Genomic DNA, 50220 nt, shown 5'->3' on the forward strand with positions numbered 1-50220 from the left:
GCCCCGCAGGCAAGGCCGTCGAGCGTCCGATCAAGGCCGCTGCATCGTCCGAGCAGGGCTGGTGGGACGGCGTCCTGCCCGACTGCTGGCTGCTGGTCGAGTGGCCAGAAGAGGCCGAGGCCCCCACCGATTACTGGCTGTCCAGCCTGCCGGCAGACATCCCGATCGCCGGCCTGGTCCGCCTGGCCAAAGTCCGCTGGCGCATCGAACACGACTACCGAGAACTCAAGCACGGCCTGGGCCTGGACCACTTCGAAGGCCGTTCCTGGCCGGGCTGGCACCACCACATCACCCTCGTGACCGCCGCCCATGCCTTCCTCACCGAACAACGGCTGGTCCCAAAAGTCCCCGGACCGGGCTCACTCTCTACCAGACCCTCGACGCCCTCCAAGACGTCCTGAGGTGCTGGACCGGCATCTGCACCACCTGCCACCGACCCCTGCCCAGCCGAACACACACAACACCGAGATCAAGACAGAGCTAACGGAGTCCTACTAATAGGACTCCTAACGAAATGATCTTGGGCGTGGTTGGATCACTCCGGGACCGATAATCCGGGGGTGCGAGGTGGCGCGGCCGAAGCCGTGGGAAGTCGACGACGAGTTGTGGGCGGTGATCGAGCCGCTGCTGCCCAAGGTCGAGCGGCGGGCCCGGCACCCAGGACGCAAGCGGCATCCGGACCGGCTGGTGTTCCAGGGCATCCTGTTCGTCCTGCACACCGGGATCTCCTGGGAACATCTGCCCCAGGAACTTGGCTTCGGGTCGGGCATGACCTGCTGGCGCCGCCTGGCGGAGTGGACCGAGGCCGGCGTGTGGCCCCGGCTGCACGAGGTCCTGCTCGCCAGGCTCCGCAGCGCGAACGCCCTGGACTTCTCCCGTGCAGCGGTCGACGGCTCCCACATCCGGGCGTTAAAGGGGGACCCAAGACCGGACGAAGCCCCGTTGACCGGGGCAGGACGGGCAGCAAACACCATCTGATCACCGACTCAACCGGCATCCCGCTCGCCGCCACCCTGACCGGCGGCAACCGCAACGACGTCACCCAGCTGATCCCATTGCTCCAAGCTGTGCCGCCGGTGCGGGGCAAGCGCGGCCGGCCCCGGCGCCGCCCGGACGTGGTGCTGGCCGACCGCGGCTACGACCACGACAAGTACCGTCGTCTGGTCTGGGACCTCGGAGTGAAACCGCTGATCGCCCGCCGTGGCACCGAGCACGGCTCCGGCCTTGGCACCCAACGCTGGGTCGTGGAACGAGCGTTCGCCCATCTGCACTGGTTCCGCCGCCTGCGCATTCGCTGGGAGATACGCGACGACATCCACGAAGCCTTCCTCACCCTCGGATGCGCACTCATCTGCTGGCGACGCCTGAAGTCATTCCGATAGGAGTTCTTAGTCGGCGCCGCTGTTCACTGATCTTGCTCATCAATCGGTCGATTCATCAACAGTTGCATCCCCCGCCAGTAGGCGGCACAAGGCCGGGTGGCGATGGTGTCGGGGTGGTCATCGCCCAGTACCCGCACCCGGTCGGTGAGGAGCTCGGCGAAGGCGGCCGCTGCTCCAGCCGCATCCCCCGCCTCACCCTGGCACCAGGCGAGATTGTGCCGGGTGGTGAGGGTGGAGGGGTGGTCATCGCCCAGTACCCGCACCCGGTCGGTGACGAGTTCGGCGAAGGCGGCCGCTGCTCCGGCAGCATCCCCCGCCTTCCCCCGCCAATAGGCGATATTGCCACGGGTGGTAAGAGTTTCGGGGTGGTCCGGGCCCATCACACGCACCATGTGCTCCACCAACTCGGCGTAGGCGGCCGCTGCTCCGGCAGCATCCCCCGCCCTTCCCCGCCAGCGGGCGACAAAGCGCCGGGTGGCGATGGTGTCGGGATGGTGATCGCCCAGTACCCGCACCCGGTCGGTGAGGAGCTCGGCGAAGGCATCCGCTGCTCCGGCGGCATCCCCCGCCTTCCCCCGCCAGTAGGCGATATTGCCACGGGTGGTGAGGGTGGAGGGGTGGTCATCGCCCAGTACCCGCACCCGGTCGGTGAGGAGTTCGGCGAAAGCGGCCGCTGCTCCGGCAGCATCCCCCGCCTCACCTCGAAAGCAGGCGAGATTATGCCGGGTGGTGAGAGTGTGGGGGTGGTCACCGCCCAGTACCCGCACCTGGTCGGTGAGGAGTTCGGCGAAGGCGTCTGCGGCTCCGGCGGCATCCCCCGCCTCACCTCGAAAGCAGGCTATATTGCCACGAGTGCTGAGGGTAGCGACGTGCTCATTGCCGAGCACTCGCTCCATGTGCTCCAGCAGCTCGGCGGAGGCGGCCATTGCTCCGGCAGCATCCCCCGCCTTCCATCGCCAGCGTACGAGTTCGCCTCGGACAGCGAAGGTATGGGGGTGCTCATCCCCCAGCACCCGTACCTGGTCGGCGAGGAGTCCGGCAAGGGAATCCGCGGCTTCGGCTGCATCCCCCGCCTCGCCTCGAAAGCGGGCGACATTGCTACGGGTGCTGAGAGTAAAGACGTGCTCATTGCCGAGCACTCGCTCCATGTGCTCCAGCAGCTCGGCGGAGGCGTCTGCGGCTCCGGCTACATCCCCCGCCTCTCCCCGCCAGTGCGCGAGTTCGCCCCGGACAGCGAGGGTATGGGGATGGTCCGGCCCCAGACGGCCGTGGGCGACACCAGCGATGCGCTGGAAGTACTCGACGGCTGCGGCTACTTGGCCGGTCGAGCCCAGGCTTGCGCCGACGCGGACAAGCACCGCATGGACACCGTCGAACTCGTACAGGACATCTTCAGCGTGGCCAGTGAGAGCGGCGGCGTTGGCACGCAGGGTTTGGGCGAGGTCGGTATCGCGTTCGATCTCAGGCCAGGCCGCGACCAGAGCATCGGCGGCGGTGCGCGCAGCCTGATCGTTCTGCTGGGGAGCGTGGGTGTCGCGGGTGGCGCGCTGGATGAGTTGGTGGATGCGGACGGTCTGATGGGGGGTGTCCGGTTGATGGTCGATGAGACTGAGCCGGTCCAGTGCCCGCAGGGCGCGTACCGCGTCCAAGGGGGAGACTGGTGCCGGTTCCGAGGCAGGGCCGCCTGCGGCGCGGTGTGCGGCGAGGTAAGCGCGGGCGGTCTCGCCGGTCAGGACGGGCTGCGGGATGCCGTTGGCGTCGAGCATGGCGGCCAGGTGGAGCATGGGCCGGGCCAGGCCGGCGGGGCGCAGCGTGTCGGCTCGGTCGATGGAAAGGGACCAGGCGGCGGCGAGGGCCGTGGCCTGCTCGTCGGGCAGGGAGTCGGGGGCGAGGTCGGTAAGTTTAGTGGCTCGGTCGGCCAGCAGGTTGCGGTAGGTGACTGCGGTCTCGCCGGCGTCGATGAGATAGGCGGCGGCCTGGGCCAGGGCCAGTGGCAGGTGCCCGAGGTCGTCGGCGAGGGCGGCGAGCTGGTCGGCGGGCTCGGTGCGGCCTTGGGCGTCCAGGGCCTCGGTGAGGTAGGCGGCCGATTCGGCAGGGGTGAACAGGCCGACCTCGATCCGGCGGCGGCCGTCTCCGAACAGGGCGGCGTCGCGGCGGCGGGTGGTGAGCAGTACCCGGCCGTGCGGGCTGGCGGGCGGCCACAGACTGTAGCGGTTGCCGGGGTCGTCGGCGTGGACGATGAGGTCGCTGGGATCGGTGACGTCGTCCAGGACGATCAGCCACCGACACGGCCGTTGCCCGGGCTTGGGGACCAGCCAGGCCAGGAACTGTTTCGCGGCGAGTTCGGGATCGTCGGGGTCGGCCCGGCACAGTTCGACGCCAGCCTGCGCGTATCCGCTCACCACGGGCGACTGGGCACTCGCGGTGACCCAGACCAGGACGTCCAGGCCATCCTCGTCCCAGGCGGTGCGGGCGTAGTCGGCGGCGAGCTGGGTCTTGCCGACCCCGCCCATCCCGGTCAGTACCTGGGACAGCACTGCCGTGCCCCCGCCCTCGACCGCTGCCCGCAGCCGGGCCGCCTCGGCGCGGTGCTGGAAGGACCGTGCGGGCGACGGGATCACACCGACCTGATGCGGCCAGGAGGCCGGCTCCCGCGGCGCGTGCTGCACAGTCAGCGTGTGAACGTAGCCGCTGATGGCGGTTCCGCCGTTGTTGGCCACCGCATCCCCGGTGCGAAACAGCCGTACTGAGGCGGCGGACTCAGGAGGGCCGCTTCCCAGGACCGGGCCGCGGTAGCCGGTCACGGCCACCTCATCGCCGGCGGCCTCGGCGTTGCCGGTGTCCGCCACAGTCACTGGCGGCTCGGGCTTGTTGTCGCCTGACGTACCTGATGATGCCTTCGCCACGAATACGGCCTAGTCCGTGTAGTCGATGCCGGAGACGGAGTTGGGGCCGCTTGCCTCTCCCGTCCGCTCGACCACGGCCGAGCCACGTCCCCGACCGCCGGGCCGCCGGATGCCGGTGGTTCCACCGCGGCTGGCCTTGCCAGTCCGGACAGCCCTATCTGTGGGTTCGGCAGACGGCGATCTCTGAAACAGAGCCCAAACCAAGGCAGCGATACCGACAGCGGCCTGAACGGTGGCCCCAGCCAGCTCTCCCGCCCCAGGACTGTCCAGCAGCCAGATCAGCGGTGTGGACAGAACGCCAACCACTGCCAGCATGATGACCGTGATCTTCCACCTCTGCGACACAACGGCTCCCCCTCCCCCCCCGACCGCCGCCATATCGTCGACGGTTCACCACCGCGTATGGTCCGTGCAGCTTCTGCTATATCAAGAAACTCGTCTTCTGGGCATCGTGGTTCCGGGACGGTGCCAACTACGCCGTGCGCTGCACTAACGGCGGCTGCGCGGCCGCTGTTTCACGGCCGGCCCTCTGAGAGCGTTCGGCCCGGGCCCGGCGCAGCGCAGCGGCCTAGGTGGTTGCGGCCTGGCTGCGCCACTGTGCCTGGGCGGTTTCGATCGCGCTGAGCTGGTCGCTCAGGTCCAGGTCGGGGAAGGCAACGCCAGCTGAGTTCGCGCAGACCAGATCGCGGACGGGACTGGACAGCCCTTAGAGGTCGTTTTCTCCCGATGTTTCATCCCGGAATTGTTGTTTGTTCCTGTTATGTCGGGTCGCGCCAGGAGATGGCGGCTTCGCCGGTGAGGCGGCGGGCCATCAGGTCGGTCATGGCGAGGTGGATCATGGCTTCGGAGCGGGCGGGCAGGGTCTCGTAGTCGCGGGCCAGGCGGCGGTGGAACATGAGCCACCCATAGGTCCGCTCCACGGTCCAACGCTTCGGCAAGGGAGTGAATCCCCTGGTTCCTTGGGTACGTTGGACAATTTCCATGTCGATGCCGAGGGCGGCCGCATGCTCGACGAGGTGCTGGCGGTAGCCGCCGTCCACCCATTCTTTGCGGATGGTGGGGTGGGCGGCGGCAACCTGGTCGATCAGGTGGGTGCCGGCGACGGAGTCCTGCACGCTCGCGGCCGTGACCGGCACCGCCAGCAGCAGCCCGAGGGTGTCGGTGACGATGCTCCGCTTGCGGCCCACGATCTTCTTCGCCGCATCCGTGCCCTGCCCGGCGGCCGGGACGCTGGTGGGAGGTCTTGATGCTCTGCGCATCGATCACGCACGCGGACGGCTCTATGCGCTTGCCCTCCTGCTGCTGTAACAGCCTGCGCAGCGCGCCGGTGAGCTGGGCGAACACGCCGTCCTTCTGCCACTTGGCGAAGTATCCGTACACGGTCTCCCAGGGCGGGAAGTCGTGCGGCAGGTAGCGCCACTGAACGCCGGTGCGGTCCACGTAGAGGATCGCGTTCATGATCTCGCGCAGATCGTGCTCGGGCGGGCGTCCGATGTTCAGCGCATGCCGGCGCCGATCGGCCCGCCAGGCGCTCAGCACCGGCTCCACCAACAGCGGGCATCGGACAGATCACTCGGATACGGACGACGTTCGGCCATTACTTGGGCGTACCGCCGGTCAGGGGCGTGCGCCCAGGCGCGCAGTGCGACCAGCAGAAGCACGCTCTGCCGACGTCTTGGGATGAGACAGGCGCAAGCTGCATTCCGCCCCAGCTGTCACCCCATGGAGCACGCCGGCCACCTCAACCCCGCCAGTCGCAGCGAGACGACGATCTCGCCCCGAGGAATACAGGTGAATGCATCCGTCAGGGGAGAAAACGACCTCTGAGGTCGACGGCCCACAGCACGTCGTGGGATACCGCCATAACGTCGCCGAGCAGTGCGAGCCACTCGGTCTCGTCGTTCTGGATCCGGCGCGACAGCAGTCGCCGCCCTCTGCGTTGATCACCACGGCGTGGTGATGCGTCTTGCCGATGTCCACCCCAGCGCAGATCTCGGGCACGTTCCCATCCGCCAGCTCGTCGCACATCGATCCCGCAGGCGACCTCGCCGACGTTGTCCTACAGCAGCGATCGAGTCGCGTCTCCCAATCAGCGGTCGAGTCGTCGCGGGGCTCCGGCGGCCAAGTCCCGTAAGCCATCCAGCGGCTCAGCCTTTACAGCCATACCCGGAACGGACCACGGCCTTCTTGACGAGGTCAGCGTCGCGTTCGGCGAAGCTGCGCAGACACTTGGCCATCCGGTCGGCGAAGGCCTCCGGTTTGATCTTGATCGCGGTGTCCCCGAGCGTGAGGACGGCGAACTTGGCCGCGGCCTCGACGACCTTGGACCTGGCGCTGGGGCGGACGCGGTCGAAGAAGGTATGGGTGAGGTATTCGGTGTCATAGACGAAGCCGGGGTCCACGACGTGCTTGAGGAAGCTGTCGACGATCTTGCGCACCTGGCTCGGAAGATGGATGAGCACGGCTTCCAGCGCGGCCGCGAGGTGGGCGCGGGCGTACTCATCGTCGGCTCGTAGAGTTCGCCGAGGGGCCGGATGGACGGGTGCGCACACAGGTGGCGGTCGTCGCGGATGCGCTCGAGCTGCTTGCGCTGGGTGAAGTCGATCAGTTCGAGCTTCTCCGCCGTGTCGAACAGGGTCCTCTCCAGGGCAAGCATGATCGGTATCGCTTCGGTCTCCGCGCTGCCCTGCGCTCGTTCAACGCCGGCGACGAGGTCCTTGGCGTGGCTCTCACCCTCTTCGTGGAGGATCTGGGCCTTGGCGATGAGGTCGGCACAGACGGCCGTCCACGTCAGGACGATCGCGCCGCGGGCCGAGCCGGAAACGTAGCAGCGGTATGCCTCGCTGACGAGGGGACGCAGGTCCGGGTTGAACACGCGGTTGACGCAGATCCCCGGGGACCCTCAAGTCGTCGACTACGGCGTGCCCGTCGCGGCGGAAGCACGCCACCGGGCCGAAATCCTTGACCACGAGGTCTACCCCGAACCCCATCACAAGGCCGCGGCGCTGCTGTGCGAGCTGGCGAGAAACCCGAGTCTGGAGATGAGGAACCTGCTGTTCGCGGCGACCGTGACCTCGGCCTACCTGTCGGCGTGCGGCCTTCCGGTGAGCCCTGGCCTGGACACGGTGCTCCCGCTGGCCCGCGCCGCCCGGGATGGGCTCCCTGTGCGCGAAGTCGCCGCCCAGATCAAGACCTGGACGAGCTGATCGAGCGGCCGCTCATCCCGGTACGGAGCCAGGTCAGGTCCCAGATCGTCGACAAGCGTCACCCCGGCCATCCACATGCGTGGTCAAGGCCGCAGTTGCCACGGCCGCGGCACTACGCAGGGCCGGTCACGCGGCAGGGGACGCCTCACTACTTTTAGAGCCGCCGACGAAGTTGGTCACCAGCGCGCGGATCCGGGAACGGGGCTCGGACCACTCCTCGCTGGTTCGATGATCCGCCTCCATCTGCTCAAGCACCTTCTGGAAGGACAGCAACGCGGCCGCGGCGACGGCTGAGCGCGGTCCTGGCCTCCTGCGGGACAGGTCTGCCGGGCGGCCATGGCGCGGTCCAGCTCCCATTCCTGGGCGCGTGTGGGTACCCGCTTGGGCGGGCCTGACGCAGGTCGTACAGCCAGGCGCGGCCGGGGTAATTGCAGGACCACTGCGGCCGGGTGCGGCATCGCTTGCATCGCAGAATGCCGACGAAATCGTGTCCTCCGGGGCTGACCTCGCGCTCGCGTAACTGGCGGCGGGTGAGCAGATGGTCGGGGCAGGCGCCGCGGTCGTACTCGGGAAGGCCCTGGCCTCCCCGTGGAATGTGCTACTGCGCGCAGCGGCGGGGACGCTGCCGCATCACCACCTCGCCGCGGACGTCGGGGCGGCCGGAACAACGCCAGCCTGGGTGATAGACGGGCGGAACGTGAGCACGACGGATCTCCTCCCGACAGGTCAAGCAACGCCGCGCCCCGCCGACGTCGCGGGTACGGTCGGCGGGGCGCGGTGGGGATAGGACAGGGTCAGGCGGCAAGACCGAGGGTGTGTGTGCCGCTCGGTCCCGGGCTGACGGGTGCGGTGTGTCCCGTGCGCGGGGTGTCCGGCTGCTGTACGGCGCTGCCGGTGGTGTGGGTGCCGATCCATTAGCCGAGCAAGAGGCCGGCCACGCCGAGCACCTTGTGGCGGTTGGCCCTCCACCAGGTGGGGGCGGGCGGCTCGGTCAGAACACCTATGACAGCCGGGGACTTCGACAAGACGACGATCTCCTTCTCAAACGCATGGGGGTTTGCGGGGGTGGCCGGCCGGCTGGCCTGTCCCGCCCTCGCTCCCTCGGTGTGCAGAGGGAGTGAGGGCCGGGCGGAGCAGCCGGACGTCACTGCTGTGGGCATGGCGATGGCCCACACCCACGTGCTTGAAGAAGCGGCCGCGGGGTGCGGGCCATCGGTCAGGGGATACAGCGGCTACAGGTCGGAGGGGAGCCGCTGGCCGGTCTCGGCGTCGTACGCGACTCCGGTAGGGGACAGGCGGATAGTGCGGTGATACGCCCGCACTCCCTCCTTCCAGGTCTTCCCCCCGACCGCCACACGGACCATCACATCGTCCAGGCTGTCCTTGAACGGCACCTTGATTTCGGGCGACTTGGGGAACCAGCCGTCTTCCTGGTGGCTGCTGGCCGTCTTGTCACCCGAATCGATCCGCAGGTACTTCGCGTTCCGGTCGAAGTAGCTGCGCAGCTCCACGATGACGTACCCGCTGCTCCAATGCGCCACGACTTCAGCCTGGACACCGTCGATCGTCAGTGCTGCTCCGCTGCGCCCCTTGTATGCGGCAGCCTTCGCCTGGTGCTCTTGACGTTCCTGCTGGAGCTCGGCGCCCTTCCACACGGCCGCGACCGTGAGGGCCAGGGCCGCGATTGTGGCGACGTAGGGCCAGGTGCGCCGGCGCGGTCGCGACGGTGCGGCGGCCGTTTCGTCACCGCTTGCTGTGATGGCCGGAGCGGGGCTGGGCGGCTGCGGGGCGCTGCTCCGGGCAAGCGGCACCGAGGCGGCGTTGTCCGTATTGCGATCGGGGATCTTCTGAAACCAGTCGACGTCCTTGCCCATGCGGGCGACGGTAGCGCGAAGCTGCGTTGCCTGGTCAGGGCTTCCACACAGTTCCGCCACCTTGGCGCGGGTCACCAGCCAAGAGATCGCTTCGTCCGAGTTGATGCCATGCGCGTTGATGTCCTCCCGCTCGCCGATGGCAGCGAGCTGGGCTGCCTCGCTGCACCGTCCGTCCATCGCGGCCTGGACGACCTCTTGGTGCCGGACGTCGATGACGTTGGGAGGCATCTCCCAGTCCCACTCCGCATCACCGATCTCGTCAGCGAAGTCGTCGGTGAGTGCGGCGTCGCCGAGCTGCCGCTCAAGGAAGGTCGGCATCACGTCGTCCTGGTCCTCGTCGAGGGGTTCGTGCCCAACGACGAGGTCATCGGCATCGACCCCGAGGGCGGCCTCGGTCACTGCCGGTTCCTGTTCGTTAGCCAGGATCTGCCGGGCCTTGCGACGCCGCGAGGACGTGTCGGTCAGCGTGGCCTCTTCGTCGCTGATGACCGTCTTGACGATGTCGACGTAGTCGGGGCCGACCTTCCACACCGCCTCCCCCTGCCCGAGCCGGGGAATCCTCTCGATCACCCAGGCCGGCAGTCCGAGCAGTGCGCCCACGATGGCGGCTTCCTCCGGGCCCAAGCGGCCGATGTGGGCGACCTCGCACAGCTTGGCCAGGTCCTGGGCGGGGCCGCTACCGAGGTCGGACAGGGTGTGCATCACCACGTCCATGCTCAAGTTGGCCTTGCGCGAGTTCTTCAGCAGCCGCTGGATCAGCTCGGCGGTGGCCGGGGACAGCAGGATCTGCCAGGCCTCCTCCAGCACCAGGTGCCGGTGGACGGCGGTGGACTGCGGCAGCCACACATGCTCCACCCAGCACGCCACGGCGGCCATCAGAGCGGGGATCGCCGGGGAGTTGCGGTCCAGTTCGGTGAAGTCGAAGGACAGGATCGGAAGATCGGTCGGCGGCAGGGTGGCGTCCTGGCCGTCAAAGAGCCCGCGGAGGCTGCCTTCGGTGTAGCGGGACAGGGCGATCGCCACGCCCACGCCCCACTCGGCCAGCGTGTCCGCCGGCCACCTGCCCGCCTCCGGGAGCACCAGGGCATCGACCAGCCCGTTCAGCGACGACGATTTCGGGTGGTTCAGCGCGTGCTGGAGGGCATGCCCGGCCTGGGTGGTGAGTGCGGTCGGCTCGACGGCGGCGATCAGCGAGCGCACCAGCTGCTCGCGGACCTCGGGCGGGAACATCTCGCTGCACGGGTTGAGGGCAAAGCCGCCCGCGCCGGCCTTTATGACCTTCCCGCCCAGGTCTTGGGTCAGCAGCGCCCATTCCCCTTTGATGTTGTCCTCACCGAAGGAGTCAATAACCACCGTTTGGTGCCCGTGGCCGCCGATCTCGCGGCGCTGGCGGATCTTGGCCGTGGTCGACTTCCCCGAGCCCAGGCCGCCGAGCGCGAGGGAGTTGGTCGAGGGCAGCTGGCGGTCGTCGACCAGGACCGGGGAGAGATGGAACGGCCTGCCGTCCAGCAGGGAGCGGCCGATCGGGATGCCGGGGAAACCAGCATTGGAGGCAACGAGCGGCGCGGTGATCGCGGCGTGGGTGGAGGGCAGGCGGATCATCAGAGGATGGCCCCTTTCCGTGTGGAGGCTCCGTGGGGGGTGGTCATCACGTGCGCGCGGTGCTGCTGTCCGGCGAGCCAGTCGAGCTGGATGCGGTGGCGGTCGGCGGTCAACGAGGCCTGCCAGCGCGCGCCCGTCACGGCCTCGGGGTCGTCGCCCCACACGGTGAGGTAGGCGTCGATGTCGACGAGCGTGGCGCCCTGGACGAGCGCGCCGCGTGCGGTGCTGGCTGCTGTTTCCAGGGACGCTGACTTGATCTCGTCGGTGGTCCACGCCTGGCCCGCCGCGATCTGCCATTTCGCCGACCTGCGCGACTGCGCCGCAGGCAGCGGCCGGTACAGCACTGCGAGCGAGCGGTCCACGGCCAGGCCCTCGCCGAGCAGCAGCCGCGGCATCAGGTCGCCGTCGGTCTCGTCCGGCCAGCCGGTGATGCGGGCGGTAGCGGCGTAGCGGCCGTCCTCGAGGGCGACCCAGCCGGGGCCGCGCTCGACCACTGCCGGGATCGGGTCCGGCTCGACCTGGCCGAGCACGCCCAGCGCGGCGAACTCGCCCTCGATGGTGTCGAGGATGCGGGGGCTGCCAGCCAGGTTCTTGGGGACGTGGACGGACACCGTCTGCGCATGCCGGGTGAAGTCCTCCCGGGTTCGGGCGTGGTGGGTGACGTGCACCTGCACCCCGGCCTGCCGGGCCTGCCCGCCCGCGAACACCAGCGCGCGGGAGAACGCGTCATGGAACAGCACCCGGCGCTGTGCGTCCTGCATGGTGCCGTGATCGGGATACAGCGACCAGGTCCGCGTCTGCCCGGGCGCGGCGAACACGTTCTCAGGGGCAGTGCGTTCACGCAGGCGCCGGTAGCCGACAGCCGCCCAGCGGCCGATCGAGCGCGGTCCCGGCGCCAGGTTGACCAGGGCGGCGACCGCGCCGACCGTGCCGAACGCCCAGAGCGGCGGCGGCCCGACGACAGCCGACGCGAGGACAGCACCGCCGATACCGGCGTTGGCCTTGGTCAGCAGGGTCTCAGCGGGGGACAGGCCACGCTGCAGCGCGGGGATGCGGTAGCCGGGCATCAGGGAATACACGAACGAGCCTCCTTGCGGATCGTGGCCGAACCCGGCCCACGGAAGCGCCAGCCCTCGAGTGGCCGGCGCGCAGTGTCTGGGGGCGCTGCGGCCCGGCGGCCGCACAGGCGGTGCCGGGCCGCAGCGCATACCGCCCTCGTCAGGGAGTGCCAGGCGGTGGAGTCGGCCGCTGCGGCGGCGTCGACCGGTTGGCCAGCGGCCGCGGAGCCGCCGTACGTGGAGCCGCCGACCCGGGGGCGGCGGGGTTCTGCGGGGTCGCGGCCCGGGCCTGCCGACGTGCCTGCTGGCGCGCCTGCATGATCCGCGTGTAGCGCTCGGCGTCCTGAGGCACCTTGACCTTGGCGACGGCGGCCTCGGTGGTCGGCCGTCCCGGCCTGGGCGGCCGGTCGGCGCCGTAGGCGGCGAACAACACGTCCCGGTCCCTGGTGAGGGACCGACCGGGCGTGGCGACCGTGCGCGGCGCGCGGGGAGTGTTCTCCTCCTCGTAGAAGTCCGGCACCCCCGCCCGCACCAATCGGTGCGCCAGCCGGTTGTCCGTGTTGCGCTCCACCATCGTCCGCGCCATACGGGCCACGCGGGGACCGATGTAGGGGACGCCGTGGAAGATCATCCGCAGCATGATGACGTCCGCCGCGACCAGTAGCGCCCCGTCCAGGATCAGGTTGCCCTTGGCGAGGCCGACGAACGGCGTGATGATCAGCAGTGCGAACGGGGCGAAGATCAGCCCCAGCATGCGGTTCGCCCACCGCCATACCGCGGACGTGTCACCTCCGCGCGCCAGCGAGGCCAGCACCAGCGGCGCCAGGCACACGAACACCAAGATGCCGGGCTGACGCGTCATGTACACCAGCGCCGCGAACGCCAGCGCCACCACCAGCATGGCGACGATCAGCATCGAGCCGAGAGGGCCGAGGCTGTTCGTCTTGGCGAGATCGTCCTCGATGACGTTGAACAGGCTTCCCTCGTTGCCGTTGAACGCGGCCGTGAACGTCTCGTTCACGGCCTTGGTCAGCAACTCCACCACGCCCGGCACGGACGCCATGCCAGCGACCGCAACCAGGGTCCAGCTGAGGGACATTCCCATCTGCCGCAGACGGGGCACGCCCTGCCAGGCGGTCAGGGCGCACACGACGACTACACAGAGGAAGATCGCGACGGCCACGTGCTGTCCGAGCCACAGGAACTGCTCGTACACCCAGGAGTCCGGCTTCTTAGGCGCCCAGGTGTTCTTCGGCGCTACCAGCCCCTGGAGAGTGTCGATCAACTTCTTGGCGAGGTCTTTGACGTGCTCGGAGGCGCCACCGACGATGCTGCCGTCGTGGCCGGTGGCGGGGGGCCCGCCACCGTCACCTTGGCCCTTGAGGCAGTACTCCTTGCCCGGGCCGTGAATCTTGGCGCAGGGATCGGTTCCCGGCATGCAGGATCAGTCCCTTCAGCCCTTGGCCTGGGCGACGGTGGAGAAGAGAACGTCGCCGTAGAGGGCCACGACCACGGCGACGAACAGGGTGCCGATGGCCAGCGAGCCCTTCTTCAGTGCCTGCTGGGGGTGGTTGATCAGCTGGCCGATCATTCGCAGGGCGATCACGGCGATTACGGCGGCGATGGCTTTGGTGACCAGACCGCCGGCCGTGGCGGAAATGGTCTTGAAGAACTCGGTGAAGCCGTTGGACAGGTCGTTCCCGGCGGCGAGGGTGATGAAGTTACGCATCGGTTCAGATCTCCTGTGTGTGAGTGGGTCGGGCGACGGCGAAAAGGTCGCTCATCGTGTCCATGGGGTCGTATCTGACTTCCGTACCGGGCCGGGGCGCGTTAATGATCCAGCCACCGCCGACATACATGCCGACGTGGTGAATGCTGGACCCGCTGGAGCCGTAGAAGACGAGGTCTCCGGGCCGCATATCGTCCGGGTCGACCGGTTCGGATGCCGCGTATTGCGCTGCCGCTGTGCGCGGCAGGCTGATACCGGCTTTCGCGTAGGCGTAGAGCGCGAGTCCCGAGCAGTCGAAACCGGTAACGGATGCTCCTGAGCGCCCATTCGGGGAGCAGCAGGTTCCCTTTGTGGGACCGCTCGCACTGCCGCCGCCCCACGAATAGGGCGTACCAAGCATCTGCTGTGCGGCTGCCAAGGCCGTGGACGCCTGTCCCGAATTTGCGGGCGTTCCGCTCGATCCGGTCGGAGGCGCCGCGTTGGCAGTCGCTGTGATCGTTTTAACGTAGTTCTGTGTTTCCTTGTAGGGCGGCACTCCTCCGAACTTTTTCACTCGGTCGGCACCTGCGTTGTAGGCGGCGAGCATGTTTGCCGTCTTGTCTCCGGGAACGTTTTTGACTTCCTGGGCGGAGTCGCACAGGTATTTCGCTGCGGACGGGATCGCGTCCTGGGGATCCCAGATGTCACGCTTTCCGTCCCCGTTGGCGTCAAGTCCGTGATTTTCCCAGGTCGACGGCATGAACTGGGCGATTCCCTCTGCGCCCGCCGGTGACGTACGGTCCGGAATGAATCCGGATTCCTGTTTGAGGAGTGCGGCGAGCAGATTCGGACTGATATCGGAGCAGGTGTGGCCCGCTTCCTCGATCAGGCTTTTGTAGGCGGCGGGGACGGACAGACTCAGGGCTGCCGAGCCCGCGGTGAACGGGTCGACGCCGGCGGCCTGGACGAGCGCGGCCACGACGACGGCCGCGCTCGCTCCTATGCCGACGATGACCGGTGTGGTGGGGCGCAAGCGCTACTTCCCCCCTTCCTCGCTATTTTGGATGTTTGCGCTGGTCAGGGCCGTCACCTGAGACCGCACCCGGACCGTCACCCGGCTGTTCGGCACCGTCACCCCTCGTGCTGGGTGACGGTGGGGGTGCGGTGCGGGTGCGGTGCTGGGTGACGGTCACGAATCGGGCATAGCGGCTGCGGTGAGATCGGCCAGCCGGTAACCCCGCACACCCTTGGTGCCGCGGTGCACTGAGACGCCGAGAAGCTTTGAAAGCTGCTTTCCTGCGTCAGTGGCATCGGTGGCCGTAATGTCGAGAGCCTGGGCCAGGTCCTGGCTCCGCATGAAATCGACACCGTTCTTCCGCATCAGGCTGATTGCCTGCTTCAGCGGGGTTTCCGGGCTGGCCTCGATCTTCCTCTGAAGGCGCTCCTGTGCTTCGTCCGCGACTTCCCACATGAACTCGTCCGGGAAATTGAATCCACGGATGAGTGTGGACCTGCCGCCCGCGAAGAGAACACCCTGCCCCTTGATTTCGGGATTGAGCTGCGTGGGATCGATCGGGGCAACGGTACTGAAGTACGAATCGCCGAGGATCACCCTCGCGGTTCCCGCAGATTCCACGTACAGGCTGATCCGGTAATTGAACTGAGAGCGAACCTTTACCGGAATTGCATCCTTGTCCGGGCGCTGCGTCAGGAAGATCGTGGAGATTTCCGATTCGAGGGACTTCGCTGTCAGCTTGCGCGCTTTCTCCTCGATCCGCTGCGCCCGCTCCTTTCCCTTCGGCGTGCTGTCATCCGCGAAGAAGTCGGCCACCTCGTCCGCGATGAAGATGACGGGACGGAACTTCGGTTCTGGCTGCCGGTTGCGCAGCGCTTCCTGCTTCTGCGCGTAGCGTTCGGTGACGCGCTGGTTCAGCTCGTCGAGCATGCTCTCGAAAACCGCCGGGTCATCGGACGCTTCGTAACGGACGCACGCTTTCTCATATTTGATCAGCGCACACAGTTTTCCGTCGAGCAGATAGAGATCCAAATCTCCGTATGCGATGAGCAGGCAGGCGATAAGCCCGTTGATGAGCGTGCTTTTACCCATCTGGCTCATGCCGCCGACCAGCATGGACGCCTTGCTGAAGGTCCGGACACCGACGAGCTGGCCGGTGACGTCGTGTCCAAGGGGGACACCCTTGAACGCTTTGATCTGCTCTCGGGTGGGCGGAGGGAATGCCGTGGAGAACGGCTCTTCCTCAAGCACCAGCAGCCTGATGCGGCGTTCACTGTCCCGGCTGCGGTCCGTCCTGAGGTGCAGCCGGGTCTTGTGCAGGTAGCCGGCCACGTTCTCCAGACGTGACTCGACGTCCCTGTAGGTCCGCGCGGCGGGCAGCACGAAGTCGTACTGCTTGCCCGTCGGCACGGGGGAGACGGTCACTTCGTCGGCCCGGATGATTTCATCGCGGCCGATGGCACCAGCGGTGCGCAGCGCAGCGGTGAGCTCCGGGTGGGCGGGAACGCTCTCGACGGCCGTCTCCGCTGCGGCGCCACCCTGGGAGGGCGCTTTCTGCTTCAGCTGCGTGGCGGGCGTGCTCTGGCCCGACCAGCAGCGCTGCAGCGCCGCACGTGCCTTGAAGATGCCGTAGCCGATGCCTACCAGCACGCCGACGACCAGCAGGATCGTGACGGGCCAGTTGAGGCGCAGCTTGATTTTGATGGCACCGAGGATGCCGGTGATGATCACCAGGCCGCCGATGGCGCCGGCCATCTCGCCGTAGAAGTCCTCCTGTTGCTGCTTGGTGTTCTTCTTGCTCCCCACATCGCCTCCTTTCCTTGATCGGGAGCACGCGAGCATAAATAGCACGCACGCTCGATTTCACGGGGATTTATGCAGGTGCGCGCCGGGTCTGCTCCCCGGGTCTGCGAACCTCTCGTTCGCTCGCCAGGTCACTCACGGGGTCTGCACGCTGGGCTCGACTGCGTTCCGCTTTCCGGCAGTCGCGTAGAGGGCCAGACCGCACGCGCGGGCTGGCCCTCAACGGTGGTGCCGGACCGGGGGTGGTCAGGCGGCGTCCGCGTCGGCGTCCTCGGGCTCGTCGTCGCGGTCGTCCTCGCCCGTGCCGCCGGCGGTAGCGGCGGCCGTGTCGCTCTGGACGCTCTCCTCGTTCGACATCAGGGCACCCCAGGCCTTGCGCAGCCGCTTCTCGCTGGCGACGAACCCGGCGTCACGGAAGGCGGTGCCGGCCTGGCGGTAGGACATGGGCGGCTCGTCGCGGTAGCGCAGGTGGCGCAGCACGACGTCGAGCTGGCCGTCGGTGAGTTGCTCGCCGACCTGCGGGGTGGGCACGCCCGCGACGGCGGCGAGGTCGGCGAGCGTGACGGCGTCACAGTCCTCGTCACGCTCGCCGTGACGCTCACTGTGACGGCGGCTGTCGGATGCCTCCTGACCTGCATGACTGCCTTCGGCGTCGCCGTGGGAGGCGTCACGCCCGGCCCCCAGAGCGAGGGTGTTGGAGCCGGAGGCGTCACGGTGGGCCGTGACGGGCAGGGCGGGCGCGGTCGGCGCCCAGGACTCCAGGGTGGGCAGGACGATCTCGGCGACGGCTGCGGGCAGCGGCTTGTCCGCCACCGTCTTGGCGGTGGCCTCGGCCTGCTTGTGCAGCTTCTCGACCATCCGCTGCTGCCGCTTGAGCACGGACAGGCGGTAAGTGGTCTCCGCTGCCGCGACGCGCTCTTCCAGGTTGGTCGCGGCCGCCAGGAACTCGATCTTGTTGGCGGCCTCGGCCTCCATCGCCTCCAGGCGGTCGGCGACCTGCTGCCGCTCGCTGCCCAGCGTCTGCCGGGTTTGCTCGGAGACCTTGCGGCCTAGCGACGGGAGCGTGATCCACCAGGCGAGCTTGGTGGCGACGATGGCGACCGGGGTGAGCACCACCGCCAGGTCCACCGCGCCGTGCCCGGCCTGGACCAGATCAGCGGTCGGGATGGCGGCGTTGACCAGGGTCAGGACCAGACCCGCGGCCTGCACCCGGCGGGCGCGCTTGAGGTTGTTTCCGGCGAGGATCTCGGTGGCCTGGAAGACGCACCACAGCGCGTCCAGCGCCCCGACCGTGGGCACCGCCCAGGCGCCGAAACGCGGCTCGAGGATGGTGTAGCTGACGTACACCGACAGCACGGCCACGCCCAGGGTGATGACCCCGAGCACACCCAGGACCAGCCCGCGCGGGGAACGGCCGCTCAGTGTCGGCAACTTAGACGTGTTGAGCACGCTCTTTGTCCTCTCTTTCGTGCGTCGGTCAGAGCTCGTTGCGTTCCAGCGCGAAGAAGACGGTGTTCGCGTCCTTCAGCTGGGGGTTGGAGCGTGCGCAGTCGGCGCGCAGCTCCGTGTAGATCTGGGCACGCGTCCAGCCGGGCGGCGGCGTGACGTCGCCGTTGAAGGTGGCCATGTAGAAGCCGCCTCCGGTGGCCATCTGGAGCGTGAGGATGAAGTGGTGCGTGCCGGCGGTCCGGCTGGCCTGGTTGTCCATCGATGCCTCGTCTCGCGGATGAAAGAGCGGTGGGTCAGCGGCCGGTGCGGCGGCGCAGCGCGGTCAGGTAGGCGTCTTGCAGCCGTTCCAGGGGCGCGTACAGGCGCATCCCGTCGGGGCAGGGCGCGGTGTCGGTGCACTGGGCGCAGGCCTCGCGGTGTGCCTTGTAGGCGCGGGCGGCTCGCTGGTAGCGGTCGTACAGGTCGTCCGTCACGAGCGGTCAGTCCCGCGTGCCGTTCTCGCGGGCGTCCAGTTCGGCCATCTCGGCCGCGCACTCGGCCAAGTCCATCTCCTCACACTTGGCGTCCATCTCTTCCAGCTCGCGCCGCTCCTGTTCAGCGGCGGCGAGCATCTCCTCGAAGCGGTCCACGGTGGTCTCCGTTCAGGCGGAATGGGGGGTGGAGGTCGGCGACGCGGTGCCCTGTCTCCCACGCGGCCGCCGCGGCGAGCGCGGCGGCCGCCAGCAGAAGGCGGGCGAAGGGGTGGGCGGGGCCGACGGTGAGGGCGGCCCGGGCGGCGCGTTGGTGCGCGGCCCTGGCCGTGTGTATGAGGTGGGGCATCAGCCGTGGCCGGCGGCCTGGCAGGGGCCGCAGACACCGCCGCTCCAGCCGGGGAATCACGTCCCGCAGGCGGAGCACTGACCGCCCCCGGACGCGGTGACCGTGGCCGGGGCGGGTGCCGCCGACGCGGGCGGGCAGTTGCTCGGGTCGCACTGCCACCGCATGCACAGCGGGCACGCGTCGTCCGCCATCCGGGCGGTCAGCCGGGCGCGCATCTCCGCGACGGTGCGCGGCACTCGGCGGTGGGCGGGGATGGCGGCGTCCTGGGCGTGGACGACGGCGAGGAGGTGCTGGCCGAGACGACGCTCGGCCTCCCGTACGGCCGTGTTGGGCGCGGGACATGTCATGCTAGTGATCACAGGTGGCTCCGCTTCCTGTGTTCAGACGGCCCCGGAGCTCTGACCTTCCGGGGCCGTCACCCATTTCGCGGCCGGATCGCCGGCCACGATGCGGCGGGTTGCCGCAGTACCCCGGACCGGACTCGAACCGGTCGTGATGCTTCCAACGGGGTCCGCGATCTTTGCCCTTGTGTCACCGCGTGCTGGATCACTTGTCCGCCCGTGAGGACGGCATGGGACAAGGTGCTAGCTCATTGCAGTCGATGCTGCGCAGCGCGGCAGGGCTGGCTTTTCGCAGTTGCCTGTCCCGCAATCTCGTCTGCGGGCTGGCGGTCCACATCACCCTGCGGACTGGGGCCGGTTTGACCAGAGGACTCACCTATGACGGCTTCGATCGAAGACGTCGGCTAGTCATAGCTCCGGATGTTCCCTGTTGAGTTCTCAAGCCACGATCGCTTCCTCTCCGAGCCGGATCAGGACGTGAGCCGACACACCGAGGGCGTTCCTTCCTAGTGCGTAAGGTGTGTCCTAGGAAGGTGGAGTGATCGTGGCACATCGATGATGGGTCGTCAACGCCTTCCTAGGAAGGTGTTGATGTGGCGGGTCGAATCTGGGAAGGTGACTCCATGACCAAGCAGACGAGCAGCGCCCCCACGGGTGCGCAGAAGGTCGTCGTTGGGCTCATGGCGCTGATCGAGAACGGCGACCTCAGCCCCGGCGATCCCATCCCCAAGACCGCAGACCTGGCTGAGCATTTCGGGGTCAACAAAAACACCGCCTCCCGGGCCGTCCAGCTCCTGAAGGAGCGCGGCGTGCTTTCCGGTAAGGCTGGTGGCACGACGCGCGTGCGGGTGCCGCCGATGTATCAGGTCCGGAGCACCACGCGGTACCAGATCGAAAAGGATCGCGTTCTGCTGCCGGAGGAAGAGCGTCGAACAGCGGGCGTCGCGGAGCTGGATTCCAAGATCCCGGTGTCGGCCATGTACGAAAATCACGTCAAGCTGGACGTTCTGCCCGCGCCGGCCGACGTCGCCGAGGTGCTCGGCCTGGAGCCCGGGGCCCTCGTCCTGCGACGCATCGGCACCCGGCGACACAGAGAGGGAGCAGGCGAGAGCCGGTCCGTGTCGTACATGCCCCATGACCTCGCCGTGCAGAACCCGGCGCTTTTCGACCCAGACCGTGAGCCGTGGCCCGGCGGATCACTGCACCAGCTGTACACCCTGGGCGTCGAGGTGGAGCGGATCGAGGACACCATCACGGCGTACATGCCGTCGGCCGAGGAGATGGAGAGGCAGGACATCCCGCTCGGTGTGCCGATCATGCACGTCCGCAAGATCTCCTACTCGACCAGCGGGGACGCCGTGGAGGTCACGGACATCCCCTTTCCGGCCGACCGCATCAAGCTCCACTACGTGACCCCTTTGAGGCCCTGGTAATGCGAATCATCAGCGTGATCACGCCCGTGTACGACGGCGGCGACGCCTATCTGCTGGAGACCTACGAGTCCGTGCGGGCGGAACGCGAGCACCTGCCCGAGGGGTGGGATCTGCAATGGCTCGTGCAGGAAGACGGCACGACTGGCAAGCCCCTCAACCGTTTGCCGAAGGAGCCGTGGATTTCCCCGGGAATGGGCAGCCGGAGCGGCGCCGGCGCGGCGAGGACCCTCGCCCTGTCGCGGGCAACGGGCGAACTGGTCCGTGCCCTGGACGCCGACGACTTGGTCACCGAGGGCACCCTTACTCGCGAGATCCTCGCCATGGAAGAGCACCCCACTGCGGGATGGAGCGTGTCGGCCGGCCTGGATCTGCTACCAGACGGCTCGACCGTGGCCGGTCCCTACGATCCGCCGGAAGGGCCGCTCACCTACGAGACCCTGCTGGCCGCGTATGACGAAGATCGGTTTCCGATCCTGGCCCAGCATTTGACGGTGCGCACGCCGCTACTGCTGGCCGTAGGAGCGTGGCCCCCCGTGGCTGCCTGGGAGACGATCGCGGTGGCACTGATGTGCGCTGCCGTCTCCGACGGCTGGATGATCGCCACGCCCGGCGGCTACTACCGCAAGCACTCTGCCCAAGCCACCGCGCAGGCCGACTACGAGGAGACCGTGGGCGTGGACCAACTGCGCGTCATCGTCAGGGCGCAGGCAGAAGCACTCCACGCCACCGGATGGCGATGGACCGCGGAAGAATGACGGCCGGAAATGCCGAAGCGGTCCCCGTCGCCACAACGGGGACCGCTTCTCAGCATCGACTCACCAGCCCTGAGAAAGCCTGAGTCGTGAGCAGCGAGGTGACCTCGACTGCCGGGTGATGCCGTGGGCCATGCGGCCCGCGTGGTCACCTATACCCAAGAGTATGCGCAGCAGTTCGCGCAACGCCACTACTCCGGGATATGGACAGGTCACACTGGCTATTCGCGGCTCCCCTACCTGGGGAGATGTACCAACTGATGACTGCCGATGACTTCGGCGCCAGCCGTCTTGAGCGGGGCTGGGAGCCGCCGGAGGAGGTCATCCTTCGGCGTGAGCTGGTGCGCACGCCGGGCCTCCAGCCGGAAGACTTGGGCGTCCTGGCTGAACTCCTGCTGCGGGACCCGCGCCTGCCATCAACCATGGAGGCCATCCGCGCCGACTTACAGTCCCGTGGCTGGAAGATGGGCAAGGACCGCTACAACGCCATCGCGAAACGCCTGACGGCCGCCGGCCACCTGGCCCGCGTCTCCGTCTTCGATGAGTCCTCTCAGCGCCCTACCTGGGTTACCCGCGTCTACCGCAATCCTGCGAACAACGCGCAGTACGTCGATCTGGGCATCGCCGTAACAGAGCAGGTCAGGCCCGAAGTGCGGGAAACCCGCACTTCGGACACCGCCGGATCGCGGGAAACCCGCGTTTCGCCTGGTCAGAGCCGAATCGCGGGAAACCAGCAGTCCGGACCCGAATCGCGGAAAACCCGCGATCTGGAAACCCGCGATTCGGCTGGTCAGAGCCGGAAAGCGGAAAACCCGCGATCCGTCTCCCACCCCCCACACCCCCCGGAGGAGGAGGATTCCTCCTCCCCCAACCCCCTCACTGCCCCCGAGCTGTCGCTCCCGTCACAGAGGCAGCAGCAGCCGAAGACGACTGGGGAGTTCACCGACGAGGAGCTGGGTGCGGCCGCGGGGTTCCTGCAGCGGATGCAGCGCTGGCAGGCTGGCCGGGCGACCGCCGTGCGGTGCGCGCCTCGCCTGCTGCGCGCGATGCGGGCGCAGGGCTGGCCGGGGCTGGCGGAGATGGGTGAAGCTCAGCGCGCGCTGCTGGAGGCGGACATCCTCAAGAACACGGCCGGGGCGACGTCCTGGGCGAAGTGCCTGCCGGGCTGGATCGACGACCTGCGCCTGTACAGCGTGGTCAAGCCGAAGGCCAAGAACGCGCCGGACGCTGGCGAGGCCGCGGTGCGCCTGGCCCTGGTGGCCGCCTGCCCGGCCTGCGACGCCAAGGGCTGGGTCCTGGACGACGACGATGACGGGCCGATGCGCCGTTGCGCGCACCCGGGCGTGGGGGTCGGTACGGGGGCGGCGCGATGAGCGACCAGCTGCTGATGGAGAGTCCGGAGGCCGAGGCCCGTGTGTTGGGGGCCTGCCTGATGGCGACCGGGGCCTATGACGCGGTGGCCGATGCGGCCAGGGTGCTGAAGGACGGCGAGGCGCTGTCGCCGGCGAATCAGCTGGTGTGGTCGGCGATCGTCCGGTTGCACGGGGCGAGCCGGGCGACGGGCGTGCCGATGGTCGAGGCGGAGCTGCGCCGTACCGGTGAGCTGGAGCGTGCCGGCGGTCCCGTCCGCCTCTCCCAGCTGGCCTCCGACGCGTGCGGCCCGGACCTGGTCGAGCAGTACGCCGAGCTGGTGCAGGGCTACCTCGCGGTGCGCCGCTACACCGCCGCCCTCACCCGTGCCCAGCAGACGGCGCGGCAGGTGGCGCCCACCGGGGTGCCCGACGCGATCCGCGCCCACCAGGCCGAGATCGACGCCCTGGCCATCGGCGACGGCGAGGCCGACGCGCACTTCGGCCGCCTCGGCGACGACCTGCTCGACCACCTCAAGACGCTGGAAGAACCGATCGAGGCTACGGCCGTGACCGGACTGGCGGACCTCGACATGGTGGTCAAGATGCGGCCGGGCAACGTGATCGTGGTGGCCGGCCGCCCCGCCATGGGCAAATCCGCCCTCACCCTCGGCGTCGCCCTCGCCAACGCCGCATCCGGGCGACCGACCCTTCTGCACTCCATGGAGATGGGCAAGGCCGAAGTCCTCAACCGCGTGATGGCCGCCCGCGCACGAGTCGGCCTGCACCGCCTGATGGACGGCGGCCAGGCCCTCGAGGACGACGACTGGACCCGCATGATGCGCGTCATGCCCGACCTGTCGGAACTGCCGCTGTGGACGGACTACGCCCCCCGCGTCACCCCCAGCCGCGTACGGCACCGCCTCAAGGCCCTCACCCGGGAAACCGGCCAGCCGCCACTGGTGATCATCGACTACCTCCAACTGATGGACACCGACCAGCGCAATAGCCGCCAGAGCCCCTACGAACGGGTCTCCGAGATCAGCCGCGAACTGAAGATCATCGCGGAGGAAACCGGCGCGGTCATCATCTGCTGCGCCCAGCTCAACCGCGGCAGCGAGCACCGCGAGGGCAAGCGGCCGCAGACATCGGACCTGCGCGACTCCGGGCAGATCGAGCAGGACGCCAGCGCGATCATCCTGCTGCACCGCGAGGACGCCTACGAGCCAGAAAGCCCGCGTGCGGGCGAGGTCGACCTGATCGTCGGCAAGAACCGCAACGGCCCCACGACCACGGTCACCGTGGCCCACCAACTCCACTTCGGCCGCATCCGGGACATGGCCAAAGACGATTAGGCCGTGACCGGGTGCGCGCAGTGCGACGTGCGTGATGTCGTCGGCGCAGGCCACGAGGGCGGCCTCGATGAAGCGCATAGTGCCGAGGATGCCGAGGCGAACAAGCACGGGGCTGGTTACCGAGCTGGATCTGGTCGAGCTCCAGGCTGCGGAGGTAGGCGACCCTGGTTCCGTTTGTATTCAAGCTGCTCGCGTCGAGGTAGCGGCGGAGGCCGAGGCCGAATGCGCCGATCTGGCCTGGGGTACCAGTGCGCTCGTGGAGGTCGGTCAAGTGGAGGGCGCTGGCGCGGAGGCGAGTGTCGGTGATCGTGGTTCCGTGGTGCTGGCGGGGCGATGCGTGGGTCCTCCAGAGCGGCCGTGCATGGCCTGGGAAGGCCGAATGGGCGTTCCCCTTCGTCATGCTGTTGATCAGCAACTCACTGAAGTGGGCGAACTTGGGGTTCGGGTGGTGGCTCCTTGGGGGTGGGGGCCGTTTGCGAGGCATGAGCAAACCTGATGAGAAGCTGACGACTGCGCAGGCGGCGAAGCTCCTGGGTGTCCGTGCGGACACCGTCCACGCGATGAAGGCTGAAGGCCAGTTGACCGTGGTCGGAAAGGGACGTAATGGCACCAACTTGTTCGCGCTCGGCGATGTGGAGCGGTTGAGGGTACAGCGCCTCAAGGCCCGACGCGCCATTCCTGCTCAGCAGGCCGAACTGCCGGGCGAGAGTGAGATGACCTGCGATGGGTGTCGGGCACTGCGCGCGCAGGTGTTGGCTGAGAGAGAGGCGCGCCTTGAGGCCGAGGCGCGGGTGCGCGTGGAGAGGGAGCGCGCCGATCGAGCGCTGACGGGACTTAACGCCGTCATCGGATAGGTCGCTACTTAGTACTATTTTTCGGTCCATGCCAGTTCAGTCGTGCCCGTGGCGATCCAGCCGTACTCCTCCTCGGTGGTGGGGCCATCCCATAGGGCACGGATCCCAGGGCGCTGACGCGTTCACGTGGGTGAAGACCCAGTACCGCCTGGGCTTGCCCGCGTGGTCAGTCGCCGTGGCTTGCTCGGGTCAGACGCGGAAGCGGAAGAGCCAGTCGCCGGTCTTCTGTGCGGCGGTGTTCCTGTTTGACACCGCAACGGCCGGCGCGCAGACCGCTGGCATCATGGGCTGGTGAAGACATGGATGCGCTGCTACTGGGACGAGGAAGACACCTGGTTCTACTTCGAGGTCGACGCTGAAGACTGGGTGATCCGGCAAGTCGAGCTCGAAGGGCCTGAGTTGACCCCGGTCGCAGCTGCCTCCCTAGCCGAGTGGCAGCGGGCCCGCGACGCGGGCCGCCTCGATGAGTACGACAGCAGGTTCGGGTTCACAGCCGAGCTGCCGGTCTCGGAATGGGAAGGCCACGACCCCGAACAACTCACCTCTGAGGAGTTCGAGGAAGTCTGGGATAGTGCCCGCCGCCAGATTGCATCCCGGCCCAGCTGACCTCTCGGCCCCGCGGAGACCGCCTGGCATCATCGCGACATGACCCCGACGCTTCCCCGCACTGTTCGAGCCGTCGACACAGCTCATCTCCTGGACCTGGCCCAGGAGGCCGCGATGCACAGCTTCAGCCAGCGGCTCCCGGTCGACTGGCTCCGCGAGCACCTCGCCGAGGAGGCGACGCACTACCTATTCCCGACACTCGTGCAGCGGCTCACGCACCGCCCCGAGATGCCGCTGCAGTGGAGGTGCCAGCAACTGCTGACCGTCAAAACCGGCGAACGGATCTGGGGGCTGCTCGACGTCCTTCCCGACGCCTTCGACAAGATCCCGGAGACCCTAGACACGGCCTCCAAGAAGGACATCGTCAGCCGCATCGAGCGGGCAGTAACTGTCCGCGAGTGGATGGAACGGACGGGCGCCGAAGCAGGTTCATGACGCCTCTGGAATGTGATGCAGCCTGCTGGACAGTCTGAAGAAATGACACCGATCTGAGACAGCTGTCGGCCGACACGTCTTGAGACTGAAGGGGAACGTCCAGGTCATAGCATCGACGCACCGATCCCGGCCGACCAACAGGCCCGCCGCAAACGGCGCGGCAGTCGCGGCGGAAGGCCACCCGGTTTGACCGAGAGGTCTACAAGCAGCGGAACACCGTCGAGTGGTGCATCAACCACCTCAAGCAGTGGCGGGGCATCGCCACCCGCTATGCGAAGACCGCCACGATCTACCTCGCCGGGCTCCACCTGGCAGGCATCTTCCTTTGGTCGGCCCGCTGACGAGCAACCAGCACAGTCAGAGACGACCATGCCCCGGAACGATCGTCTCGCACCGATCACACAGCACGAGGTGGACCCGCCGGCTCTCACGCAGCGAGCCGTCCGCACCACAGCGCTCACAGATGTCCTCACTGCGGTCAGCGAACGCATCAGTGACAGCATGGAGGCGCGCGCGCTCAGCCTCCGTCCAGTTGCCACCAGGCATCCACAGCCGCGGAAAAGCCTGGAACGCCAGTGCCCCCCACTTCTGCTTCACGGCCAGAAGCTCGTAGTCCGGGAACTCCGCGACAACCGCTCGGTGGCACTCAAGCACCAACTGCCGCCAGCCAGGACCCACCTCAAAGTGATACGACGGGTCTCGCAGGTGCTGTCTGATCGGCTCTAGCACGTCGCCTGAAGCCGACGAAGTCCCAACCATCCTGCCCCCTCATGCAGCAATCGCCCTCGATCTTACGGGTCACGACCTGGGGGGCGGGCGCCGGTCTCCGCGGGCCAGTGTCCCCTGGGCGGCCCATAGCGGGGCTCATAGCCGCGTGCCGACTGCGATGCGGTCGTTGCCCGACAGGGTGACGATGGCCCGCAGCAAGATCTGCAGTCGCCGCTCGTCGAGGTCTTGGGCGGCCGAGAGGGTGAACAGCCCGATGGGCAGTAGCGACAGGACCAAGCCGAGGAACGTGCGGTCGTCCTCGTCGAGGCCGAGGGTGTACAGGCGGCCCATCATGTTGTCCCAGCGGCAGACGGGGCGGCCGTCGGCGTCCTCGATGACGAGCGCCTGTCGCACGCGCGGGAGGCCGAGGATCGTCCCTTCCTCGAGCAAGGCCTGCGCGGCGGCGCGTTCCCGCCGGCTGGTCGCCGCGCGCAGCGGCAGCGTGCCGAGGTCGACGTCGTTCGTGTCTTCCGCCTGTGCCGGGGCCTCGGTCTCGGTCATCGTCATGGTCGTGCCTCCGCAGGGAATCGAGACCCACCCGGCCCGAATGCGGCGCCGAGCAGGAGGGGATCGGTGAGGCGGCCGGTTCCGTCCGGTCGCTGCAGCCAGCCGCGGCCGACCACGGAGTACAAGACCGGTGGGCAGGTCAGTACCCACCCCGCCGGGCGCACGTGGAGTGCGCGCACGTCGTCCAGCTCGTCGGCGAGGCTCGGGGAAACAAGCCACCAGGCCCGGTTGGTCTCCACGTCTGCGAGGACCGGGCCCAGGCGGTTACTGCTGATTCGCTTCATGGCGTGCACCGATCGCAGCAGAGGTGCCTCCACGACCCGCCAGTGCCTACCGGACGGGAACGGAGCGAGTTCCTCTGTGTCCCATAGGCGTCGCACTGTGGTGGGTTGGTCGGTGCAGGACAGGAGCCAGTCTTGGCCCCGTTGCTGCGTCGGCAAGGTGGGCATTGCGGCCATGACCAGCACGTTAGTTCGGGCGATTGCGGGACGGGGCGTCGATTGCGCGCGATTGCGTCTGGGGACCCGCCGGTTGCTGCCGGTTGCTTACGACAGGTCGAGGGAGGCCCGCGCGCGGCCGATGAGCCGGCGGGCGGTGGCGTCGTATTCGGCGGATTCTGCGAGCCAGTCCCACGCCCGTTCGTACAGCTCGATGTCGTCTGCACCGGTGAGCCAGAGTTCTTCGCTGATCGTCTCGACGATGACGAGACGTCGGTCATAGATCCAGAAGGCGTGAGGCACGGTGCGGCGTAACTGTGCGCCGAAGGGGATGATGCCCAGCTCGATGCGGCGCTGCCCGACGAGGTTGTACAGCCGGTCGAGCTGCTCGGCCATCACGTCGACGGCGCAGGAGCGGTGGTACAGGGCGGCCTCGCAGACAAGGAACCGGAAAACCTTGTCGGGGTCGTACAGAGCTTCCTGCCGGCGCATGCGGGCCTCGACGGCTGCGTCTGTCGTGGGCGTGATGCCGCGGAACTCTGCGTTGGCGTCGAAGATGGCGCGGGCGTACTGCGGGGTCTGGAACAGGCCGGGCACACGGGAGACCTCGAGGCCGCGGATCCTCTGTGTCGCCTCGGTCTGCCGGACGGCGATCTCCTGGCGGCCGCGGTGTCCACCGGCCAGCTGGCGGCGCCACGAGCGGTGGCGCTGCTTCATGTCCAGGCCTGCGAGCAGGCCGTGCAGTTCGGCCTCGACGTCCGGGCGTTCGATCGCCCGCGCCCACGCTGTCAGGTCGTCGCGCGTAGGCGTCTGTTTGCCGTTCTGCAGGCGCGACACCTTGGACGTCTGCCAGCCGAGCCGGGCGGCGACGTCCTTGCCTTCCAGCCCAGCCTCGGCGCGCAGTTCACGCAGGCGCGCACCGAGGGACTCGCGGGCGTTCTGGAAGTCGGTGGTCACATCTTGGAAGCTACCCGCTTTTCGAACTGGGCTGTAGGCACTGCGTGGTGCCACGCGGCGTCACGTGCCTGGCAGGCGGCGAGCACTTCGGCCGGGTCCTCCGTGACGTACACGCCGAGCGTGGCGTCGTCTTCGTCGAACGCGAAGCGGGCGACGATCCGGGAGTCGAACAGCCAGAAGTCGTAGTCCGGCAGGCGCAGCTGCTCGGCCTGCGCGCGGGTGAGGTGGCGGATGTCCTCTCCGGCCGCGACGTTGCTGGGCGCGCTGGCGAGCAGGAACCGCTGCCCGTCGGTGGCGGGCTCGTCGGCGATCCGCACCCGCTCGAACCGCTTCCCGGCCGCGGTCTGAGCCGTGACGTTCTCCCGCCAGGCGTTGGCCGGCTCGGCAGCGATGTCCTCGCCGGCCTGCCAGCGCTGCCACTTCGGACTGTTGCGGTCGGAGGCGTAGCCGCGGCGGGTCTCGAGCCGCCAGGCGGTGTGCCGGAACTCGCGGAACAAGTGAGCGATCTCGCCGAACGGCCGCAGCTTGACCGCTCGGGCGCTGGGCGCGAACCGGATGAGGAGATCGCGCGGGACCCGGACGAACGTCTCCGACGGCTTCACATCGCGCAACTGCACCAGGTGCTCCGGGTCGGTCACCCGGTCGCCCTGCACGAGGATCTCGTCGGTGCCGTCGATCTCGTACAGTGTCGGGCAGTCGCCGTCATCGCTGGTGGTACCGAGGAACCTGAGCGCCATCGCCGCCTCCACGTCCGGGTCGTTGGCGTACCAGCATGCGCGGGATTGCGGGCGCCGCGCCCAGGAATTGCAGTGGATTGCGCGCTGCGTCGGCAGCACCGTCAATTGCACGCAATCAGCGGACGAGGGCGGCCGCGGTTGGGCTCGCCGTGGCAGAACTGCGGTGGCCACGAGGGTTCAGTCACTGGGCATGTCCACGGCTTGCGGCCGGAGATTGTGCTGAAGCCGTCTCCCTGTGCCCTGGGTCGCCACCGCTGACATGATCGATGAGTGAATCGCCCCAGCACCGCGGCCTCGGATACAGGTGTTCAGCGCGACGCCGTGCAAGGACGATCAGCCTCGGTGCCCTTGCAAGCAGTTTCGGAAATCTCCGATCTTCGAGGGGAGAACGGGGAGGGGCCGGCCGTCGAGTAGGTGAAGGCGCTCACCTACGCGCCCCTGGAACCCGACGGAGACCTACTCACATGACGTCGTCCTTGGACTGGGCCGGGCTTGTTCCGGCTGTAACGGCCACCGCGCAGGCGGTGGCCGTTATGGTGCAGGTGTACTGGGACCGGCGGCAACGCGGTACCAGGGCGACGGAGCACGACGACTGCCGCCGCGTGCCCGGCCACGGCAAGGCCGCCCTGCCCGACACTGGTGCGGGCCGCGTGCAGGTCAGCGTCGTAGCGCCCGCCCGTACGTCACCTTGGTCGTCCTCGTGGACGGCAGTGCCAACGGTGCGGACGTTGCGCTGCCCGCGAAGGGATACCGCCCGTGGTAGCGGGTGAAGCTCCAGTGGACCCTTCTGCCTCCGAGGAGCCCTCTGCCTCCGTTGAGGTGGACCTGGGCCAGAGGCTTCTCGACTACTACGACACGTTCATCGCCGAGGAGCCGCGGGTCCTTCGCAGCGTGTGGAACGGCAGGCTCTCGGAGCAGGCCTGCGCCCAAGAGGCGTTCTTGAAGGTGGCGAGGAAGGTCGCGGCCGGAGATCTGGGACCTGGCGTGAAAATCGGGGCCTACCTGCGCACGACCTCATGGCATCTGGCGGTCGACACGTAGCGCGCCCAGACGCGGACCGAACTGGTGGATGACACCGCGCATGTGGCGGGGTCCGTCCAGCACAGTGAGGACTTCGATCCGCTCAAGGAGCTGGTCCGGCCCGCGATCGACGCTATGCCGCTCAGCAGGCGTCGCACGGTCGTGCAGCTGCAGAGCCAGGGTCTGGATGACGCACAGATCTCCGAGGTCCTGGGTATAGCGCCGGCCCGGATCCAACGGGACCGATACGCAGCCGTCAGCGAGTTGCGCAGCGAGCTGGGCAATTTCATCCGGGATGGGCACCGCAAGAAGACACGACGCGCGAAGAAGGACAGGTGACGGTTGTGCGCCGCTTCACTGAGGGCAGCGGCGGCCGCCCGACGCCGGCGGTCCCGGCCGAGCTGCTGACGCTCATGGACAAGCTCGCCGGGCCCCCCGAATTCTGGGATCGTCCCGACGGCGACTTCGGCCCCCTGAGCGACCTGTACGAGCTGGACGTCGAGGCGCGCCAGCGGGCGAACTCGTTGTACCGGCACGGCTCCAAAGCCTTGGGCCGCGACGAGCTGTCCACGGCCGCCGACTGGCTGGGACAGGCGGCCGCCGCCGGCCATCCAGGAGCGCTGTTCCGGCTCGCTCTGGGTAGTAGTCCGTGTGAGGGTGCGGCGGCTGGTGTGTCCCACGCGAGGCTGTCGGCACACCTTCCGTGAGCAGGTGCCTGGGGTGCTGGAGCGATACCAGCGACGCACGGCCCGTCTGACCAGGCAAGTCAAGGCCGTGGTCAAGGAGTTAGCGGGCCGGGCCGGGGCTCGTTTGCTGGCAATCCTTGCGGTGGGCGTCTCGCGGCACACCGCCCTGCGGACCCTGCTGCGTATCCCACTGCCCACCGGGCGAATACCCCGAGTGATCGGCGTCGACGACTTCGCTCTGCGCCGGCGCCACCGCTATGCCACCGTGATCATCGATGCCGAGACCCACGAGCGGATCGACGTGCTGCCCGACCGCACGGCCGACACCCTTGAAGCATGGTTACGCGCTCATCCGGGCGTCGACGTCGTCTGCCGCGACGGCTCCGCGACTTACGCCGAGGCCATCCGTCGTGCTCTGCCCGACGCCGTGCAGGTTGGTGATCACTGGCATTTGTGGCACAACCTGTGCGAAGCCGCGCTGAGCGAGGTCAAGGCGCACAGCACCTGCTGGGCCACCGTTCTGGACGCGCCCCTCTACGACGGCCCCCGTGCACAGACCACCCTGGAACGCTGGCACCAGATCCACGACCTGCTCGACCAGGGCGTGGGCCTGCTCGAATGCGCCCGCCGTCTGCAACTGGCCCTGAACACCGTCAAACGCTACGCCCGCGCCGATCGGCCCGAGCGGATGCTCCGCGTCCCCAAATACCGCGCGAGCCTTGTCGATCCCTACCGCGAACACCTGCGCAAACGCCGGGCCGAAGACCCCGCCGTCCCTGTCAAGCACCTATTCGAAGAGATCAAAGACCAAGGGTTCACCGGCTGCCTCAACCTCCTGCATAAGTACATCAACCAGGGCCGCGCGGACGCCGACCGCAGCCACATCTCCCCGCGCAGACTCGCCCGCATGCTCCTCACCATGCCCGACAACCTCAAGGCCGAACATCAGCACCTACTGGACCGGCTCATCGCGGCCTGCCCTGAGATGATCCAACTCGCCGTCTGCATCAGGGACTTCGCCCAGTTCCTGAAGCCTCACCCAGACAATGCCGACGCGCTCGAGCTCTGGATCACCCAGGTCCGCGCTGCCGATCTGCCGCACCTGAATGCCTTCACTCGAGGGCTGGAGCGAGACCTCGACGCCGTGATCGCCGCGTTCAAACTCCGCTACAGCAACGGCCCCACCGAGGGCGTCAACACCAAGACCAAGCGGATCGCCCGCCAGATGTGCACGGACGAGCAGGCTTCACCCTCCTCCGCCACCGCATCCTCCTCGGATAGCGACACCCTCCGTCACCACCGAATGTGAGACAGGGCCGTTGATTAGACACTCCCGCCCGGGGCCAGGTTCACGGTCAGCCTGCCCGCCGGGTGACCAGGGCCGGGCCGAAGTTGACGACCGGCCTGGTGAACAAACCCTCCAGTGAGGCGGCACCACGGCCGCTGGCCGGGGTGTCGGGCCGCCGGCCTCAATGGCGGGTGCGGGCCGCCCAAGGTGTCGTCGATCCAGGCTCGGGATGACCGAAGACCTGAAGGGGTGACCGTGGTGCGGGGATGGCGGGTGCCTCATCGGAGGAACCGGATCTGTGGGTAGTGGGGTGAGGGGTGCTGGAGCAGGTGGTTGTCGAGGTGGCGTAGATGAAGGTCGAAAAATGCTCGTACGTAGTCGCGTTGCGCGTGGATGGCGGGGTGCGGGTCGAGGGTGCCGATTGCTTGCGTCACCTGGCTGGGCGTCAGTCCGAGGGCGGGCGCGGCCTGGGGTAGCAGTGTTTCCAGGTCGGTGAACGAGGTGTGAGTGGAACCGATGAGGGCCAGTTCGCGTTTCCAGCCGTACTGGCTGGTCCAGAACTGATCCCAGCTGGGATCCTCCGGGCCTGGGCCGGGTTCGCTGCCGAAGAGAAGGAATGGCCGGTCAGTGCCGGCGGTGACAGGTGGCAGGAGGCTGCCGTCCAGGTTGACGCCGGCCCGCAGGCGCCGGTCGGCGCGGATCGCTGCGGCGGCTGTGGCGCCACCGAGGGAGTGGCCGAGCATGCCGACGCGGGACAGGTCGAACGCGCCGGCGAGGGTGGGTGGCAGGGGTCGCCGCCCGGCGTCGGCGTTGTGTCCGGCGTTGAGCGCGGTGAGCCGGTCCAGCACGAACCGGGTGTCCGCGGTGCGGACAGCGAGGCCCTTCGCGATCAGGGCATCGTCGATGTCGCCGGTAATGGCGAAGGTTTCCACCCGGCCGCCGGGAAACTCGACTTGGTCGGCGTCGTAGGTGTGGTCGATGGCCACGACCAGGTAGCCGTGGCTGGCAAGTTCCTGGATCAGAACAGTGCCGAGGCTGCGGTCGCTGCGCAGGCCCGGTGAGTACAGGACGACCGGCCTCCCGCACCGGCCGCGGTCCACCGGTGCGGCCAGGTGGGCGTGTGTGGTCGGCAGCAGCAGCGTGCCGGAGGGGATGCCCTGTTCCCGCTCGAAGACGGTGGCGGCGCCGGGCGACATCCACGGCGCGGACGGGTTGCCGTGGGTGGCGCGTGCCGGGTACCAGAGCTGGATCATGAGTTCCCGAGCCGGCCGGGAATCCTGCCAGGGATCGACGCGCGCCCGGTCGACCAGGTGCACCGCGACCGTGCCCAGGGGATGCGGACCGGTTGGTGCGGGCAGGGTGAGCCGCACCGGAGTCGGCGTGGGGGCGGCGGCGACCGGCGAGTGTGCGGCGGGCCGCGACTGGGCGGATGCCGCGGTGGCCATCGGGAGGGAAGCGATGGCGGACGCCGCGGCGGTACCGAGCAGCGCCCGGCGGGTCAGGAGTCGTCTCTCGTTCACCATCGAAAAACGTAAGGTATCCCTGCTATTGAGTCAAGTAATCTTGACTCAATAGCAGGGATACCTTACATTCATCGCATGGCAAAGCAGGTACAGCAGGACCAGGTGACGCGCGCGGCCCGCCGCGCTGTACTCATCGACGGCATCCCCGTGTCCACTTTGGGCGTGATAGCCCTGGCGCTGGGCAGCAACCCCGATCCGAGCACCGACCAGAAGGCTGGTTGGATCGCGACCACCGCCGCCTTCACCCTCGCGATCGCCTGGGTGCTGCTGCGGGCATTCCGGCGCGCGGACGAATACCTGCGCAGGATTCAGTTGGAGAGCATGGCCATCGCCTTCGCCGCAGTCCTCGTGGCGCTGCAAGTGGCTACCGTGCTCGATGCCGCAGGCATCATCCAGCTCCATCAGCTCGCGCAAGTGATCCTCCTCGGCGGCGTGGCAATCTGGATGACGATCGCTGACCTGCGTACCCGCCTGAACAAGTGACGGCGCACTGTGAAGAACCGACTACGCGAACTGCGGGCAGCTCGCCGGTGGAGCCAGGCCGACCTGGCCGACCGGTGCCACGTCTCCCGGCAGGCCATCAACGCCATCGAAACCGAGCGGCACGATCCCAGCCTGCCTCTGGCGTTCACCATCGCCGACGTCTTCGGCCTGACCATCGAGGAAATCTTCCGTCCCGACCGGACGGAAACGACTGGCAACCCGGCCTGACACTGATTCCTCATGCAGCCTCGACAGGCCGCATGAGGAATCAGTGAACGAAAGGGCGCTCGCCCCGAAACCGGGACGAGCTCCCTGTGACCGACTGCGCGGCAGGTCAGGCCGCGTGCCGGGTGGCCCGCTTTGGCTCGCTGGCGTCCTTGCGCGTCACACCCAGATACACGACCAGAGCGAGGATGACGGCCAGGAACAACGCGCTGGTCACCACCGTGCCCAGGCCCACGCCGCCGTCTCCGGTCGGCTGGGAGAGGTAGTCGCCGATCGACGCGCCGAGGGGCCGGGCGAGGATGTAGGCGATCCAGAAACTCCAGACCGTGTTCAGGCCGAGGCAGAACCGAGCGAGGGCGATCGCGGCGATGGCCGCGGCGAAGAGCACGGCCGACACCCAGTAGCCGAGGTTTATCTTCTCGGCGACCAGGTCGCCGGCGGAGGTTAGTCAGTAAAACGGCTCGGGCAGGTGGTGTCGATGTGGTGGATCGACAGGGTTGCGCTCGGCGCGGTACCAGAGGGCGAAGACAACCACCAGGGCGAACGCGAAGACCGTGGTGGTGGTCTCCAGCGCCACGCCCACGTTGTCGGTGAGGTTGTCGCTGACCAAGGTTACCGACGACGCTGATCAGGGCGACGGCGAGCCAGTACACCCCCGGGCGGTAGCCCTTTGTGCGGAACTGCACCACGAGCACGACGGCGAGCAGCACGCTCATCAGCACTGACACGCCGGTCAGGCCGAGGCCGGCCTTCTCGTGGTGCACAGCACCTTGATCACCCAGAAGCGGACGGTGACCTCGGGCACCTTGTTCCAGCGCAGCCGGTGACGGGAAGGGGCTGCCCGGCCGGCCTCCTGAAGCACCGGATTCTCAGATGTCTCGCATGCCAGCTGCCCGACCGTGGCACCGGGCACTTGAACAGATCCTGACTGCCGCCGTGGATCACCTGCCCCGCCCGTTCCGTGCCCGCACCATAGCTCCATGCACGCGCACGCACATGGTCTCCGCATAGCGGTCTTCCGTCCCGCCCCTGCCCCGGCGACGGAAGAAGACCGCCATGCACGCACCCGCTCCGACCGCCACCCCGGCGCCCACTGACCGCGCGACCGCCTGGCTGCGGCGCCGTCTGGGCCGGGCCGTCGTCTTGTCCTACGCCGCAGCCCTGCTCGTGCCGGGCCTCCGGCCTGTGGCTGCGCCACCCCCACACGCTGCCGCTCGGACCGCTGATCCGACTGCCGGTGTCCACCGCACCATTCCTGCTGTGGCTGATGCTGTTCTCGGCCGGACTCCAGGTCCCTGTCCGCGAACTGGGCCGAGTGGTGCGGCGCCCGAGTGCACTGCTCGCCGGGCTCGCGCTGCACCTGGCGATCCCGCTGCTGGTCGTCCCGCTCGTCGCGGTCCTGCTGCACGCCTCGCCCGACTCCGACGGCGGCAGCGGCCTGGTCACCGCGGTGATCCTGATCGTGGCGATGCCCATCGTGGCCGGCGCCACGGTCTGGACCGGCAAGGGCGACGGCGACCAGCCCACCATGGTCGGCCTGGTCCTCGCCTCCACCCTCCTCAGCCCACTCACCACACCGCTGGTTATCGAGCTGCTGTCCCCGCTGCTCAGCGGCGGCTACGCCGACTCGCTCGCCGCGCGCGTCCACACTGCGGGCGGCGGCTTCACCCTCGTCGGCGTGGTGCTGCCCAGCGCGGCGGGCATCCTGGTCCGCCTCACCCTGCCCCGTCCCTGCTCGTCCGAGTACTGGGCGCAGTCGTGCCTGTGGCCATGGCCGGCTCGCTGGTCCTGACGTACGTCAACGCCAGCGGCGCCCTCGGCTCCTTCGTCGCCCAGCCACGCCCGCTGCTGCTGGGCGCCGTGCTGGTCGTGGCGGCACTGGTCTGCCAGCTGTCGTTCGTGCTCGGCCGGTGCGCGGCGCGGGTGCTGCGGCTGGACCCGCCCGCCGCCTCCTCGTTCACCCTCGCCTGCGGCATGAACAACAACAGCGCCAGCGCCGTACTGATCACCGCCGCGCTCCCGGACAAACCGCACGTGCTGCTCCCGGTCCTCGCCTACGGCCTGCTCCAGAAGACAGCCGCCAACCGAGTCGTACGGGTCCGGCCTCCCACGGTGTTGCGTTCTATTGCCTAGAACCTCGCGGTCCCCGGCCCGACGCCGGGGCCGCAGGACACCGGTGCGCGCAAGCTGTCGCAGCCTGTTCCCAGGATGCGACAGGCGTCGATGGCTGCGACCGTACTGGTGAAGAGTGATCGATGCAGGCCGACCCGCACGGGAGACAGACTTTGTCATGGCGTACCCCCCGCAGTTGCGCGAGCTGGTCGAACGATGCGAAACGCTGAGGCGCCGCCTGGCCGTCGACCACAGCGCCGAGACCGCCCGTCGGCTCGAAGACGCGACCCACACACTGTGCCTGCTCACCGGAACCCGCCGACTGGACACGGCGCTGTACGTCGCCCGTCAGCAGATGTTCGAGGCGATGAGACGCAAGCAGCCCAACCAGCACTGAGAGGCTCAGCCGTGAATGTCCAGGTCAGGTAGGACGCGCTGGCTGCAGTCCGAAGACGATCAACACGGTCCCAGATCCTCGCCACCACGGATCTGGGACCGCCATCATGCGCGCTGAGCACAACGTACCGCGAACCGCCCGTTCCGGGACCGATGAGTGATAGATCAACAAAACCGGATTCGCGGCCTGTCAGTCTTCACGCGCCGTCCCACTCCGCGGACCGGCACGAGCATCACCGAAGCCGTTCATGCGCTTCGGGGGCTCACTGCTGCGTATCCGCTGCCCGGCCTCACGGCGCATGCCGACTGCCCCCTGTTCAAGGGCCTGATCCGACGAGGAAGCGGGCCGTCGGCGCGGTCGCCGGGACACTGATCAGTGGTGGCTGGGTGCGTACATGACGACTGCCATGCAGGCGAGGCCTCGCCGATCAAGGCCGGAGCGGTCGGGCCGGTAGCTTTCGGCGACTATGCCCCGGGCGATCGACCCGGCGGTGTTCATCGTCAGTGACGGCCGCCATGTCCGTGGACCGCAGCCGAATGCCGGCCTTTCCGCTGATGAGCGTGGGATGGCGGGAGCTTAAGCCACCATCGCGGTCGGTGCCCCACCCGTAGTTCGAGACGCCGTGCTGCCAGACACCGATGTGCACCCTGCGCTTTCCGACCCGGTAGGTGGGCATTCCGTACGACAGTGCCACGCTCGCCTGCGGGAATTCCACCAGAATCAGCCCGCTCACCCGGTCGCAGAGCGAACGGTGACCTGGCGCAATGGCGTCTGCGGCTCGGCCGGTCGCGCCCGACGGCCGCGGATTCATGGCAGGGCAGGAGCGTGCGGCACCAGCGGCGGCCTGCTCCAGGCCGTCAGGCGGATGACCTGGGCAGATGGAGAACTGGGACGGGAGTGTCTAGGGTCAGCGCGTGGCTTTCATCATGGTGTGCGAGGACGACACGGCGGTCTGCGGCGTCCTCAAGCGCGCCCTGGAGCATGACGGCCACACCGTCTCCGTCGCTGCCACGGCCGACAGCCTGCTGCGGCAGCTCGCACCGGCGCCCCATCTGGTCGTCCTGGATCTCGGGCTCCCGGACGCCGACGGCCGCGACGTCTGCCTGGCCCTGCGGGCTCGCGGCGTCGACGCGCCGGTGTTGATGCTCACGGCCTTGGACGGCCTGCATCACAAGGTCGGCGGCTTCGAGGCCGGGGCCGACGACTACATGACCAAACCCTTCGACATCCCGGAACTGCTGGTCCGCGTCCGGGCGCTGCTGCGCCGGGCCACCGTGGCGCCCGCACCGCGCGAGGTCGTCCTCGATCCGGCGAAGCACGTGGTGACCTACGATTCGGTGAGCATGAGCCTGACCCCGACCGAGTTCCGGCTGTTGGGCCGCCTGATCGCCTCGCAGGGCGACGCGGTACGCCGCCACGCCCTCGTCGCTGCCGGCTGGCCGCACGGGGCGCAGGTCAGCGACAACACCCTCGACTCCTATGTGCGCCGGCTGCGGGCCAAGCTCGGTCCGCTGGGTGTGGCCGAGCGTCTGGCGACCGTCCGCGGCGTGGGCTACCGATGGCAGTGACGGGATTCCGTAGGCGGGTCGTCGCACTCACCGTGCTGATCGCCACCGCCGTGGTCGCGATCCTGGTCGTGGTCTCGCACGTACTGCTGAGCCGGGTGACGGACGCCGACGCGCACGACCTGGCACGTACCCGCGCCGAGGCGATCGCGGCGAACGTCACCGCCAAGGGCGGCCGTGTCGTGCTGACGGAGAACGGCAGCGAGGCGCTGGACGAGGTCGCCTGGGTGTATGCCGACGGCCGCCTGATCGACGGAAACGTCCCGCCGAGCCTGGTCGATCGCGTCGAGGAGCTCGCAGACTCCGGGCGACCGCAGACCGCGACGGTCGACGATTACCTCTTGTACGTGCGGCAGGTCCCGATCGACGGCCACCACGTCATGGTGATCGTCCGGGTGGACCTCACGCCCTACGAGACATCCGAGCAGCGCAGCCTGACCTTGTCGCTGATCCTGGGCGGCCTCACGATCCTCCTCGCCGGCGGCGTCGCACACCTCGTGGTGCACCGCGCGCTGCGGGTCGTGCACGAGATGGCCGCACTCGCCGACGACTGGGGCCATCACGAACCCGGGCGGCGCTTCAACCTCGGAGTCCCCCGCGACGAGTTCGGGGAACTGGGACAGACCCTGGACCATCTCCTGGAGCGCGTCGACAACGCGCTGGCGGACGAGCGCCGGCTCACCGATGAAATCGCCCACGAGCTGCGGACACCGCTCACGGTCCTGCGGGCCGAGGCGCAGCTGGCCGAGCTGTCCGGCGAGCCGGTGCCGCCGGAGGCGGTACTGAGCGAGGTCGACCGCCTCGATACGGCGATCACGACGCTGCTGCGCGCCGCGCGCGCACGGACGGACAAGGGGACCCGGTGCGATCTGCGCTCCGCCGCGCGGCAGGCGATCGCCGGCCGCGCGGTCGAGGTCGCCATTCCCTCGGAGGTCGAGGTCGCCGTGGCGCCCGACGTCGCCGTGGCGCTGCTGTCACCCCTGCTGGAGAACGGCCTGCGGCATGCGAAGTCCCGTGTGTGGATCACCGCGCGCAACCAGGGCGAGACCATCGTGGTCGATGTCCGGGACGACGGCCCCGGGTTCGATCCCGCTGACGTCGACCGGGTCTTCGAAGCGGGCGTGACCGGCGGCCACGGGCACGGGCTAGGGCTGCCAGTGGTCCGGCGCATCGCCGCCTCGGCCGGTGCGGAGGTCCGCGCGATCGCGGACGGCCGCGGTCATGTCGAGGTGACACTCCCGGCGGCGCGTGCGGCCACGTAGTCAGGTTATGTGCAGGTTCCTCGCGTAAGCCTCCCTGCATGACAACGACAACGGAAGCACGCACGCGCAGCGGGCGTCTCATGCTCAACAAGGTTCCCGAGGTCACCATCTGGTTCTGGGTGATCAAGGTCCTGTGCACGACCGTGGGTGAGAGCTTCGCCGACTGGATCAACATGAAGCTGGGCGTCGGCCTGGTCAACACCGCCTGGATCTTCACCGCGGTGTTCGTCGTGGTCCTGGCCGTCCAGCTGCGGCTGAAGCGGTACGTTCCGTTCCCCTACTGGCTGACCGTGGTCGTTGTCAGCGTCACGGGCACCCTGTACACCGACATCCTGACCGATCAGCTGAACGTGCCGCTGTGGATCAGTTCCGCGGTCTTCTCGGTGCTGCTCGCGGCGGTCTTCGGCGTGTGGTGGGCGCGTGAGCGCACGCTGTCGATCCACTCGGTCACGACAATTCCGCGGGAGTCGTTCTACTGGCTCGCCGTTCTCGTCACCTTCGCGCTCGGCACTGCGACCGGCGACTGGACTCTGGAGCTGACCGGCTGGCGCCCGGGCGTCTCCGTGTTGCTGCCGCTCGGCCTCATCGCGGCGATCACGGCGCTGTGGAAGTTCGGCGCGAATCCGGTGCTGTCCTTCTGGCTCGCCTACATCCTGACCCGCCCGCTGGGCGCGAACATCGGCGACTGGCTCGCCTCCCCCAAGGTCGCCCAGAACCCGGGCGACCCGACCGGTCTCGCCCTGGGCACGTTCACCACCAGCCTGATCTTCCTCGGCCTCATCCTGGCCACGGTGGTCTACCTGACGGTGACGCGCTCGGATGTGACCGAGACCAACGAGGCTGCCCACGCCGCACACACCAGCGGCGACCCGCGCAAGGAGCGCGTCGCGCTGGCCGGCTTCGGACTGCTCGCCGTCGCCACCGCGGGCCTGCTCGTCTGGGCCCACGGCCAGCCGCACGTCGGCCCGGCGCCGGAGGAAGACAACACCTCCGCGGTCCAGATGGCTCCTGGCCAGGCGGTGAAGAAGTTCCCGCCCGCCAAGGTCGCCGCACTGAAGACCCTCGCCTCCACCTCACTCAAGGACGCACGCTCGGGGAACGAGACCGGGGCCCACGCGGCCGCTCAGAAGCTGCGCGACCTGTGGGACGCCGACCAGGCGTCGCTGCAGCCGCTGGACCAGGCCGGCTGGACCTCTATCGACGCTCAGATGGACAAGATGCTCACAACGTTCGGCATCGATCACTCGAACCCGCCGATGTCGCCTGCGCAGCAGGAGAAGGAACTGAACACCCTCCTGACGGACATGGGCTGACAGACCGCACAGCGCCCGGCCGGCCCACCCGGCCGACGGGCTCAGAGTGCCGAGGCAGCGCAGAGAACCGCGCTTCCTCGGCACACGCCGGGGAGCCTCGGACACCGCAAGGCGGCCGCAGCCTCGCGTGGGGCGGTCGCTGACCGGATGGCGTGGGCCGAATGAGTGCAGAACCTACCGCGCGAGCAGGCGAGGGCCGCTCAGCTCTTCGCCCCAGCCCCATCGCTCCAGCCGCAGCGCTCGAGACGGTAGCCATGCCCTCGGAGCGTGCTGATGTGAGGCAACCGGCAAGGGCGGCCGCACTCCTCGGCGGCCTGGGTGAGACGTCGGCGCAGGCCGGCCATGGTGACGTCCAGAGTCTTGGTGGGGCCGAACCAGTTCTCGTCCCACACCTCTGCCATCAGCGATTCTCGCGAGACGGCGGTGCCAGGGTGCCGGGCGAGCAGGGCGAGAAGGTCGAATTCCTTCGGCCGTAGAGGGACGTCCGTGTCGTGCAGGGTGCAGCGGCGGGACGTGGTGTCGATGACGAGGTCGCCGAGCCGTAGGGGTTGCTGGGGTGGTGACGTGCTGGTCCGGCGGCGCAGGTGGGCGCGCAGGCGTGCCAGAAGGACGGTGAGGCTGAAGGGCTTGACCAGGTAGTCGTCCGCGCCTGCGTCGAGGCCGGCGATGACGTCGATGTCGTCGGCACGTGCTGTGAGGATCACGATCAGCAGGTCGGGGAAGCGGGTGCGCAGGGTGCGGGCGAGGTCGAGACCGTCGAGGTCGGGCAGGCCGAGGTCCAGCAGGACGGCGTCATGGGAGGTGCGGGTGGCCTCGGCCAGCGCCGAGGCGCCGGTGCGGCTCCAGGTGGGGGCGTAGCCGTTGACGCGCAGGCCGGTTTCCAGGTGGCGTCCGATGGTGTCGTCGTCCTCGACGACCAGGATGTGCGGACGGCTGCGGTCCGGTGCGGCAGGCGTGCCCATGGCAACAGAGTAGGCAGGTCGCTCCCCTTCAGGCGGGCTCACAGGTCGCGGAGTTCCTCCACCGCGGGGCGCCGGGCACCGCGGATGCCGTTCAGGGCTGCGGCCAGTACGGCGATCAAGGCGGCCAGTCCGGCCAGGGTCAGGTAGACGCCGGGCACCGCCAAGGCGGCGGGCGGCGGGTCGAACACGCCGGTCAGGACCTTGACCAGCATCTCCGACAGCGCCCATCCGATGACCGCACCCCCGGCCAGGCCGCCCGCGGCCAGCAGCAGGGCCTCGGTGAGGACCATGCCGCGCAACTGGCGTGTGCGTGCGCCGAGGACGGTGGCGATGGCGAAGGTACGACGGCGTTCGGCGAGCCCGAGGGCGAGCACCAGTCCCCCGGCTCCGGCGGCCAGCAGGACCGCGAAGGCGAGCTCGATGCGGGTGAGCCCGGCCAGGTCGATGGAGGTCAGGCTGGTGCCGACAGTGCCGCGGGGCTGGGTGAGGTCGCTGACGGTGGCGCTGGTGCCGAGCTGCGAACGCAGGCGCGCGGCGATCTGCTTCTGGTGGGTGCCGCCGGTGTCGAGGAGGAAGGCGCCGACCGCGTCGCTGCCGGTCGCCTTGGCGATGTAGGCGGCGTTGGCGACGAAGAAGCTGTCCTTCGGTGCCGTGGGGAACTCCTTGGCGATGCCGGCGTAGTGGAAGGGGACGGTGTGCAGGGCCTTGGTGCGGGCGTCCTGGATGCGCAGGTTGACGGTGTCGCCGGGCGCGAGCTGGAAATCGTTGACGGTTTCGACGCTGACCAGCAGGTTGTCCGGGCGCTGGGCCAGCTTGTGCATGAGCTGCTGGGTGGTACCGCCGGCGAAGTAGGCGTCCTGGAGTGAGGTGGCCTGGGCGATGGTGTCGGGGCGGACGCCGTAGAGGTCCTGCAGGTCGGAGCCGACGTAGGCGAAGCGGTGCTGAAGGGGTTCGACGTGCCGTACGCCGGAGACTTTCAGCGAGCCAGCCACACTGGGTGAGACTCGGGCGCCGGGTGGTTCGGTGACGGTGACGTCGGCGCCGTTGGTCAGGCGGGCGTCGACCGCGGCCTGCTGCCGGTAGGTGGCGTTGAAGACGGCGGTGGAGAGCGCGAAGGAAACCGCGAGGGCGAGCAGCACCACCGAGCGGGCCAGAGGGCGGCGGCGCCGCGAGAGGGTGGCGGCGGTGGTGCCGGCGAGCGTCGCGGTCAGCGGGCGGGCCAGCCGGGCCAGGACGGGGCGGCCGTGGGTGAGGGCGAGGAGCATGAGCCGCCACAGCAGAAGAGCGGCGCCGATCCACAGCAGAGCGGGGCCGAGGAAGGCCCAGTACGACACGGAGATGCTGGGCACGCCCTCCGGGGCGAGGACGAGGGCGTACTGGTTGCCGGAGGAGGCGCGGAATACGAGCCAGGAGCCGATCAGGAGGGCGAAGTCCAGGCCGTACCGCATCCACCAGGGGTTTCGTGTGCTGCGGGCGCCGGACTCCTTGCGGGTGTCCGCGACGGTCACCGTGCGCAGGTCGCACAGGGCCGGGACGAGGACGGCTCCCGCGGCCACAACCGCGCCGAGGACGAATGCGATGCCGTACCAGCCGGCCCAGGTACCCGCGCCCGCTCCGAAGGAAGCAGCACCAAAGGCGAGGCGGCCGGTCAGCGCGGCGATGCCCAGTCCGGCCAAGCCCCCGAGGACACCGATCAGCGCCGCTTCCAGCCCGGCGAGGGCGGTGATCTGGCGGGGGCGCAGGCCGCGCAGCCGGAGCAGGCCCTGCTCCTGCCGGCGCCGCTCACCGCCGGCGGAGGCGACCGCGGCAGTCAGCGCGGCGGCCAGGACCGCGCCGGGGACGCCCAGGAAGAGGAAGAGGATCTGGGCATACAGAGCGTCCTGGCGGGCGGAGTCGAGGGCGGCACCGACGTTGTCGCCGACCAGTGCGGCGCCCGCGGCGCGGGCCTCCAGGTTGTGGGCCGCGCGGGTGACCGCGGTGAAGGCGGCGGCCGGGTCGGAGGGCAGGCGGGCGTCGTCGCGCGCCACGTGGATCTGGGTCGTGACCGCAGAGGCGCCCCGAGTCAACGCGGCGAACCTGGCGGCGGGCAGCAGGACGACGTTGTCCGGGGGTGCGGTCGGCTGGGACTGGCTGGGTGCGCCGACGGTCTGGAAGAGGGAGTCGGCCTGGGGCAGGTCAACCACACCCTCCACCCTCACCGGCCTCAGCCCGATGCCGGGAAACTGGACGCCGATGGTGTCGCCGGGAGCGGCGTGCAGGTTTGAGGCGGTCTGCTGGGCCAGCAGGACACCGTTCGGGGAGCCGGAGAGGGTGCGGACGGCGTCGGGGAAGAGGGCGCGGTAGCCGTCAGGCAGGCCGAGGGCCATACCGGGACCGGTGGTCTGGGTGCTGCCCTGGACGCGCGCGGTGAAGCCGGTGGTGTGGGCGAAACCGACAGGTAGGGCGGCGCGGGTGCCCGGCGCCTTGCGGACCAGGGACATTACCGCGCCGGGGTCGGCGCCAGGCTGTACCTGGACCTGCCAGTCGACGGCGACCGAGCGCACGGCACGCTGGGTCATGGTCGCCTTCGACGCCGTGAGGAAAGAGCCCAGTGCGGCAACCAGGGCGACCGCGAGGGCGATCCCGGCCAGCGCAGCCAGCAGACGTCCGGTGCGATGGCGGGCCAGGCCGGCCGTCCACGAGCCGATCATGGCACCTCCTCGGGTGCGAGCAGCCGGCCGTCGCGCATGGCGCGCCGGGTGGTGAGGCGGGCGGCCACGGCGGGATCGTGGGTGGTGACGACGAGGGCCGCGCCCGTGTGGTCGGCGGCGGTGAGGAGGGCGTTGAGGACACGGCCGCCGGTGGCGTGGTCGAGGCGGCCGGTGGGCTCGTCGGCGAGGATCAGGCGCGGGGACTGGGCCAGCACCCGGGCGACGGCCACCCGCTGTGCCTGACCACCGGAGATCTCCTCGGGCAGCCGGTCCGCCAGGTCGGCCACGTCCACGAGCGCAAGCGCCGCGAGGGCGGCCGGGCGGGCCTCTTGCTCCGTCCGGTCGGCGAGGACCAGGGGCAGGGCGGCGTTCTCGACCACGTTCAGGGCCGGGATCAGGCTGTCGCCCTGGAAGACCAGACCGATGTCGTACGGCCCCAGTGAGGCGGCCCAGGTCACCGTGCCGCTGGTGGGTTGCTCGAGTCCGGCCAGCAGATGCAGCAGCGAGCTCTTGCCCGACCCTGAGGGGCCGACGACGGCGAGCCGATCGCCGGACCCGATCTCCAGGTCGGCACCGTGTACGGCCACGACCGCCTCTGTGCCCGTGCCGAAGGTGAGAGCCGCGTCGGTGCAGGTCACGAGCGCTTTATCCCGTGACATCGGGCACCCCCTGCGCCGCGGGACAGGAGGCGTCGGTTGCCCTGCCGTCCTCCAGCGTGATCACCCGGTCCGCGCTCCGGACGACTTCCGCGCTGTGCGTCACGATCAGCACCGCGCACCCCTGTGCGGCCCGCTCCCGCAGCATGGCGAGGACCACCCGCTCGGTCTCGCCGTCGAGTTCGCCGGTCGGCTCGTCGGCCAGCAGGACAGCGGGCGCGTTGGCCAGCGCCACGGCCAGCCCGGCCCGGGCCAGCTCGCCACCGGACAGCTGCCGGGGCAGCGCATGCATCCGTTCGCCGAGGCCCACCTGGGTCAGCAGCTCCCTGGCCGAAGTGACGGGTTTGCGGGCCGCGGCGCGCTGCGGCAGGCGGACGTTGTCCCGCACGCTCAAATGCGGCAGGAGATTGCGTGTCTGCAACAGTACGCCGATGTGCCGGGCGCGCAGCCGTGCCCGCTCGGTCTCGGGCCGGTGACTGAGGCGTATGCCGTCCAGGCGGACCTCGCCGCCGGAGGGCTCGTCGAGCCCGGCCAGACAGGCCAGCAGGGTGGACTTGCCGGATCCCGAGGGACCCACGACCGCCACCGTCTCGCCCCGACCGACCTGCAGCGACACCCCGCGTAGAGCGAGCGTCTCCTCCTCGTCGGCCCGGTAGAAGCGGTACAGCTCACGGGCAGCCAGCACCGGCTTGGACGCCATGGTGCTCACCGCCAGGCGAAGGAGTCGCTGATGATCCGCCACGGGTCGACGTTGTCGGCGTTGACCGGGCCGGACAAGGTCAGATCCACCTCGTGGCCCGACTTGTAGAAGGCATACCGCTCGAACCCGTCGCGCACCACCTTGCCCGTGACCGGGTCCTTCGCCGAGTCACCCTGATAGGTCAACCGGACGACACGGCCCGCGTGCCGAGACACCTCCGACACCTTCGGCGTGGCGAACTTCGGCACCTGGGAGCGCAGCTTGGGGACTACCGTCTTGGTGACCGAGTCGACCGTGGGGGCAGTGGACGCCGAGACGGCCGTGATCCTCACGGTGTTCAACTTGTCGGTGAACACCGTGCTGCCGCCCTGCTCGGTACGGGCCCAGCCCTCAGGCACCTTCACCGTGAATCCGGAGAAGGACCCACCGGCCGGCCGATAGACGACGTACACCTGGTTGTCAGGGATGTCACCGGGCGGATTGGACTCCGTCGGAGCGGGTGCCGGGTTCTTCTGCCTGTTTCCGACATGCGCCGAAGAAGCCGGCGGTGACGATGTCTTCGAACCAGAACCGGAGTGCGAGCCTGAGCCGGAACAGCCCGCGGTCACCGCTGCCACGAGCACCAGCCCGACTGTCGCGGACGTCCGTGCGTGTGCTGCCATCACCACTGCCCTCCAAGGACTCCCCTGGACCGGACGGTCATGGCACCCACGTTAGGCAGCGGCCGGTTAACGCCCTGCTCGCCGAGGGTTAGACGACGGCAAAAGCGTGAGTTCAGTCCCGCGCGCCCCGCCGAACCGCCGCATGATGAGGGCATGAGACAGCGCGTGGTGCGAGTCGCCCTCACCGCCGCGTTGGTCGCCGTGGTCCTGCTCGCCGTCCCCTTGGCCCTGGCCATCAGGTCCTCCCTGTACGCCGGACAGCGCGACAGCCTGGAGCGCGCGGCCCTCGCCGCGGCCGTACGGGTGAGCCCGGACTATGCGACCGGTGACCCGGTGGAACTGCCCAGGGCGCCGGCAGGGGGGCATCTGGGCCTGTACGACCCGCAACAGGCCAAGCGCGCGGGCAGCGGCCCCGGGCTGGGGGACGCGCCGGTCCGCCGCGCCTTTGGCGGACAGGTGGTCCGGGGGCAGTCGGGCGGCGATCTGGTCGCCGCCGTACCGGTCTCCCACGCCGAGCAGGTGATCGGCGTGGTCCGCGCGTCCTCCCCCGCCGGCACCGTACGCGACCGGGTCCTGGCGGCGTGGGGCGTACTACTGGGCGTGACCGTAGTCGCGCTGACCATCGCGGTACTGATCGCCCGCCGGCAGGCTCGGGCACTGGCCGCCCCGCTGGAGGACCTCTCCCGCCACTGCCGGGCCGTCGCCGAGGGTGACCTGAACGCGAGGGCGGCCCCCAGCAGCATCGCCGAGATCGATCAGGTGGCCCGCACGCACAACGCGATGCTTCGCAGCCTGTCCGAACTCCTGCGCCGCGAGCGCGACTTCGCCACCAACGCCTCCCACCAGCTGCGCACGCCACTAACCGGCTTGCAACTCACTCTGGAGGCGGGCCTCGCCCAGGACGACGACGCCCGGCTACGTGCTGCCCTGACCGAGGCACTGGACACCACCCATCGCCTCCACCAGACCGTGGAAGAAGTGCTGCGCCTGTCCCGCTCCCCGGACCCGCCCCGCCCGGTCGCCGGGGACATCGCGGTGGCACACCTCCTTCAGGAGACGCGGGAGCACTGGCACGGCATGTTCGCCGCCGACGGCAGACGCCTGGAGTGCGGCACACATGACGGACCCGCGGATGTCCTGGTCCCCCGCGGCCCCGTTTCGGAGGTGCTCGGAGTCCTGCTGGACAATGCACGGGTGCACGGGCGCGGAACTACGCGACTGGTGCTGCGGGACCTGAACGACGCCCTCGCCTTCGACGTGAGCGACGAGGGAGCCGCAGAGGGGGAGCCGGCGCAGCTGTTCGACCGCGGGCACACCGGCAACGGCCATGGGACGGGCATCGGCCTCGCCCTCGCTTCCGAACTGGCCCTCTCCATCGGCGGCCGACTCTCCCTCACCAGAAGGGCTCCGACCACGTTCACCCTCCTCGTCCCGGTCCGCGGGGCCGGCTCCGAAGACAACGCACCGGCCACCAGATGAATGCCTCTATCCGACATGCTCAGCTCCGGGTGTGGCTTGTTCGCCAGGAACTGGTCTTCATCGGCACGCATCTGCACGCGGACGCCTGGGTGCGGGCCTTGACCGCCGAGTCCTTGGCCAGCTTGTACATCCGGGCGATCTCCACCGGCCCGTCGCCCGTCTTGGCCTGGACGCGCGCCCGCCCGCTCAGCACCGCCCGGGCCGCGTTCTCGGCATCGAGCGGTTCCGACTTGCCGCGCCGCCGGCGGTCGGCCCGGTCGAACCGGTTCACATCGAAAACGTCCACACCCTGGGCCAGCAGGTAGCGGGACAGGGCCGCCCCGAAGGAGCCGGTACCTTCCACTCCGGCCCGCCGCACCATACCCGACGCCCTGGCCCACCCCAGCAGGTCTCGGTATCCAGCCGCGCTGGCCGGGAACTCCTTGGTGCCGATCACGTCCCCCACCAGGGAGAGCACAGCGGCCACATGGGCATCCCGGTGCGTGTCCACTCCCAGGACCACCTCCCCCGCCGGCCGACGCCGACGAGGGCGCGAAGCGGAGGACGTGCCGGTCATGCTCGTTCCCTTTCAGGCCCGACGGCTTGTCCCGTAGCCGGCAGCGGGCCGTGCGGACGGTCAGAATCGCGATGACGCCTTTCCGGCAAGCCCCTATCGAGACACGTCCATCAGCCCGAGACCAACAGTGCGCTGTCCCCTGGCCGGCGGTCGACACAGTGTGATCAGGACACCTCGGTCAGAGATCTCAGGAGTCAGACCCCGCCGTAGGACAGGCACACACCTACGGTTCTCCGCCCAACCGGCTTCCAGCCACGTCAGCCCGCTCGTTCGAGCGAATTGACTCGCAGCACCGGTCGCCTACCACCGGAACTGGAACCATGCCGCCGTCGTACGTCACTTCGAGTCGAAGGCGGACCATTGGAACGACGGGTCAATGCGCGACAGCTCTCGGTGTTGCAGTGGGTGGAAGCCGAGTGCCCTGCCGACGTATGGAACACCAGCTCCTACAAGACCACCTGCCAGGCACTCCACAACCGTGGCCTGGTCACGGTCTCCCGGAAAAGCGGGCAGTGGAGCGTCACCCTGACAAGCGCCGGTCGGCACTACCTGGCACACGGCACGTACCCTCCCCGCGGATCACGCCCGCGGAAGACCCAGGCCGCCGGACCACGACCCAAGTCCACCCGAGCGCAGGAAACTCCGGCCACCGAGCGGAAACCAAGCCCTCCCTCACATCCTCGTGTGACGCTCACGGAGCAGTTGTTACAGGAGCTCGCGGAGGCCGGCGGCAGGATCGTCAAGAGCGGCAGGGGTGCCGACTTGGAGAAGTGGCCGTCCGGCGTCGCCGCCGCACGGCCGGCCATACCAAAGGGGCAACCCGGCCATCCTCTACAGTCCCGGTGTGTCCAGTACCCCAGTGCTGTCCGCGCGGCCGTCTTGGACGAATCGTGAGCTTGCCGAGCGCATGGAGGTCGATGAGCGCACCGTGCGGCGGGACGTGGCCCGACTGCGGGACCTCGGGTACGGAGTCGAGTCCGATCCGGGGCCGTGGGGCGGCTACCGCATGGCCGCGGGCAGTGCCGTTCCGCCGTTGAACCTGGACGACGACGAAGCTCTGGCGGTGGTCGTCGCGTTGCGCGAAACATCGCTGCGGGGGGTGCTGGGCAGCGACCAGGCGGCCCTGTCAGCACCGTTCAAGCTGCAGCGGATCCTGCCGCGCCGGGTGGCAGAGCATCCTGGGCATCGCCCGCTCCAGCTTCTACTACTGGCGCCGGACCGCCGAGGATCGGGCTGCCCGCCAGGCCGCCGACGGCCGCCTCGCCACCCGGATACGGGCCGTGCACCA

Annotated in this window: 46 protein-coding genes and 5 pseudogenes; 25 read left to right on the forward strand and 26 right to left on the reverse strand. The window is 68.9% G+C overall.

Going from position 1 to position 50220, the window contains the following annotated elements:
* Both AB0J12_RS36340 and AB0J12_RS36345 read left to right on the forward strand, forming a co-directional pair.
* The coding region (locus AB0J12_RS36340) for a transposase (protein ID WP_363268984.1) at window positions 1-401 on the forward strand (401 nt) is incomplete at its 5' end.
* A gap of 166 nt (window positions 402-567) precedes the next feature.
* A protein-coding gene (locus tag AB0J12_RS36345) for an IS5 family transposase (RefSeq protein WP_363268985.1) occupies window positions 568-1382 on the forward strand; the annotation gives its coding sequence in 2 pieces (ribosomal slippage) (window positions 568-913 and window positions 913-1382; 816 coding nt in all).
* Window positions 1383-1405: 23 nt separating this feature from the next.
* Here AB0J12_RS36345 and AB0J12_RS36350 read toward each other — a convergent pair.
* From AB0J12_RS36350 to AB0J12_RS36365, 4 genes and pseudogenes are all read right to left on the reverse strand, one after another.
* The gene (locus AB0J12_RS36350) at window positions 1406-4288 is read right to left on the reverse strand and encodes a tetratricopeptide repeat protein (RefSeq protein WP_363268986.1); all 2883 of its coding nucleotides are present in this window, start codon (window positions 4286-4288) and stop codon (window positions 1406-1408) included.
* A 758-nt stretch (window positions 4289-5046) separates the two neighbouring features.
* Window positions 5047-5886, reverse strand: a pseudogene (locus tag AB0J12_RS36355) (IS5 family transposase).
* 227 nt (window positions 5887-6113) lie between these two features.
* Window positions 6114-6316, reverse strand: a pseudogene (locus AB0J12_RS36360) (transposase); the annotation flags it as partial.
* A gap of 119 nt (window positions 6317-6435) precedes the next feature.
* Complete coding sequence (locus AB0J12_RS36365) at window positions 6436-6750, reverse strand: hypothetical protein (RefSeq protein ID WP_363268987.1); 315 nt, start codon at window positions 6748-6750, stop codon at window positions 6436-6438.
* 417 nt (window positions 6751-7167) lie between these two features.
* Between AB0J12_RS36365 and AB0J12_RS36370 the strand changes: the two genes are divergently transcribed.
* Window positions 7168-7494 carry a hypothetical protein gene (locus AB0J12_RS36370; RefSeq protein WP_363268988.1) on the forward strand — a complete coding sequence of 109 codons (327 nt, stop codon included), beginning with the start codon at window positions 7168-7170 and terminating at the stop codon, window positions 7492-7494.
* A gap of 1232 nt (window positions 7495-8726) precedes the next feature.
* On the opposite strand, the gene AB0J12_RS36375 is transcribed toward AB0J12_RS36370, so the two are convergent.
* The 11 genes from AB0J12_RS36375 to AB0J12_RS36425 all read right to left on the reverse strand — a co-directional run bounded on the left by AB0J12_RS36375 (window position 8727) and on the right by AB0J12_RS36425 (window position 19169).
* Complete coding sequence (locus AB0J12_RS36375; RefSeq protein ID WP_363268990.1) at window positions 8727-10970, reverse strand: hypothetical protein; 2244 nt, start codon at window positions 10968-10970, stop codon at window positions 8727-8729.
* Entirely contained in the window at window positions 10970-12049 is a 1080-nt protein-coding gene (locus AB0J12_RS36380; RefSeq protein WP_363268991.1) for a hypothetical protein, read from the reverse strand. The genes AB0J12_RS36375 and AB0J12_RS36380 overlap by 1 nt, the downstream gene beginning before the upstream one ends.
* A gap of 139 nt (window positions 12050-12188) precedes the next feature.
* Window positions 12189-13466, reverse strand: coding sequence for a hypothetical protein (locus AB0J12_RS36385; protein WP_363268992.1), 1278 nt, complete (start codon window positions 13464-13466; stop codon window positions 12189-12191).
* A gap of 15 nt (window positions 13467-13481) precedes the next feature.
* Window positions 13482-13757: a hypothetical protein gene (locus tag AB0J12_RS36390; RefSeq protein ID WP_363268994.1), complete on the reverse strand. Its 276-nt coding sequence runs from the start codon at window positions 13755-13757 to the stop codon at window positions 13482-13484.
* A gap of 4 nt (window positions 13758-13761) precedes the next feature.
* A complete protein-coding gene (locus AB0J12_RS36395) occupies window positions 13762-14769 on the reverse strand; it encodes a bifunctional lytic transglycosylase/C40 family peptidase (protein WP_363268996.1) in 1008 nt (335 codons plus the stop codon).
* Between the two features lie 156 nt (window positions 14770-14925).
* Window positions 14926-16557 (reverse strand): FtsK/SpoIIIE domain-containing protein, encoded by a 1632-nt coding sequence (locus AB0J12_RS36400; RefSeq protein ID WP_363268998.1) that lies wholly within the window; start codon window positions 16555-16557, stop codon window positions 14926-14928.
* A gap of 243 nt (window positions 16558-16800) precedes the next feature.
* Complete coding sequence (locus AB0J12_RS36405) at window positions 16801-18003, reverse strand: hypothetical protein (protein ID WP_363268999.1); 1203 nt, start codon at window positions 18001-18003, stop codon at window positions 16801-16803.
* A 28-nt stretch (window positions 18004-18031) separates the two neighbouring features.
* Window positions 18032-18262 carry a hypothetical protein gene (locus AB0J12_RS36410; RefSeq protein WP_363269000.1) on the reverse strand — a complete coding sequence of 77 codons (231 nt, stop codon included), beginning with the start codon at window positions 18260-18262 and terminating at the stop codon, window positions 18032-18034.
* 34 nt (window positions 18263-18296) lie between these two features.
* Window positions 18297-18476, reverse strand: coding sequence for a hypothetical protein (locus AB0J12_RS36415; RefSeq protein ID WP_363269001.1), 180 nt, complete (start codon window positions 18474-18476; stop codon window positions 18297-18299).
* Between the two features lie 6 nt (window positions 18477-18482).
* On the reverse strand, window positions 18483-18632 hold the full coding sequence (locus AB0J12_RS36420) for a hypothetical protein (RefSeq protein WP_363269002.1): 150 nt from the start codon (window positions 18630-18632) through the stop codon (window positions 18483-18485).
* A gap of 246 nt (window positions 18633-18878) precedes the next feature.
* A complete protein-coding gene (locus AB0J12_RS36425; RefSeq protein WP_363269003.1) occupies window positions 18879-19169 on the reverse strand; it encodes a hypothetical protein in 291 nt (96 codons plus the stop codon).
* Window positions 19170-19786: 617 nt separating this feature from the next.
* Between AB0J12_RS36425 and AB0J12_RS36430 the strand changes: the two genes are divergently transcribed.
* From AB0J12_RS36430 to AB0J12_RS36465, 8 genes and pseudogenes are all read left to right on the forward strand, one after another.
* On the forward strand, window positions 19787-20596 hold the full coding sequence (locus AB0J12_RS36430) for a GntR family transcriptional regulator (protein ID WP_363269006.1): 810 nt from the start codon (window positions 19787-19789) through the stop codon (window positions 20594-20596).
* Entirely contained in the window at window positions 20596-21351 is a 756-nt protein-coding gene (locus AB0J12_RS36435; RefSeq protein ID WP_363269007.1) for a glycosyltransferase, read from the forward strand. Before AB0J12_RS36430 ends, AB0J12_RS36435 begins: the two co-directional genes overlap by 1 nt.
* A gap of 245 nt (window positions 21352-21596) precedes the next feature.
* Complete coding sequence (locus AB0J12_RS36440; protein ID WP_363269008.1) at window positions 21597-22721, forward strand: hypothetical protein; 1125 nt, start codon at window positions 21597-21599, stop codon at window positions 22719-22721.
* On the forward strand, window positions 22718-24052 hold the full coding sequence (locus tag AB0J12_RS36445; RefSeq protein ID WP_363269010.1) for a DnaB-like helicase C-terminal domain-containing protein: 1335 nt from the start codon (window positions 22718-22720) through the stop codon (window positions 24050-24052). The genes AB0J12_RS36440 and AB0J12_RS36445 overlap by 4 nt, the downstream gene beginning before the upstream one ends.
* A gap of 482 nt (window positions 24053-24534) precedes the next feature.
* Window positions 24535-24906: a hypothetical protein gene (locus tag AB0J12_RS36450; protein WP_363269011.1), complete on the forward strand. Its 372-nt coding sequence runs from the start codon at window positions 24535-24537 to the stop codon at window positions 24904-24906.
* Window positions 24907-25209: 303 nt separating this feature from the next.
* On the forward strand, window positions 25210-25512 hold the full coding sequence (locus AB0J12_RS36455; protein WP_363269043.1) for a hypothetical protein: 303 nt from the start codon (window positions 25210-25212) through the stop codon (window positions 25510-25512).
* Between the two features lie 39 nt (window positions 25513-25551).
* On the forward strand, window positions 25552-25947 hold the full coding sequence (locus AB0J12_RS36460; protein WP_363269012.1) for a hypothetical protein: 396 nt from the start codon (window positions 25552-25554) through the stop codon (window positions 25945-25947).
* Between the two features lie 132 nt (window positions 25948-26079).
* Window positions 26080-26288, forward strand: a pseudogene (locus AB0J12_RS36465) (IS5/IS1182 family transposase); the annotation flags it as partial.
* 523 nt (window positions 26289-26811) lie between these two features.
* Here the strand turns inward: AB0J12_RS36465 and AB0J12_RS36470 are convergent.
* From AB0J12_RS36470 to AB0J12_RS36480, 3 genes are all read right to left on the reverse strand, one after another.
* Window positions 26812-27222 carry a hypothetical protein gene (locus AB0J12_RS36470; protein ID WP_363269013.1) on the reverse strand — a complete coding sequence of 137 codons (411 nt, stop codon included), beginning with the start codon at window positions 27220-27222 and terminating at the stop codon, window positions 26812-26814.
* A 545-nt stretch (window positions 27223-27767) separates the two neighbouring features.
* Window positions 27768-28616, reverse strand: a complete 849-nt coding sequence (locus tag AB0J12_RS36475; RefSeq protein WP_363269014.1) for a helix-turn-helix transcriptional regulator — start codon at window positions 28614-28616, stop codon at window positions 27768-27770.
* Entirely contained in the window at window positions 28613-29353 is a 741-nt protein-coding gene (locus AB0J12_RS36480) for a DUF6879 family protein (protein ID WP_363269015.1), read from the reverse strand. Before AB0J12_RS36480 ends, AB0J12_RS36475 begins: the two co-directional genes overlap by 4 nt.
* Window positions 29354-30130: 777 nt before the next feature.
* Between AB0J12_RS36480 and AB0J12_RS36485 the strand changes: the two genes are divergently transcribed.
* The 4 genes and pseudogenes from AB0J12_RS36485 to AB0J12_RS36500 all read left to right on the forward strand — a co-directional run.
* The gene (locus AB0J12_RS36485; RefSeq protein ID WP_363269016.1) at window positions 30131-30394 is read left to right on the forward strand and encodes a hypothetical protein; all 264 of its coding nucleotides are present in this window, start codon (window positions 30131-30133) and stop codon (window positions 30392-30394) included.
* A 24-nt stretch (window positions 30395-30418) separates the two neighbouring features.
* Window positions 30419-30712, forward strand: a complete 294-nt coding sequence (locus AB0J12_RS36490; RefSeq protein WP_363269017.1) for a hypothetical protein — start codon at window positions 30419-30421, stop codon at window positions 30710-30712.
* A 5-nt stretch (window positions 30713-30717) separates the two neighbouring features.
* Complete coding sequence (locus AB0J12_RS36495) at window positions 30718-31080, forward strand: hypothetical protein (protein ID WP_363269019.1); 363 nt, start codon at window positions 30718-30720, stop codon at window positions 31078-31080.
* A pseudogene (locus AB0J12_RS36500) lies at window positions 31013-32340 on the forward strand (ISL3 family transposase); the annotation flags it as partial. The gene AB0J12_RS36495 and the pseudogene AB0J12_RS36500, both read left to right, overlap by 68 nt.
* Before the next feature lie 285 nt (window positions 32341-32625).
* Here AB0J12_RS36500 and AB0J12_RS36505 read toward each other — a convergent pair.
* Entirely contained in the window at window positions 32626-33870 is a 1245-nt protein-coding gene (locus AB0J12_RS36505; RefSeq protein ID WP_363269020.1) for a hypothetical protein, read from the reverse strand.
* A gap of 75 nt (window positions 33871-33945) precedes the next feature.
* Between AB0J12_RS36505 and AB0J12_RS36510 the strand changes: the two genes are divergently transcribed.
* Both AB0J12_RS36510 and AB0J12_RS36515 read left to right on the forward strand, forming a co-directional pair.
* Window positions 33946-34353 carry a hypothetical protein gene (locus tag AB0J12_RS36510; RefSeq protein ID WP_363269021.1) on the forward strand — a complete coding sequence of 136 codons (408 nt, stop codon included), beginning with the start codon at window positions 33946-33948 and terminating at the stop codon, window positions 34351-34353.
* Window positions 34354-34362: 9 nt separating this feature from the next.
* On the forward strand, window positions 34363-34581 hold the full coding sequence (locus tag AB0J12_RS36515; protein ID WP_363269022.1) for a helix-turn-helix transcriptional regulator: 219 nt from the start codon (window positions 34363-34365) through the stop codon (window positions 34579-34581).
* A gap of 106 nt (window positions 34582-34687) precedes the next feature.
* Here the strand turns inward: AB0J12_RS36515 and AB0J12_RS36520 are convergent.
* Window positions 34688-35440 (reverse strand): annotated as a pseudogene (locus tag AB0J12_RS36520) (hypothetical protein).
* Between the two features lie 375 nt (window positions 35441-35815).
* Between AB0J12_RS36520 and AB0J12_RS36525 the strand changes: the two are divergent.
* From AB0J12_RS36525 to AB0J12_RS36550, 6 genes are all read left to right on the forward strand, one after another.
* Complete coding sequence (locus AB0J12_RS36525; protein WP_363269024.1) at window positions 35816-36370, forward strand: hypothetical protein; 555 nt, start codon at window positions 35816-35818, stop codon at window positions 36368-36370.
* On the forward strand, window positions 36349-36711 hold the full coding sequence (locus AB0J12_RS36530; RefSeq protein WP_363269026.1) for a hypothetical protein: 363 nt from the start codon (window positions 36349-36351) through the stop codon (window positions 36709-36711). The genes AB0J12_RS36525 and AB0J12_RS36530 overlap by 22 nt, the downstream gene beginning before the upstream one ends.
* Before the next feature lie 157 nt (window positions 36712-36868).
* On the forward strand, window positions 36869-37087 hold the full coding sequence (locus AB0J12_RS36535; protein ID WP_363269027.1) for a DUF5133 domain-containing protein: 219 nt from the start codon (window positions 36869-36871) through the stop codon (window positions 37085-37087).
* A gap of 914 nt (window positions 37088-38001) precedes the next feature.
* On the forward strand, window positions 38002-38655 hold the full coding sequence (locus AB0J12_RS36540; protein WP_363269029.1) for a response regulator transcription factor: 654 nt from the start codon (window positions 38002-38004) through the stop codon (window positions 38653-38655).
* Window positions 38646-39914 (forward strand): HAMP domain-containing sensor histidine kinase, encoded by a 1269-nt coding sequence (locus tag AB0J12_RS36545; protein ID WP_363269030.1) that lies wholly within the window; start codon window positions 38646-38648, stop codon window positions 39912-39914. The genes AB0J12_RS36540 and AB0J12_RS36545 overlap by 10 nt, the downstream gene beginning before the upstream one ends.
* 38 nt (window positions 39915-39952) lie before the next feature.
* Window positions 39953-41227, forward strand: coding sequence for a hypothetical protein (locus AB0J12_RS36550; protein WP_363269031.1), 1275 nt, complete (start codon window positions 39953-39955; stop codon window positions 41225-41227).
* 200 nt (window positions 41228-41427) lie between these two features.
* On the opposite strand, the gene AB0J12_RS36555 is transcribed toward AB0J12_RS36550, so the two are convergent.
* Genes AB0J12_RS36555 through AB0J12_RS36575 form a run of 5 tightly spaced genes read right to left on the reverse strand, consistent with a single transcriptional unit; the run spans window position 41428 to window position 46639 of the window.
* A complete protein-coding gene (locus AB0J12_RS36555) occupies window positions 41428-42189 on the reverse strand; it encodes a response regulator transcription factor (protein ID WP_363269032.1) in 762 nt (253 codons plus the stop codon).
* A gap of 38 nt (window positions 42190-42227) precedes the next feature.
* On the reverse strand, window positions 42228-44879 hold the full coding sequence (locus AB0J12_RS36560; RefSeq protein WP_363269033.1) for an FtsX-like permease family protein: 2652 nt from the start codon (window positions 44877-44879) through the stop codon (window positions 42228-42230).
* A complete protein-coding gene (locus tag AB0J12_RS36565) occupies window positions 44876-45538 on the reverse strand; it encodes an ABC transporter ATP-binding protein (protein ID WP_363269034.1) in 663 nt (220 codons plus the stop codon). Before AB0J12_RS36565 ends, AB0J12_RS36560 begins: the two co-directional genes overlap by 4 nt.
* Window positions 45525-46235: an ABC transporter ATP-binding protein gene (locus AB0J12_RS36570; protein WP_363269036.1), complete on the reverse strand. Its 711-nt coding sequence runs from the start codon at window positions 46233-46235 to the stop codon at window positions 45525-45527. Before AB0J12_RS36570 ends, AB0J12_RS36565 begins: the two co-directional genes overlap by 14 nt.
* A gap of 5 nt (window positions 46236-46240) precedes the next feature.
* The gene (locus AB0J12_RS36575) at window positions 46241-46639 is read right to left on the reverse strand and encodes a hypothetical protein (RefSeq protein ID WP_363269038.1); all 399 of its coding nucleotides are present in this window, start codon (window positions 46637-46639) and stop codon (window positions 46241-46243) included.
* A gap of 411 nt (window positions 46640-47050) precedes the next feature.
* Between AB0J12_RS36575 and AB0J12_RS36580 the strand changes: the two genes are divergently transcribed.
* Window positions 47051-48376, forward strand: a complete 1326-nt coding sequence (locus AB0J12_RS36580) for a HAMP domain-containing sensor histidine kinase (protein ID WP_363269040.1) — start codon at window positions 47051-47053, stop codon at window positions 48374-48376.
* A 19-nt stretch (window positions 48377-48395) separates the two neighbouring features.
* Here the strand turns inward: AB0J12_RS36580 and AB0J12_RS36585 are convergent, their stop codons facing one another.
* Window positions 48396-48866: a transposase gene (locus AB0J12_RS36585; protein ID WP_363269041.1), complete on the reverse strand. Its 471-nt coding sequence runs from the start codon at window positions 48864-48866 to the stop codon at window positions 48396-48398.
* 910 nt (window positions 48867-49776) lie between these two features.
* Between AB0J12_RS36585 and AB0J12_RS36590 the strand changes: the two genes are divergently transcribed.
* Window positions 49777-50220, forward strand: a 444-nt coding sequence (locus AB0J12_RS36590; protein ID WP_363269042.1) for an HTH domain-containing protein, incomplete at its 3' end; no start/stop codon positions are given.

Origin of the sequence: Streptomyces sp. NPDC049915 (assembly GCF_040656475.1) — a bacterium.
GTDB lineage: Bacteria > Actinomycetota > Actinomycetes > Streptomycetales > Streptomycetaceae > Streptomyces.

What these genes read in the sequence shown, in the direction of transcription:
- AB0J12_RS36375 (WP_363268990.1), bottom strand. Translation starts at nt 10,970, where the DNA reads ATGATCCGCCTGCCCTCCACCCACGCCGCGATCACCGCGCCGCTCGTT.
- AB0J12_RS36385 (WP_363268992.1), bottom strand. Translation starts at nt 13,466, where the DNA reads ATGCCGGGAACCGATCCCTGCGCCAAGATTCACGGCCCGGGCAAGGAG.
- AB0J12_RS36390 (WP_363268994.1), bottom strand. Translation starts at nt 13,757, where the DNA reads ATGCGTAACTTCATCACCCTCGCCGCCGGGAACGACCTGTCCAACGGC.
- AB0J12_RS36410 (WP_363269000.1), bottom strand. Translation starts at nt 18,262, where the DNA reads ATGGACAACCAGGCCAGCCGGACCGCCGGCACGCACCACTTCATCCTC.
- AB0J12_RS36425 (WP_363269003.1), bottom strand. Translation starts at nt 19,169, where the DNA reads ATGACATGTCCCGCGCCCAACACGGCCGTACGGGAGGCCGAGCGTCGT.
- AB0J12_RS36430 (WP_363269006.1), top strand. Translation starts at nt 19,787, where the DNA reads ATGACCAAGCAGACGAGCAGCGCCCCCACGGGTGCGCAGAAGGTCGTC.
- AB0J12_RS36435 (WP_363269007.1), top strand. Translation starts at nt 20,596, where the DNA reads ATGCGAATCATCAGCGTGATCACGCCCGTGTACGACGGCGGCGACGCC.
- AB0J12_RS36440 (WP_363269008.1), top strand. Translation starts at nt 21,597, where the DNA reads ATGTACCAACTGATGACTGCCGATGACTTCGGCGCCAGCCGTCTTGAG.
- AB0J12_RS36445 (WP_363269010.1), top strand. Translation starts at nt 22,718, where the DNA reads ATGAGCGACCAGCTGCTGATGGAGAGTCCGGAGGCCGAGGCCCGTGTG.
- AB0J12_RS36450 (WP_363269011.1), top strand. Translation starts at nt 24,535, where the DNA reads ATGAGCAAACCTGATGAGAAGCTGACGACTGCGCAGGCGGCGAAGCTC.
- AB0J12_RS36455 (WP_363269043.1), top strand. Translation starts at nt 25,210, where the DNA reads ATGCGCTGCTACTGGGACGAGGAAGACACCTGGTTCTACTTCGAGGTC.
- AB0J12_RS36460 (WP_363269012.1), top strand. Translation starts at nt 25,552, where the DNA reads ATGACCCCGACGCTTCCCCGCACTGTTCGAGCCGTCGACACAGCTCAT.
- AB0J12_RS36470 (WP_363269013.1), bottom strand. Translation starts at nt 27,222, where the DNA reads ATGACGATGACCGAGACCGAGGCCCCGGCACAGGCGGAAGACACGAAC.
- AB0J12_RS36480 (WP_363269015.1), bottom strand. Translation starts at nt 29,353, where the DNA reads ATGGCGCTCAGGTTCCTCGGTACCACCAGCGATGACGGCGACTGCCCG.
- AB0J12_RS36505 (WP_363269020.1), bottom strand. Translation starts at nt 33,870, where the DNA reads ATGGTGAACGAGAGACGACTCCTGACCCGCCGGGCGCTGCTCGGTACC.
- AB0J12_RS36510 (WP_363269021.1), top strand. Translation starts at nt 33,946, where the DNA reads ATGGCAAAGCAGGTACAGCAGGACCAGGTGACGCGCGCGGCCCGCCGC.
- AB0J12_RS36530 (WP_363269026.1), top strand. Translation starts at nt 36,349, where the DNA reads ATGGCCGGCTCGCTGGTCCTGACGTACGTCAACGCCAGCGGCGCCCTC.
- AB0J12_RS36535 (WP_363269027.1), top strand. Translation starts at nt 36,869, where the DNA reads ATGGCGTACCCCCCGCAGTTGCGCGAGCTGGTCGAACGATGCGAAACG.
- AB0J12_RS36545 (WP_363269030.1), top strand. Translation starts at nt 38,646, where the DNA reads ATGGCAGTGACGGGATTCCGTAGGCGGGTCGTCGCACTCACCGTGCTG.
- AB0J12_RS36550 (WP_363269031.1), top strand. Translation starts at nt 39,953, where the DNA reads ATGACAACGACAACGGAAGCACGCACGCGCAGCGGGCGTCTCATGCTC.
- AB0J12_RS36555 (WP_363269032.1), bottom strand. Translation starts at nt 42,189, where the DNA reads ATGGGCACGCCTGCCGCACCGGACCGCAGCCGTCCGCACATCCTGGTC.
- AB0J12_RS36560 (WP_363269033.1), bottom strand. Translation starts at nt 44,879, where the DNA reads ATGATCGGCTCGTGGACGGCCGGCCTGGCCCGCCATCGCACCGGACGT.
- AB0J12_RS36565 (WP_363269034.1), bottom strand. Translation starts at nt 45,538, where the DNA reads ATGTCACGGGATAAAGCGCTCGTGACCTGCACCGACGCGGCTCTCACC.
- AB0J12_RS36570 (WP_363269036.1), bottom strand. Translation starts at nt 46,235, where the DNA reads ATGGCGTCCAAGCCGGTGCTGGCTGCCCGTGAGCTGTACCGCTTCTAC.
- AB0J12_RS36580 (WP_363269040.1), top strand. Translation starts at nt 47,051, where the DNA reads ATGAGACAGCGCGTGGTGCGAGTCGCCCTCACCGCCGCGTTGGTCGCC.